This is a genomic window from Micromonospora sp. WMMD964 (assembly GCF_029581455.1).
Lineage (GTDB): Bacteria > Actinomycetota > Actinomycetes > Mycobacteriales > Micromonosporaceae > Micromonospora.
The window spans coordinates 5200558-5258228 of record NZ_CP120860.1 but is presented as its reverse complement, the minus strand read 5'-3'; the positions used below and the strand labels follow the sequence as shown (position 1 = coordinate 5258228).

Here is a 57671-nt window from a genome sequence, read left to right as displayed (position 1 = left end):
GCGGCATCGGTGCGCAGGACCACGCCGCCCGACGGTACGCGGGCGCCAGCCGGCACGCCCTCGACGTGACCCTCCGCGCCGCCACCACCAAGGGCCTGCACCTCGGCCTCACCACCACGGTCAACGGCCTCTTCCTCGCGACGGTCGCCGGAGTCGCGGGCTGGCTCGCGCTGCAGGGGCGGCTCACCGTCGGCGAACTCGTCGCCGTCGTCGGGCTCGCCCAGTTCATCGCCGAGCCGGTGCAGACCCTCGGGTACTGCGTACAGCTGTTCGCCACCGCCCGGGCGTCGGCGGCACGGGTCGCCCGGGTCCTCGGCGCGGCACCGGTCCTCGCGCCCGGTGACGCCGGGCCACCCGAGCCGAGCCCGTCCCGGCTCGCCCTCGACGCGGTCTCCCACGCGGGCCTCGACACCGTCAGCCTGCACGTCCGCGCCGGTGAGATCCTTGGCGTGCTCGCCTACGACCCGAGCGACGCCGAGGCGCTCGTCGCGCTGCTGGCCGGCCGGGTGCCCCGCGCGAACCACCGGGGGACGCTGTACGTCGACGGCGTACCCGCCGAGGACCTGCACGTCGACGCCGTGCGCGCCCTGGTCCTGGTGGAGCCGCACGACGTGGCGCTGTTCGAGGGCACCCTGCGCGCCAACCTCAGCGCCGGCGCCCAGGTCGACGACACGGTCCTACGGGCCGCAGTGCGGGCTGCCGCCGCCGAGGACGTCCTCACCGCACACCCGGACGGATTCGACCGCCGGCTCACCGAGCGGGGTGCGAACCTGTCCGGCGGTCAGCGGCAGCGGATCGGGCTCGCCCGGGCGCTCGTCGCCGACCCGCCGGTGCTGGTGCTGCACAACCCCACCACCGCTGTCGACGCGGTGACCGAGGCGCTGCTCGCCGAAGGGCTGGCCGAGGCGCGCGCGGCGGCGACCCGCGGCACGGTGCTGATCACCACCAGCCCGGCCCTGCTGAACGTCACGCACCGGGTCACCGTGATCGACAGGGGTCGGGTCGTCGCCGAAGGACCGCACGGGCGGCTGCTCGCCGACGACGCCCGCTACCGGGAGGAGGTCCTGCGATGACCGACCCGACGACCGACGGCGGCGTCGAGCCCCGACACCTGCTGCCGACGGCCACCGGCCGACAGACCTGGGCCGCCCTCCGTGCCGAGCTGGCCCGCCTGCCGGTGCTCAGCGCCGTCGCCGGCACGTTGCTGGTCGCCGCGTCCGCGACCGGGCTCGTCGCCCCCTGGGTGCTCGGTCGCCTCGTCGACGACGTGATCGCCGGGACCGACACACCGCAGGTCGTGCGATGGGCGGGCGTGATCGCGGGCGCGGCGGTGCTCGCGGGGCTCCTCACCGCGGCCGGAGCCGCGGTCGCCGCGCGCCTCGGCGAGACCGTGCTGGCCCGGCTCCGGGAGCGGGTCCTCGACCGTGCCCTGCACCTGCCGTCGGCCACCCTGGAACGGGCCGGGACCGGCGACCTGGTGGCCCGGGCCGGCGACGACGTGGCAGTGGTGACGAACGTGATCGCCACCAGCGGCCCCGCCTTCCTCGGCGCGACGCTGTCCGTCGTGCTCACCGCGCTGGGGCTCTTCGCCCTCGACTGGCGGCTCGGCCTCGCCGGGCTGGCCGCCGCACCCGCGTACGCGCTGGCGCTGCGCTGGTACCTCGAACGGTCGGTCCCGTACTACGCCCGGGAGCGGGTGGCGACGGGCGAGCGGACGCAGGCGACGGCCGAGGCGCTGCGCGGCGCGGCGACCGTACGCGCCTACCGCACCGAGGACGCCCACGTCGCGCGGATCGCCGCTCGCTCCGGCGTCGCCCGCGACCTGTCGCTGGAGATCTTCGGCCTGTTCACCCGGTTCGGGCTGCGCATCAACAGGTCCGAGTTCGTGGGGCTGGCCGCCGTGCTGCTCGTCGGCTTCCTGCTGGTCCGCGAGGACCTGGCCACCGTCGGCGCGGCGACCACCGCCGCCCTCTACTTCCACCGCCTCTTCAACCCCATCGGCCTGCTGCTGTTCGAGTCGGACTCGGTGCTCCAGGCCGGGGCGAGCCTCGCCCGGCTCGTCGGGGTGACCACACTGCCGGACACCGCGCGGCCCGTCGGCACCGAGCCGACCCGCCCCGATCGCGCCGAACCGGCGGCGCTGGAGGTGACTGTCGCGCAGCACCGCTACGACGACGGGCCCGTCGTGCTGCGGGACATCGACCTCCGCCTCGCACCCGGGGAACGCGTGGCGTTGGTGGGCGCGAGCGGCGCGGGCAAGAGCACGCTCGCCGGGATCATCGCCGGCATCGTCGAGCCCAGCCAGGGTGCGGTGCGCCTGCGCGGCGTGCCGCTGACCGACCTCGGTGAACACCGCCTCCGGCGCGAGATCGCCCTGGTCAGCCAGGAGGTGCACGTGTTCGCCGGGCCGCTCGCCGAGGACCTGCGCCTGGCCGACCCGGACGCCACCGACGCCGAGTTGACCCGCGCCCTCGACCTCGTCGGCGCCACCGGGTGGGTGCGTACCCTCCCGGACGGTCTGGCGACCGCGGTGGGGGAGGGCGGTCGGCAGCTCACCGCGGCGCAGGCCCAGCAACTCGCCCTGGCCCGCCTCGTACTCGCCGACCCCGCCGTCGCCGTCCTCGACGAGGCCACCGCCGAGGCGGGCAGCGCGGGCGCCCGGGACCTCGACCGGGCCGCCGTGGCGGCCACCGAAGGCCGTACCACGTTGGTCGTCGCCCACCGGCTCAGCCAGGCGGCCACCGCGGACCGTGTCGTCGTCCTGGACCAGGGGCGCGTCGCCGAACACGGTACGCACGCCGAGTTGCTGGCGGCCGGTGGCGCCTACAGCCACCTGTGGCGCTCCTGGCGTACGCCCGACCCGGTGCCGCCCGCCCGGGAGAGCACCGAACGGATCCCGGACCACCCCGATGGGCAAGCCTCGGGAACTTTTCCGGACCGGCCCGCGACAACCAGTATGCGCGGCTGACCGGCGGCGTCCCGACGACGGCCGCTCGGCCGAGAAGGAGCGCCAGTGGCACACAGGACGGTGGTCTGTGCGGACCGGCGGCGTTGACGACGCCCAGGTCACCCGGTGGGCGCAGGACGCGGGCCAGGGCGACCGGCAGGCCGCCACGGCGTTCATCCAGGCCCTTCAGGACCAGGTCTGGCGGTTCCTGTCGCACCTCGCCGGGCCGGGTGAGGCCGACGACCTGACCCAGGAGACGTTCCTGCGGGCCTTCCGCAACCTACCCGGCTTCGCCGGCCGCTCGTCGGCCCGGACGTGGGTGTTCACCATCGCCCGGCGGGTCGCCGTCGACCATGTCCGTACGGCGGTGGCCCGGCCGAGGACGGCGTCCGTGCCGGACTGGCAGGCGGCGGCCGAGGCCGCCGGGGCGATCACCGCCGGTGCCGACGAGAGCGTGACCCTGCACCAGCTGATCGCCGGCCTGGCCCGGGAGCGCCGTGAGGCGTTCGTCGCCACCCAGGTGCTCGGCCTGTCGTACGCCGAGGCGGCGGAGATCTGCCAGTGCCCGGTCGGCACGATCCGGTCCCGGGTAGCCCGGGCCCGCGAGGATCTCGCCGCGGCCTGGCAGGCCGGCGCGGACCCGAGCGGGGAGCGCCGAACCGGCTGAGGTGGATACTGCCGCAATGGATGTGAGGCGCTCTCTGTTCCTGCACTCGGATCTGCGTCGCCGGCCGTACGACATGCTGCGGTCGATGCTGGCCCAGGTCGACCCCGACACACCGCCGCACGGGCCGGACGGACCGGTGGCCGTCCTGGAACGGCGGATGGCGTCCCTGCTCGGCAAGGCCGACGCGCTGTTCTTCCCGTCCGGGACGATGACCCAGCAGGTCGCGCTGCGGATCCACGCCGACCGACGTGGTCGCCGGGCCTTCGCCGCCCACCCGCAGAGCCACCTGGAGGTCTGGGAGCACCGGGGATACAGCGTCGTGCACGGGTTGCGCTGCCACCCGGTCGGCGACCGGCACCGACTGATGACGCTGGCCGACCTGTCGACAGTGGCGGAGCCGCTCGCGGCGGCGGTCTGGGAGCTGCCCCAACGGGACATCGGCGGCCTTCTGCCGGAGTGGGACGACCTCGTCGCGCAGACCGCGGCGATGCGCTCCCGCGGTGCCGCCGTCCATCTCGACGGGGCGCGCCTCTGGGAGGCCCAGACCTACTACCGCCTGCCGTTCGCCGAGATCACCGCCCTGTTCGACAGCGTGTACGTCTCGCTCTACAAGGGGTTGCAGGGCACCGGCGGGGCCGTGCTCGCCGCGGAGGCGGACGTCGTCGCCGAGGCCCGGGTGTGGCGTCGCCGCCTCGGTGGGGACGTCTACGACGCGTGGCCGCCGGCGCTGGCCGGTCTGCACGGGCTGGACACGGTGCTGCCCCGGCTACCGGCGCACCGGGAACACGCGGTGGCGATCGCGGCGGCCATCAACGCCGACGGCGTGGCCCGCGCGTTCCCCGATCCACCGCAGACGCCTCTGTTCCACGTCCACCTGCCGATCGGGCCGGACGCCGCGATGCGGGCAGCCGACGCCCTGCGCGCCGCCACCGGGATGGAGTTGTTCGGCCGCGTACGGTCCGCGCCGGATCCGGACCGGTGCTCGTTCGAGGTCAGCATCGGTGAGAACGCCATGGACCTCGCCCCTGACGAGGTGGTCACCCACCTCCACGAGCTGCTGCGGCACGCCACCTGACCGACCCCCGCCACGAGTCAGCGCCACCGGCCGTCGACCGGTGGCGCTGACGTTCCGCGCGGGTGTCACCCCAGGCGGGCCTCGATGGCCTCGATGATGCGCGGACGCAGCTCGGCGGCGCGGATGACCGCGTCCACCGAGCCGACCTCGACCGCGCGGTGGATGTCGTGCACCCGGTCGAACTCGGCGGCCACCTCGCCGAGCTTCTCCGCCCGCACCGACGAGCGCAGCTCGTCGAGTTCCGCGGTCAGCGCGGCGCGCTCGGTGCCGGTGGCGGCCGCGACGCGGGCCTGCAGGTCCCGCACGCGCGGGTCGGCCGCCGTGCGGGCGTTGACGTCGGCGGAGAACACCACGGCGGCGGCGGGTGCGCCACCGAGCACCGAGGCGAACGAGCCCTCCAGCGCGAGCACCGTCATGTTCGGGTTCAGCGCCTTCGAGAACACCACGAACGCCCCGCCGTGGTAACGCGAGATCACGCAGAAGACGATCGGCCCGTCGAAGTTCACGATGGCCCGACCGATCTCGGCCCCGTACTCCAGTTGCAGCTTGCGCATCGACTCCGGTGAGCCGTCGAAGCCGGACAGGTTCGCCAGCACGACGAGCGGCCGGTTGCCGCTGGCCGCGTTGATCGCCCGGGCGGCCTTCTTCGACGAGCGGGGGAACAGCGTGCCCGCCGTGTAGGTGTCCGGGCCGTCGGTGGGCGGGAAGCCGTGCCGGGGCACCGACCGGGACTCGATGCCGAGCAGGCAGACCGGAATGCCGCCGAGGTGGACGTCCTGCACGACGGCGGTGTCCGCGTCCGCCATGCCCGCCCACCGTTCCAGGACCGGGTGGTCCTGGTCGGAGAGGGCCCGCATGACCGTACGGATGTCGAACGGCTTCTTGCGGTCAGGGTTCGCCTCGACGGAGAAGATCTCCCCGACGGTGCGGAACGCGCTGCCCGCCACGTCGTGCGGGAAGTCGGAGATGTCCCGGTCGGCGGGGTCGGCGGTGACCGCCCGCCGGGGCGCGTCCTCGCCGGGGGCGACGTACGCGTGGTCGTAGTGCGCCATCACCACGTCCCGGGCCGCCGTCAGGTTCGGCGCCCAGTACTGCGCCTGCCCGTTCGGGCCCATCACCCGGTCGTAGCCACCGATACCGAAGTTGTCCTCGGCGGACACACCACCGGAGAAGTCGAGCGACTGCTTGCCGGTGAGCACCATGGCCGAGTCCGGGGTCATCACCAGGATGCCCTTGGTGTGCATGAGCATCGTGGCCTCGGCGTTCCAGTACGGCTGCGCGCCCACGTTGATGCCGGCCACCACGATGTTGATCTCACCGCCGGCCTGGGTGAACTCGACGATCCGCTTGAGCGCGGCGGCCACCCAGTCCATGTTCTCGGTGCCCGAGGTCATCGAGATCCGGGCCCCGGCGGACAGCGCCCACCACTCCAACGGCACCCGCATCCGCTCGGCCAGGTCCAGGGCGGCGATCACCCGTCGGCACTCCGGCTCCGACAGCGCGCCCAGCGACTTCGTCGGGTCGCCGAGCAGCACCACCCGGGTGACACCCTGCGGGTGCCGCTCGGTGGGCGTGGTGACCACCCCGGCGACGATCGCGGCGCTGTTGCGGCCCTTCGGCCGGTCCACCGGCACCAGCACGTGATCGTCGTCGAGGTCGTGCTCGACGAAGTCACCGAGCCGGCCGGTCAACTCGTACGGGTACACGGTGTTGCGGCTGCTCGCGCGCAGCACCTTGAGCCGGTACTCGTCGAGCGGCTCGATCGGCTCGACCGGCGGCTCACCGACGGCCAGCTCCGCCCCGCCCGCGGCGTCGAACGAGATCCGTACGGCGATCTTGGTCAGTTCGCCGGTCCGGCGGTCGCGCTGCCGCGCGATGAACAGGATCTCCTCCAACCCGGCGCCCGCTGTCGTCGGGCGCACGCGCCCGGCGATCATCTCCATCTCCTCGCGGGTCAGCTCGCTCGGCGGCCACACGTAGACCACGATGCGGTTGGTGTTGAAGCGCGTCTTCGACGGCCGCAGCGACTGGGCGCGGCGGATCGAGTCGAGGCAGGCGGCGATGGCGTCCTCGGTGGTCGGCAGGGCGACCAGGCGGCCGTCCTGCTCACGAAGCTCGGTCAGGTCCCGCACCTGCGCGAACGCGACGAGACGCTCGTCGGCCCGGTTGTCCCGCGCCACGCACTGGAAGAGGTAGACCTCCTCGTCCGACGACGGCAGGCGGGTCAGGTCGAACTTGTGCAGCCGCTCCAACTGCATCCGCTGCGCGATGTACGGGTGCAGGCCACGGATCAGCCGGTCCTCGGTCAACCCGCTGTCGGAGGGGCGGAAGGTGAAGTGGTGGTGCATCACCGCTCCGCCACGACCCGCGACGGTGGTGGTGACCCGGCGGACCTGAGGCGGCAGCGGATGCGCGGCGATCACCTCGGCCAGCGCCGCCGCCATCGCGTCGAAGTCCTCCGGCTGGTTCTCCCAACCGAGGTAGATGTCGGCGTCGACGGACTCCCCGTCGCCGGCCAGCTCGGCCAGGCCCCGCAACGCGCTGCCCAACGTGTCGAAGCGCACCGCGGCGGAGACCACGCTCGAATCGGCCCGCTCGGCGACCACGAACGTGCAGCCCGCGACCTCCCGGCTACGCACGCTGGTCAGCGCCTTGTTGCCGTAGTACCGCCGGGTCAGCACCTCCAGCATCACCGCGTTGTCGAGGTGGTCGCGGACGAGCCGCTGCCCGAGCAGCCGGACCAGGGGCTCGGTGCTGCGGACCATCTCGGCGATGCGCTCGGCGCGGTCCGCCGCGTCCGGCTGCGCGTCCAGGTGCCGCAGGTGCCCGCGGACCTCGGCGTAGACCCGGGCCCGGTTGCGCCGCAGCAGCGGCTGGGCGAACCAGGCGAACACCACCCCACGGGCGAGGTCGGCGACCACGGGGAAACGCACCTGCGTCGCGGCGATCAGCCGCTCCAACGCCAGGCCGGCGGGCTCGCGCAACGACTCGTCCGGCGGGGTCTCCCGCAGCCAGGCGCGCAGCAGGGCCGCGACGACGGTGGCCTCGGCGGACGCGCGCTGCTGGGCGAGGAAGATCCGGAACACGGCCGCTTCGAGGGCGGGGGAGCGCTCCAGGTCGGTGACGCCGTACCGGCCGAGCGCCTTGGCGAGCCTGGTCTGGAAGGCGTCCGGCAGCCCGGCCCGCTCGACGTCGAGGCTCTGCAGGTACGTGTGGAAGTACTCCCGGGCGCTGTGCACGTGCGCGCCGCCGCCGTCCTCACCGGTCGGCCGGTTACGGCTCAACTCGGCGAGATCGGCGAACACCTCGATGAGGTCGAGTTCGGCGGCGAGCGGCCGCTGACCGGCCCCGGACCGCTGACCCGCTTCGGTGGCCTGCCGCCGCGCGGCGAGGTACCCGTCGAGCACCCGACTGTCGTCGTGCGGGTCGACGTCGAAGCCGAGCAGCAGCCCCCGCAGGTCCTCCTGACCGCGCCGGACGCGCTCGTCCGCCGGGACGTCCTCGGTGGCGCTCGGCAGGTCCAGCTCGACGGTCTCGCCGGTCGGGCCGTCCGTGGCCGCCTCGGCCTCGTCCGCCAACGGCTCCAGGCGCAGCAGCGGCGCACCCGCCTCCACCTGGCTGCCCACCGAGACGGCGCACTCCTTGAGCCGCGCCTTGAACGGCGCCCGCAGCACCGTCTCCATCTTCATCGCTTCCAGTACCAGCACCGGCGCGCCCGCCTCGACCTCGGCACCGATCTCCAGGGGCGTGGCGACGACGAGCGCCGGCATCGGGGAGCGCAGGACGCCACCCTCGTCGCGGCTGACCCGGTGCGTCACACCGTCGACCTCGACCAGGTGGGTCGGCCCGTACGTGCCGGTGAGCAGGCGGTAGCGGATGCCGTTGACGACGATCTGGCCGGTGTGCCGGTCGAACCGGTCGAGTTCGACGTCGGCGGTGCGGACGACGGCACCCGCCTCGATGCCGACCCGGAACCGGTGCGGGCCGACCCGCGCCACCCGGGTGCGGTAGCCGACGCCGCGCAGCTTGAGGTCGAGCGGTCGGCCGCTGGCGTGCTGCACCTGGGGGCGTCCCCCGGCAGCCGTCGACAGCAGCCGCTGCCGCTCGACGCGCTCCTCCTCCTCGTACGCCTCGATGGCGGCGGCGGCCAGGGCGACCGCGCTGTGGCGGTGGGTGACGAGTCGGCCCTCGCCGCGGACCCGGTCGATCCAGCCGGTGTCCGCGCTCGCGTCGATCACCTCGGGCTGGTCGAGCAGGTCGAGCACGAAGCTCTTGTTCGTCGCGCCGCCCTCGATGATCACCGTGGTGTTCGCCATGGCCCGCCGCAGCCTGCCGAGCGCCTCGTCGCGATCGCGGCCGTACGCGATGATCTTCGCGATCATGGAGTCGAAGTCGGCGGGGATGGTGTCGCCCTCGCTGACGCCGGTGTCCACCCGGATGCCGGGGCCGCTGGGAAGGTCGAGCCGCGCGATCCGCCCCGGAGACGGGGCGAAGTCACGGTCGGGGTCCTCGGCGTTCAGCCGGGCCTCGATGGCGTGGCCGCGCTCCACCGGCGGCGTGCCTTCCAGCCGTCCGCCAGAGGCGACGTGCAGCTGCGCCTTGACCAGGTCGAACCCGGTGGTCATCTCGGTGATCGGGTGCTCCACCTGGAGGCGGGTGTTGACCTCCAGGAACGCGAAGAGCCGGTCCCCGGGGTGGTAGAGGAACTCCACCGTCGCCGCGCCGCGGTAGCCGACCGCCACGGCCAGCCGCTCGGCCGACGCCTTCAACTCGGCGGCCTGCGCCGGGTCGAGCACCGGCGACGCCGACTCCTCGATGACCTTCTGGTTGCGTCGCTGCACCGAGCAGTCGCGGACGCCGAGCGCCCAGGCGGTGCCCTGCCCGTCGGCGATCACCTGGACCTCGACGTGCCGGGCCCCGGTGACCAGGCGCTCCAGGAACACGATGCCGCTGCCGAACGCCCGCGCCGCCTCCTGGCTGGTCCGCTCGTACGCGTCGTCCAGCTCGGCCTCGTTGCGGATCACCCGGATGCCGCGCCCGCCGCCGCCCGCGGTCGCCTTGAGCATCAGCGGGTAACCGATCTCGGCCGCCGCCGTCCGGGCGGCGGCCAGGGTCTCGACCGCGCCGCGGCTCCACGGCGCGACCGGTACGCCGACCTCCTCGGCGATCAGCTTGGAGCCGATCTTGTCACCGAGTTGGCGCATGGCGTCCGGGCTCGGCCCGACGAACGTGACGCCGATCTTCTCGCACAGTTCGGCGAACGCCGGATCCTCGGCGACGAAACCCCAGCCGACCCAGGCGGCGTCCGCCCCGGTCTCGATCAGGGCGCGTTCCAGCACCTGGAGGTTGAGGTACGGGCGGGCGGACGCCGGACCGAGGTCGTACGCGATGTCCGCTTCGCGGACGAAGGTGGCGGTGCGGTCGACGTCGGTGTAGAGCGCGACGGTTTCGAGCTGGATGCCGGTCTCCGCGGCCAACTCGCGGACCGCGTGGATGAGCCGCATGGCGGCTTCACCACGGTTGACGATGGCGACACGGTTGAACACCCGACTGACCCCTTAGCTAGACCTTGAACTGCGTGCCGCGAGACGACGGCTCCCAGCAGTGATCACCTTTCCGGCTGGCGACGGCCAGCGCTATGGCGCAACCACCGAACCAACAGTCGCTCAGTTGTAGGAACCGCACAAAAGTTTTTGGCACCCAGGCGCCGGCTCCGGTAGTTGATCAAGTCGGCACCTGTCGTGCCGAACCGCCTGGGCGGAAACTGTCGCCCCGGCGCGGAGAATGACGGAGTGACCGTTCTCGACTCGCGGGCGCTCAACCGCGCGACGCTCGCCCGGCAGTTGCTCCTCGATCGCGCCGAGATGCCGGTCCCCGACGCCGTCGCGCACCTCGGCGGTCTCCAGGCGCAGGAGCCGCAGGAGCCTTTCGTCGGGCTCTGGTCGCGGCTGGAGGCCTTCGACCCGGCGGTGCTGTCGCACCTGCTGACCGAGCGGCACGTGGTGCGCACCCACCTGATGCGTCGCACCGTCCACCTGGTCGTCGCCGACGACGCCGTGGCCTGGCGGTCCCGTCACGACGCCATGCTGCGCCAACGGGTGCTCGGGGCCTACCGGGGTGAGCTGAACGGCGTCGACCTCGACGACCTCGCCGTGGCGGCCCGGAAGGTGCTGGCCGACGGCGAGCCGCGCTCGATGCCGGAGATCGGGCGGGCGCTCGCCGAGCGCTGGCCGGCGGCGGGGCCACGGGCGTTGGGCGAGATGGCCGTCGCGCTCCTTCCGTTGGTCCAGCTACCGCCGCGCGGCGTGTGGCGTGCGAAGGGGGGTGTGCGACACGTCCTGCTCTCCGCGTGGGTGGGCCGGGAGGTCGACCCGTCGGCCCCGGAGGGGTCGGATCCGGTCGGGCGGGTGCTCGTCCGCCGCTATCTGGCCGCGTTCGGGCCGGCCGCCACCGCCGACCTGCGCGCCTGGTGCGGCCTCGCCGGTCTGCCCGCCGCCGTCGCTCAGATGCGCGACGAGTTGGTGACCTTTCGCGACGAGCGTGGCCGGACGCTGATCGATCTGCCCGACGCGCCGCGCCCGGACCCGGAGACCCCCGCCCCGGTGCGGTTCCTGCCGGCGTTCGACAACGCCATCCTCGGCTACGACGACCGCAGCCGGATCATCGACGACGCGCACCGCCTCCTCTCGGTGGCCGGCGAACGCGTGGTGCTCGTCGACGGCCGGGTCGCCGCGACCTGGACCGTCGAGGCGGGCACCGTGACCGTCGTTCCGCTGACCGACCTCAGCCGATCCGACCGCGCGGTCGTGGAGGAGCAGGGGCACGCGCTGGCGTTGTTCCTCTCCGACGACGAGAGCGACCGGGTCCGGCTGGCCTCGTCGCCCCGGTGACGCGTGCGGAATGCCCGTCACCGGGGCGACGGAGGCGTCAGTCGATCGTCGGCGGTGCCGTCCTCGCCGCCTCGGCGAGTGCCGCCGCCGCGGTGGCGTACGGGTTGTGGCTGTAGGTGCGGGCCAGGCCGGCCGGCACCGTGAAGTACTCGACCGACAGTTTCGCCGGGTCGCTGGCGATCTCCCCGCGCGCCGGGATGTCGTTGCCGTCGTCCCAACCCCAGGGCGCGTTCGCCGAGTTGGTCGAACAACTCCAGGTGCCGACGCCGCAGTCGCCGGAGTCGTCGCCGGCGAACGTGCCGAGGCCGGCGAACAGGCTCGGGTTGGACCGCTGGGCCCACAGCCCGCCGTCGGCGAAGATGTCGATCAGCTGATACCGCACGTCGCGGTCGTTGCCGCTGCTCGGCGTCTCGGCGACCGTCGACGGGTAGTAGACCACGCCGTCGCCGTTGATGGCGTACTGCGGATAGGCCTTCAGGCCGTGGCCCTGCGCCTCCTGCGCGGTCACCGGGTGCTGGAACGCGTCGTGCGGTGACGCCTGGAACTGCAGGGTGCCGTCGATGCTCTCCCGCCCACTGGTCCAGGTGCTGCCGGCCGGCGTGTACGAGAAGAAGTCGCTGTGCGCGACGGTGACGGCCGAACGGAGGACGCCGTACGTGGAGCCGTCGCGCTCGATGGCGAACAGCGCGCCCTCGCCGTCGTTCTCGTGCTCGGTCTCGAAGAACGGGTGGTCCGTCCAGTCACGAGGGTGGAAGAAGAAGTACGTGATGTACCAGTGGGTGCTCGTCTCCACCACCGAGTAGTAGGCGTGGGCGGCGAGTGCGGTGCCCGCCTGGCCGGCCCGGTCCCAGTTGTTGCGACCGTCGAGGTCACCGTCGAAGTCGACAGCGCTGATGTAGTCCGACTGACCACCGAGCGCGTGGCTCCCGGTGGCATCGACGTCCTGGTAGTGGATGGGTGCCCAGCGGAGGGCCAGTTCGGCCCGGCTGACGGCGGCCGCGGCCGGCGTCGGCGCGGCGAGAATGGGGGCGGCCAGCACTGCGGTGGCGGCTGCCGCGATCAGTGCCCTCGTCGCCCGGGGTCGCCGGGTCCTGCTGCTTCTGTCGAGCATGGTGTGCTCCCACGTCCGAGGTGATAGACAACGATGGATCATTGTCGGTTCGGGCGCCCAGCGCGTGTCCACCCGGCGAAGAGGAGGCGGACGATGCCCGACCGGACTGCGGCCGGCCTCTCCTCCCGGGCTGACCGACATCCGCTTGCATCGATGTCCGTCGACTGACATGCTGTGGTTCGGTCGTGCTCGGGAGCCAGCGCGCACCGCACCTTCTCCGGTCCACGGGACGCACGAGGTGGTCAGTCACCCGTGCCGGGCGGTCCTGGTCGGCGACCGGCGACCCGAGCGCGGCACCGGCTACCACCTCGGTCATCGGTGCCCGGTAACCACCGGAGGTTCCGATGCTTCGCATGTTCCTCGCCGCGACGACCGTGGCGCTCGCCGTCCTGGCTGGGGCGAACGGCGCCCGCGAGGCCGCAGGGCCCACCGAGGGCACAGGGGCCACACCCTTGACCACGACGTCACCGATGCCCACGCCGACGGTCGCGTGCCCGCCCGCGTTGCCGATCACGGCGAACGTCAGCGGGGTCACCACCACGAGCGTGACCATCTCCTACTGGATCTTCTTCCGTCCGCCCTGCGGCTACGACCCGCCCATGACCGTCAGCCTCTTCGCCAACCGCGAGGACGCCCAGCAGTGGCGGGCGCCGGTCGCCTCGGCGACCTCCGGGACGGCGGAGCGCAACGGCACTGTCACCATCGACCGACTGGCGCCGGACACGGAGTACTGGTACCGGTTCACCGACGTCGAGGGCCGACGGGACCCGTACATGATCGGGTCGGCGCGGACCGCTCCGCTGACCTCCTGCCGCGCGACGGCGACCATCGACGCGCGCTGGGGTAGCGGCTTCGTCGCCACGGTCACGGTCCGCAACACCGGGAGTGAGCCACTGGACCGGTGGCGGGTGTCCTGGCGGTGGTCCGGTGACGAGCGTGTCCAGTCGGTCTGGGGTGGCGTGGCCGAGACCGTCGGTGTCGACGTCACGGTCCGCAACGCCTCGTACAACGGGGCGCTGGCGCTGGACGGGTCGACGACGTTCGGTGTGCTCGTGGCGGCCGGTGCGGTGCCGGACGAGTTGACGTTGAGCTGCGCCCGCTGAGACGACTCCGCCCCGCTCCCGCCCTGACGGCGGAGGCGGGGCGGAGTCGCGGCGGTCAGGGCTTGCGGGCCACGGCGCCGTACGCGTCGATACCGCTGGCGTCGGGGTCCTCCGGCCGCCACAGGGGGATCGGCACCAGGCCGGGCTCCACCTTGGTCAGCCCGGCGAAGCAGGTGTCGAGGTCCGCCGGGCTGCGCAGGATGTACGGGACGCCGCCGCTCTGCGCCAGCCGTTCGGCCCCGGAGACCACCTCCGGACTGGTGTCGGTGCCGTCCCAGAGCACCAGGTGGCTGCCGGACGGCATCGCGGCCATCGTCCGCTCGACGATCGAGCGCACCACGTCGAGGTCGGGCTCGTAGCCCAATACGCCCATGAACATCACGGCGACGGGCTGGTCGAAGTCGAGCGTCTGCGCGGCCTCGGCGAGGATCTTCTCCGGGTCGTGGTAGTCGGCCGGCACGTAGGTCGTGACACCCTCGGTGGTCGTGTTGGCCAGCAGCGCCCGCGCGTGCACCAGCACCATCGGGTCGTTGTCGACGTAGACGATCCGGGAGTCCGGCGCGATCCCCTGGGCGACCGCGTGGGTGTTCTGCATGGTAGGCAGGCCGGTGCCGATGTCCAGGAACTGCCGGATGCCCGCCTCGGCGGCGAGGTACCGCACGGCCCGGACCAGGAACACGCGGGACTGCTGCGCCATGACGACGATCTCCGGGTAGACCTCGGCCACGGCGTCGCCGGCCGCCCGGTCGGACTGGAAGTTGTCCTTCCCGCCCATCCAGTAGTTCCAGATCCGCGCCGCGTGCGGCACGTCGGGCTGAAGCTTCGCGGCGAGTTCGGGGTCCGGACCGGCCATGCCAGGCTCCTATCGAGGGGTCGAGAGCTGGAGGTCACCACACTGAGGTGTGAGCGGGATCGTACTCCGGCGGTGTCCACTGTCGACGCCAGGTGGAAGGCCCCGGCGGCCGTCACCGTCGGATCACCCCGTTCTGGTACGCCCACACCACGGTCTGCAACCGGTCCCGTACGCCGATCTTCGCCATGGCGCGCCCGAGGTGCGACTTGACGGTGCTCGTCTCGATGAACAGCCGATCGGCGATCTCGACATTGGACAGACCTTGCGCGAGCAGCTCCACGATCTCGGTCTCCCGCACGGTGAGCTGGTGTGCCGCCGCGGCGTCCGACGCCGGAGCGGGGGTGCGTCTCGCGAACTCCGCGATGACCCGGTGGGTGACGGCCTGGTCGACGAGCCCGTACCCGCCTGCGAGTCGACGGATCGCCTCGACCAGGTCCTCCGGTTCGCAGTCCTTGAGGATGAACCCGCTGGCGCCGGACTCCAACGCGCCGAAGACGTACTCGTCGAGGTCGAACGTCGTCACGACGAGCACCGCGGGCGGCGTACCGGACGCGTCGGCGAGGATCTGCCGCGTCGCGCTCAGCCCGTCGCCGTGCGGCATCCGGACGTCCATGCAGATGACGTCCGGTTGCAGCCGGCGGGCCAGGTCGACGGCGGCGGAACCGCTCGACGCCTCCGCCACGACCTCGATGTCTCCCGTCTCCTCCAGGATGACGCGGAAACCGGCGCGGACGATCGCCTGGTCGTCGACGAGCATCACCCTGATCATGCCGTGGCCTCTTCCTTCGGTCGGGACGCGACGGGGCCGTTCGTCGGCAGCGTCGTGGTGACCGACCACCCGCCGGCCGGGGTCGGGCCGGCCGCGAACGACGCCCCGATCAGTTGCGCGCGTTCGCGCATGCCCACCAGGCCGACACCGCCGGGCCGGGCGGTCGGGCCGGGTCGTCCGGAGGCCGGTTCGTTCACCACCTCCAGCGTCACCGAGCGGGGCAGGAAGCGGAGTGCCACCCGTACCGGTGCCCCGGGTGCGTGCTGACGGGCGTTGCTGAGCGACTCCTGCGCGATCCGGTAGAGCGCCACGTCGGCGATCGGCGACACCGCACGTGGCTGCCCCTCCCGGACGAACTCGACCGGCCCGGAGAGGCCGCCCGCGGTGTCGACCAGCTCGTCGAGCCGGTCCAGCCCGGGCACCGGGGCGGCGCCGTCGCCGTCCTCGTGCCCGGGACGCCCGCGCAGCACACCGACGACCAGCCGCAGGTTGTCCAGGGTCTCCTTGCCCTGGGTGCGGATCCACGCCACCCCCGCCTTCGCGGCCGCCGGGTCGCGGTCGATCAGCCGCTCCACCGCCGCCGCCTGCACGACCACACCGGACAGGTGGTGGGCGGCCACGTCGTGCAGTTCCCGGGCCATCCGGGAGCGCTCCGCGCCGATGGCCGCCTGGACCTTCGTGCGCTGCTCCCGGATCGCCTCGTCGGCCCGCAGCCGCACCAGGTCGACGTAGCGCCGGTAGGTGGCCACGTAGCCGCCGACGAACGTCGCGCCGGCATAGGTCAGGGCGCTCGCCGAGACGTACGCGACGCCCGTCAGCAGATCGGGGGTCACCACGACGGCCGCCCCGATCGACTCCGCCAGCACGGCCACGCCGACGGCCGGCAACGCGCGCCGCACCGGCAACAAGGAACCGACGGTGTACGCCACGACGAACGGCGCGATGCCCCGGACGGTCACCTCCGGCAGGGAGAGGCCGTTGACGGGCAGTTGAAGGCCGACGACGAGCGCGAGGCAGAGCAGTGGCCGGACCCGACGCAGGCACAGCAGCATCGCCTGCGCGCAGCAGACGGCGATGACCAGCCAGGCCCGCGTCGGGTCGAACGACACCCCGTCCCCCGGTGCCACGAACCGGAACAGCACCGTCAGCAGCACGAACGTCAGAACGGTCAGGACCGCCGCCAGCAGGCAGTCGCGGGCGAACACGCCGGTCACCCCGAGTCGGGTGAGCCGACCGTCGAGCCACTTCGTCAGTCGTGGTGTGCCGGGTTCGGTGCCGGTGTGGTCGCTCATGCGGTTCGCGTCCTTGCTCCGGATCGGTCCGGGTCGGGCGGTCAGTAGGAGATGCTAGGCGCGAGCAGCCGGAACTCCACGGCGAACCAGCCCGCCCCGACGAGGGCGACCAGGATCAGGCCGCTGCCGACGATCCGTCGCCAGCCGACGTGGCGTCGGACGTCGTCGACCAGCCGGACCCCGGCGGGCAGCACACCGAGCAGGCCGACGAGTTGCAGCGCCTGGATGGCGCGCAGGGCGGGCCCGGGTACGTCCTGCAGGCCCATGATGCTGCCGATGCTCAACACCCAACCGGCGAACGCGAGCAGCGTGCCGGCGACGGCGACGCGGCTCAGGATCCGCGCGGTACGCCCCGCTTGCTCGCGAGGGGCGCGGCCGAGCCGACGGCGGACGATCGCGCCGACCGGCCAGGACAGGACGGTGAGGAGCAGCACGACAGTCGACAGGAGCAGCACCGGGATGGCGACCGCGGAGGCGCGGGCGGGCTCGACCGGCAACAACGTGAACGCGGAGTCGAAACTGATCGCCTCGACCCGGTCGTCGGTGGCCCGCATGGCGATGGTGCGCTGCCCGCCGACCTCACGCCAGACCCACGGCGCCACCTCCTCGTAGAGGGCGGGGGAGTCCGACAGCGGACCCGGCTCGAACCGCAGGCGGTGACCGTCGGCGACGCTGACCGTCGTCCGACCGGCCAGGCCGACCGCCGTCAGGAAGGTGCTCCGCATCGCCCGCGAGGACTCGTACGTGCCGGCGGCCGACTCGGCGTGCCGGGCGGTGGTGGCCGCGTCGACGCCCGTGCTCGGCTGCCCGGTGCGGGCGGGGAAGTAGCGGTCGGCGAAGCCGTGCACGACCGCCTCACGAAGCTCGTGGCTGTCGAGGGCGCCGGAACCGTTGCTGTTGAGGGCGAGGAAGATGCCGGCCCGGTCGTCGGGGTAGATCTGCAGGTGGGAGTGGAAGTACTTGGTGTCGCCGCCGTGGCCCAGGATCCGGTGGCCGTTGCGGTCCTCCTCGAAGAATCCGAGGGTCATCCGGGGCCCGTCGGCCAGGGTGCCCAGCGACGTCGCGTCGAGTGCCGGACGCTGCATCAGCTCCCGGGTCGGCTGGTCCAGCAGGGGCGCGAAGCCCACCGGCTCGCCGAGCTGGGCGAGCATGAACCGCGCCATGTCCGTCGCCGGGGCGCTCAACGCGCCGGGCGGGGGCATACCGACGATCTCGAACGGCGCGGCGGGTGCGGTGGAGGTGTCGTACCCCTCGGACATCCGGTCCCGCAGCGCCGCCGGTAGGGGCTGCTCGAAGGTCGACGACGGCATGCCCGCCCGGTCCAGCACGTTGCGCTGGACGTACTCCTCGAAGCGCGTCCCGCTGACCCGTTCGACGATGTAGCCCGCGAGCGCGTTGCTGTAGTTGGAGTACGCCGGGACGGTGCCCGGCTCGTAGATCTGCTCCGGTGGGTCGGTCACCAGGGCCTCGCGCAGGTCGACGGTGCCGCCGTCGGTGCCGATGAGGCCTGCGATGCGCTCCTCGAAGCCCGCGGTGTGGGTCAGCAGGTGTCGCAGGGTCACCGCCCGCTCGTAGCCGTGCGGAAGGTCGAAGTCGAGGTACGTCTCGACGTCGGCGTCGAGGTCGAGCTTCCCGTCCTGCACGAGTTGCAGGACGGCGGTGGCGGTGACGAGCTTCGACACCGACCCCATCCGGAAGAGGTGCCGGTCCGGGTCGACGGGTACGGCCCCCGTGCCGCCGTCACCGGTGTCGGCGTACCCGTACCCCCGGGTTGTGACGATCGTGCCGTCGTGCACGACGGCGACAGTGGCCCCCGCGATGCCGGTCCGGTCGAGCGCGGCCGGCAGCAGGCCGTCGAGCCAGGCGGTGACGTCGGCGCCGGTCAGCGCGGGGTCCGTCCCGTTCGCGGCGGCCGGAGCGGCCGGAATGCCGGCGGCCGGGGCCGGGTCGCCGGGCGACGCGCCGCAGCCGGCGGTGGTCACGGCCACGACGACAATGGCCGTCAGCACCGCCCCGAGTCGGGCGACCAGTCGTGCGGGTCGGGGTGAGCGGGATCGAGGAACAGTGCGAGAGCGCATGGTCTGCCAGTGCCTTCCCAGGCGCAACGGGTGTCCGGAGCAGGTCCGTGCGGCGTCACCCGGTGCCTGGTTCCAGCCTGTTCGAGCGATCCGCCGGAACCATCTGGCGCGAGACGGCATTGCGTTTACGACCTGAGGAGGAGGGCAGTGTGTCCCTTCGCGTGAACCACTGCCCGTGCCGGTGCATCCAAACCTGTGACAGAGCCCGCAGAGGAGAGGATCAACCATGCGCGCCAAACTGCTTGCCGGGATGCTGCTCATCCCCATGGTCGTCGCCGGGTGCACCGCACCCGTCGAACGGGTCGGCGGTGACGCGGCACCCGCCGGCTCTCCGTCGGCCACCGCGAGCCCGTCGGCGTCGAGCGCTCCGGCCACCCCCGGCTCGTCTCCGAGCGCTCCGGCCACCCGCACGTCCGCCCCGGGCGCCCCGGCCACCCGCACCACCGGACCGGCCGGTTCGGTGAGCGAGATGAGGCGGACCGACTGGCCCAACGCGGTGATCCGCAGCCTGGACTTCTGCGGCGAGTCCGACGAGTTCGTGAGGTTCCGCAACGGGTCGAACGGCCTGGACGTGCCCTGCCGGATCCTGCCCGGAGGCGCGCGCCCCGCGTACGCCGACTTCATCGGCGAGGAGCCGGCGGACGCCCCGGCGACCGAGGACGCCCTCGTCCTCGTCGAACTGGGCAACCCCGGCGCGGCGCGGCGGCAGGCGCTGGTGCCCGTCCAGCTCGCCTACGACGGCAAGGAGCGGTTCGCGCGGCCGGTCATCAAGGGGGACGACCCGAGCCCGACCGGCGACCGGGTGATGACGTTCGTCTCGTACCGGATCGTGAAATTCCACGTGGAGGCCACCGTCCGCAAGCTCGACGGCGGCACCGAGACCCGCCGGTGGCGCATGATGGACTACGCCGGCAACTGGGAACGGTTCTAGCCTTGCGTGAGCAGCGGATCGTCCACCCGCAGCGTGTCGAGGACCTCGTCGGTGCGGTCGACGCCGTCGGTCTGTTTGACCTGGACGTACACGCCGAAGGAGCCCCCCGCGCCGGCCAGGGTGACCTCGCTGAAGGACCTCTCGGTGCCGCCGCAGCGCGCCCAGTGCCGCACGGTTCCGCTGAGGGCGCCGACGGTGACCGCTCGCCCGGAGGCGTCCGGGCATTCGCTGTGGTCGGGCAGCGTCGGCCGGTCCGTGGTCGGCAGCGCACGGCTCACTCCGACGAAGACACCGGGTGCCGCGCTGTCGACGTCGGACCACTCGGTGAGATCCGCCCCGACGAGCAGGCCCGGACGGCGTGCCTCGGTCAGACCGATCACCGCCGGGTTCCAACCCCTGTCGCGCAGGTGCCTCGCCCAGCCGTCCGGCACGGCCACCGAGACGGTGCCGGTCGCGTCGCCCACCCGCGCCCAGCCGTGCGGCGCGGTGGGAGGGACGGCGGACCCCGCCATGACCAGCGCAGCGGCCACGACGCCGACGGCGGCGACGGACCGGCGGACCCGGTGCGGGGGTGGTCGGACCGTGACCTGCCGCGTGGCGAGCAGACCTTCCAGCGCCTCCGCGTACGCGGCGGCGGTCGGCCAACGGCGGTCCGGGTCGCGGTGCAGTGCCCGGCGGACGACCCGCTCGACGGCGGCGGAGGCGCGCGGTGTCGCCGGCTGCCCCGGCGGCGACCCGCTGAGCATGTGGTGCGTCAGGGCGCCGATCGCGTACACGTCGGCGCGCACGTCGAGCCCACCGCCGGGGACGAGCTGCTCGGGCGCCATGTAGGCGGGAGTGCCGGCGAGCACGGTGAACCCGGAGGCGTGCGCGAGGGTCTTGGCCAACCCCAGGTCGGCGACCAGCACCCGATCCCCGGCCGCGGTGGTGTCGAACAGGACGTTGGAGGGTTTGAGGTCGCGGTGCAGCACACCGTTGTCATGCAGGACGGCCACCGCCCGCGCGATGTCGGCGGCGACGCGCAGTGCCTCGCGCACCGGCATCGGCCCGTCGTCCAGTCGGTCGGCGAGACTGCCGCCCGCGGCGTACGTCATCACCAGGTACGGCCGGCCGTCGGGCAGCTCACCGACGTCCAGCACCCGGACCAGATGGTCCGAGTCGACCTGCCGCATGAACCGGGCCTCCTGGCGGAAGCGCCCCCGGATGTCGGCCCGTTGCGACCAGTTGTCGGCGAGCACCTTCACCGCCACCGGCGACCGCAGCTCGTCGTCGTACGCCAACCAGACGGTGGCGAACGCGCCGGCGCCGACCGGGTGCGCGATGCGGTAGCGACCGACCTGTGGCGGGATGGACACGACCGTATTATCCGACGACCGGGACACCGGTGACGCCCATGAACGGGGGAGCGCTGGTGGTGATCGGATTCGACACCGAGGAGCTGGCCCGGCGGGCGGCGGCCGGCGACCGCGCCGCCCTCGACGAGCTGCTGGCCGCGATCGGTCCGCGGGTCCTTGAACAGTGTGGACGCTTCCTGCCCTGCCGGCAGGACGCCGAGGAGGCCGCGCAGGACGCGTTGATGCAGGTCGCCCGGCACATCGAGCGGTTCGAGGGTCGGTCGTTGTTCTCGACCTGGTTGCACACCGTGGTCGCCAACTGCGCCCGTCAGACCTACCGGTCGTTGCGGCGACGCGCCGCCGAGGTGCCGAGCGCGTCGCTGCCCGTCGACGTGGTCGATCCCCGTACGACGAGCGTCATCGCCGGATCCCGCCTCGATCTCCTCGACGCGCTGGACCGGCTGGAGGCCCATCGGCCGGAGCTGGTGACGGCTCTCGTGCTGCGCGACATGTGTCAGCTCGACTACCAGGAGATCGCCGGGCAACTGGGCATCCCGGTAGGCACGTTGAAGTCCCGGATCCATCACGCTCGTCGGCACGTGCGGGAGTCGTTGCAGGGCGGTTGAGAAGAGCCTGCGCCGATCTTCGGGTTTGCCCCCGATCGGGGTGGGTCGCTTCAGTGGGGGTGGGCCTTCGTGGACTCCGGCCGCGCTCGGCGGCCGAAGAGCACGACGATACACGCGGGCTGACCGAGCGCACCCGCGATCGAGCCTGATGCCACCGAGGCATCAAGATGCCCCGGTGGCATCACCGTCGACAGCGACAGCGGCAGCGCGTCAGCGACTGGTCAGGATCACGAGTCGCTGAGTGGCCCGGGTCATGGCCACATAGCGGTCGACAGCCCCTTCGATGCCGGTGCCGAACGAGTCCGGGTCGACGAGGACGACCAGGTCGAACTCCAGCCCCTTGGCCTGCTCCGGGCTCAGTGACCGGACGCGGGACGTCGGCGAAAACGTCGGGTCACCGATCACGCAGGCGATCCCGTCGGCGTGCGTGTCGAGCCAGGTGTCGAGGATCGACCTCAACTCCGACACCGGTCCCCGAACGACGGGCGAACCGTTGCCGCGGATCGAGGTCGGCACGTTGGCGTCCGGCAGCACGGCCCGGATGACCGGCTCGGCCTCCGCCATGACCTCCGACGGCGTCCGGTAGTTGATGGTCAGCGAGGCCATGGTGATCCGGTCGAGCCCGACCCGGCGGAGGCGTTCCTCCCACGACTCGGTGAACCCGTGCCGGGCCTGGGCGCGGTCGCCGACGATCGTGAAACTGCGCGACGGGCAGCGCGACAGCAGCATCTGCCACTGGGCGTCGGTCAGTTCCTGCGCCTCGTCCACGACGATGTGCGCGAACGGGCCGGCGAGCAGATCCGGGTCGGTGTCCGGCAGCGCCGAGTCGTCGACCAGGACCTCGTGCAGGTCCGGTTGGCGCAGCATCGCCAGCAGGCCCTCACCGTCGTCGTAGGTGTCGGCGGCGAGCAGTTCGTCGACGACCCGGGCCCTGTGCTCCCGTTCCACGGCAGCGGCGGGATCCTGCCGACCCTTGCGCCCCGCCCCTTCCGGGTCGCCGAGGCGTTGCCGTGCCGCGTCCAGGAACGGCAGGTCGGACACGGTCCAGGCGCGGGGGTCGTCGCGTTGCAGTGTGCGGACCTCCTCCGGGCTGAGCCACGGCGCGCACCGGCGCAGGTACGCGGGCACCGACCACAGGTCACCGACGAGGTCGGCCGCGTCGAGCACCGGCCAGGCACGGTTGAAGGCCGCCCGCAGCGCCTGGTCGCGCAGCAGTGAGGCCCGCAGCACGTCGTCCGGCATCTCGCCGTCGTACCTGTCGACGAGGATCGTGAGCAGCTCCTCCCAGATCTCGTCGCGTGCCTCGTTGTGCGGGGTGCCCGGCCCGGGCGCCTCGAACGCGTCGCCCCAGTCGTCGGCGCTCAACCGGATGTCGACGTCGTCGGTCGTGATCGTCATCGGTGTGCCCGGCGGCTCCTCGTAGAACCTGACCGCCGCGTCGATCACCTCGACCAGGCGGGCGGAGGACTTCAACCGGGCCACCTCCGGGTCGGTGTCGACGGTCGCCGTGGCCCCCTCGGGGACGAGATCGGTCAGGGTGCAGGTCTGCACGTCCTCCTCACCGAGGCTGGGCAGGACGTCCGCCACGTACGCCAGGTAGGGCTGGTGCGGCCCGACGAAGAGCACCCCACCCCGGCGGTGACCGAGACGCGGGTCGGAGTAGAGCAGGTAGGCGGTGCGGTGCAGGGCGACGACGGTCTTCCCGGTGCCCGGACCGCCGTCCACGACGAGGGCACCCGCCGAACCCGCGCGGATGATGGCGTCCTGGTCGGCCTGGATGGTGCTGAGCACGTCGCGCATCCGGCTCGACCGGGCGCTGCCCAGGCTGGCGATGAACGCGGACTGGTCGTCGAGCGCGGCGGCGTGCCCCACGAACCCGTCCGGGGTGAAGACCTCGTCCCAGTAGTCGCTGATCCGGCCACGCGTCCACCGGTACCGGCGGCGGCTCGCCAGACCCATCGGGTTGGCGTGGGTCGCCCCGAAGAACGGTTCGGCAGCGGGGGACCGCCAGTCGAGCAGCATCCGCCGCCCCTCGCTGTCGGTGAGACCGCGACGCCCGACGTACACCGGATCGGGGTTGCCCGCCTCGACCACGTGGCCGAGGCACAGGTCCAGTCCGTAGCGGCTGAGCGCCCGCAGGCGGGCGCTCAGCCGGCGGATCTCGTCGTCCCGGTCCACCGCCTGCCGACCCTTGCCGCCGGGGGCCCGGCGCGCGGTGTCGAGGCGGTCGGTCAGGTCGGCGGTCACCTGCGCGAGGCTCTCCGCCATGGCCGCGAAGTGCTGCTCGTCGCAGGCTATGAGTGCCGGGTCGGCCTTGGGGGAGAGGGAGTCGGGGAGGTCGAACACGGAGGTAGGCAAAGAATCCAATTCATGACTTCCATTTCGGCCGAATCTGGCTTCGGCCGACGATTTTGCGTCATAAACGGGGTCTTGCCGCAAGCCCCCCAATGCGATATACGTTAGGAGTGGCGGGGGTGCGTTGGTCCCCCTGCCCTTGACTCGCCCGCAGCCCGTCGTGATCAGATGACGAAAAGTAGGTCCTGGGCCCGTGCCCGACCTACTTTTCATCACGTGATCAAGGGCGCGGTGTGGACCGGCCCGCAGCGGCTCAGGGAGCGTCGACGACCTCACGGCCGAGCGGCCAGAACGCCGCCGGGACGAGCTTGAAGTTGGCGATGCCGAACGGGATTCCGATGATCGTCACGCAGAGGGCGATGCCCGCGAGGATGTGGGAGAGCGCGAGCCACCAGCCCGCCAGCACCACCCAGAGGACGTTCGCCAACCCCGAGGCGACGCCCGCACCGGGCTTGGGCACCACCGTGCGGCCGAAGGGCCACAACGAGTAGACGGCGAGGCGTAGCGACGCGACGCCGAACGGAATGGTGACGACCAGGACGAAGCAGATCAGGGCGGCGAAGCCGTACCCGACCGCGAGCACGATGCCGCCGCCGAACACGAGCCACAGCACGTTCAATACGAAGCGAATCACCACTCCAGCATGAGCGAGGCTCACCACCCGGCCGCGTGGCACCCGGTCGCCCTCGCTCAACGGGCGGCTGCGGGGCTGCTCAGGCCGGAGACGTGGGCGAGGGCGTCGTCGCGGCTCTCGAAGATCGGGAACGCTCCGTCCAGGCGCATGGTGTGCAGGACGGTGCGGATGAACCGCGACGGCGCCGCCAGGCAGAGCGTGACGCCCCGTTCCCGGGCGTCGCGGTGGGCGCGCACGAGGAGACCGAGTCCGGTCGAGTCGATGAGGTGCACCCGGCTCAGGTCGACGACGACGTGCCTGCCCACCTCGGCCCCGTGCCGCAGGGCGGTGCGCAGCGTGTCGCCGCTGTCGATGTCGATGTCGCCGGTGGCGGCGATGACCGTCACGTCGTCCAGGTGGTCGATGCCGAGGATGCCGCCGGGGCCGTGGTCGTCGCACGACCCGTCACCGCCGCGCGGTGGCGGCCGGAAGCTGCACGGCGGGCAGCGGTGCGGCCCGGTGGCGAACGGGGAACCGCTCCAGCCGTGCTCGGCCACCAGGGTCCAGACGACCTCGGCGTCGGGGAGCACGCACGCGGTGCCGCGAATGGTCTCGCCGCAGGTGTCACAGATCAGGGTCATCAGGTACTCGTCCGGGACGACGGTCATGCGGGGGTCCTTCCTACGTCCGGGTCTGGCCTGGTGCGGTCTGCGCCGCCAAGCCCGGATCGGTGACGATCGACAGCACCTGGTCGAGGTGGGCGACGTGCAGGATGCGTCCGACCCGAGGGTTCGGGTTGCGGACGGTGAGCACCGCGTCGGCGCGGGACAGCCGCCGGTGCACGTCGAGGAGCAGGCCGATGGCGGCGGCGTCGAGATGCCGGCAGTCGGACAGGTCGAGCACGACCTGTGCGGGGCGCAGGGCCAGCACCCGGTCGAACATCGCGCCGACGTCCGGCAGGCAGGCCAGGTCGAGTTCGGTGACGCGCACCTCGACCAGCGGCAGCGTGTACCGCGTGGGCAGCACCGGCGTTGTCATGGCCGTACCCCTCTCCTCACCTCTCGCACGATGACCACCGTGCTGGGCGGGGTTGGCGATCTCCGCAAGGGTCTGTGACAGTTGTGTGACAAAACGGCTCGTCGGCCGACACGGTTGGCCACCCGGCGGGCCGCCGAGGATGATTCCGACATGACGGCCGTACTGGTGATCGAGGATGACGACCGCATCCGGCTCGCGCTGCTGCTCGCACTGGAGGACGAGGGCTACGACGCCCTCGGCGCGGCCACGGCCGAGGAGGGCCTGCGCGCCCAGCGCCACCACCCGGCCGACTACGTCCTCGTGGACCTGATGCTGCCCGGGCTCGACGGCTTCGAGTGCATCAGGCAGTTGCGCCGGGACGACGACGTCCCGATCGTGGTGGTCAGCGCCCGGGACGGAACCGACGACATCGTGGCCGCTCTCGAAGCCGGCGCGGACGACTACGTGGTCAAACCCGTGGCGATCCGGGAGTTGACCGCCCGACTACGGGCCCTGCGTCGTCGTGCCCGGCCGTCGGCGGCGGTGTCGACGCCGGAGCCGGTGCCGGCGGTGGCGTTCGGAGAGCTGGAGATCAGTCCGGAGGCGGGGGAGGTACGCCGCGCCGGCCGGCAGGTGACGGTCACCCGCACCGAGTTCCGGCTGCTCTGTGAGCTGGCCGAGCACGCCGGCCGGGTGCTGTCCCGGCAGCAGTTGCTGCAACGCGTCTGGGGGTACGACAGCGGGGACGAACGGCTGGTGGACGTGCACGTCGGGCGACTACGGCAGAAGATCGAGCCGGACCCGGCGAACCCCCGGCACCTGGTGACCCTGCGGGGTCTGGGCTACAAGCTGCAGCGATGAGACGGCTCGGCCTGCGGACCAGGGTGGCGGGGGCGTTCACCGTCGGCGCGCTGCTGCTCTCGGCGTCGATGGCGTTGGTCTCCTACGAGCTGACCCGGCGGTCCCTGCTCGACGACCGGGAGCGCATCGCCGTGCGCGCCGCGTACTTCGACGCCGCCGTGGTGCACGCCGGGCTAGACACGGACACCCCGGACGTGGTGGAGGTGCTCCGGTCGCTGGACACCGGCGGGAGCCGGCGGCCGGTGCTGCACCTCAACGGCGAGTGGTACGCGCGGGCCGCCGAAACGGGCACCACCGCCGCCATCCCCGCCGAGCTGCGCCGGGTCGTCGCCGCCGGGGAGCCGGCGGTGCAACGGGTACGCGTGGCCGGGCAACCCGCCCTGGTGGTCGGGGTGCCGCTGTCCTCGACGGCGGCCTACTTCGAGGTCAACTCGTTGCGTGAGTTGGAGCAGACGTTCCAGGTCCTGGCCTTGGCGTTGACCACCGTGGCGGTGCTGGTCGCCGGGTCCGGGGCCGCCCTCGGCTGGTACGCGACCCGGCACGGGTTACGACCACTGACGGCGGTCGCCGACGCGGCAGAGAAGATCGCCGCCGGTGACGTCACGGCCCGGCTGGACCCGGCCACCGATCCCGACCTGACCCGTCTCTCCTCCTCGTTCAACCAGATGGTCGACCAGCTCGCCCGCCGCATCGAACGGGACCGGCGGTTCGCCGCCGACGTGAGCCACGAGCTGCGGTCACCGTTGCAGACCCTCGCCGCGGCGGCCAGCGTCCTGGCCCGTCGACGGGAACACCAGGACGAGCGGACGGCGACCGCCGCCGGCCTCGTCGCCGACGAGATCGACCGGTTCCAGCGACTGGTCAACGACCTGATCGACCTGGCCCGCAGCGACCAGCCCGCCCACCGGGCCCCGGTGGACGTGGTGGCCCTGGCCGGGGAGGCGTGCCGCGCGTACGACCTGCCGGCCGACCTCGTCCACCTGGCGTCCGACGTACCCCGGACCTGGCAGGTGGAGCGGCGGCGGATCGCCCAGGTCCTGGCGAACCTGCTCGACAACGCGGTGACCTACGGCGCCGGGCCGGCGGCGGTCCGTCTGTGCCGTGACGGTGCCGCCGGGGTGATCGAGGTCGACGACGACGGCCCGGGCGTACCGGTGGAGGACCGTGAGGCGATCTTCGACCGTTTCGTCCGGGGCAGAGCCGCGCACACCCGCGGCGCGGGCGACGGCACCGGGCTCGGGCTCGCGCTGGTGGCGCAGCACGCCGTCGCGCACGACGGGCACGTGACGGTCGTCGACCGTCCCGGAGGCGGGGCGCGCTTCCGGGTCACGTTGCCGGGCAGCCTGCCGTGAGCCGCCGTCGTCTCGCCCCGTTGGCGCTCATCGTGTTGTCGGCGGGTTGCGGCATCCCCACCGATGACAGCCCCCGATCGGTGCAGCCCCCGCGCGGGCCGATGCAGAGCGCCGCTCCCGCCGACGCCACCGCGCCGGCCGGCCGCGCGGTCGAGACGCTCTGCCTCGTCCGCGACAACTGGATCGTCCCGGTGGTCCGGCGCGCCGACAACCCGCCGGGTGTCGCGGAGCAGCTGCGACATCTGCTCGCCGGGCCCACCGGGGCGGAACGGGACAGCAGCCTGACCAGCGCGTTGCCGGGTGCGGTCAACGCGGCCGGTGTGACGGTGGCCGGTACGCAGGCACTGGTGTCCGTGGACGCGCCCGCCGACGACGCCGGCCGCAGCGACGAGGTCCTCGCCTTCGGGCAGATCGTGTGCACCCTGACCAGCCGGGGGGACGTGACCACAGTGGCCTTCCTGCGCGACGGCAGAGCCCTCGGCGTGCCCCGGGCCGACGGTTCCCTGTCCGCCGCACCGCTCACCCGGGCCGACTACGCCCCCCTCATCGCCGACCGGTGAGCCCGTCCGGCGGGCCTGGCACGGGGTCACCCGGATGGACGGTGCTTGTTAGACTCCTGCCCTGATGATCATGGTGCGGAGGCGCGGCGACGACCACCGAAGCTGGCGGTGATTGGTGATGGAGGACGGCTTCGCTGTCGACGCGGAGGAGATCCGCGCCCACGCGCGTAACATCGACGCGCTGGCCGCACGTTTCGCGGCGGTGAAGGCGGCAAGCGCCCACATCGCGCAGAACGACTCGGCGTACGGGTTGCTGTGCGGGTGGATCGCCGGGGTCCTGGAGAGCAAACACGTTCGGCAGGACGAGTTGTTCGCCGGCGTCGAGGAGAACCTGACGCTGGCCGCCACCGGGCTGCGTCGCACCGCCGACGACTACGACGCGGTCGACGTCGACAACGCCGGCCTGATCATCAACGTCGGGAAGCAGTTGACCCCGTGAGGGCTACGCGATGACCGACATGTCGCTGGTCGCCGACGTCACCTCCACCCGCGAGGTCTGGACGGGCGCCTCCCTGGCCGACAGTGTCGAGGGCCTGGTCGACGCGATCCGGAGCGAGGGCTGGGTCGACGACCTGCTCGCGGGCGCCGCGTTCGGGCTGGACGCGGCGGTGACCGTGCTGGATCCGTTCAGCGCGTTGCTGGCCAACGGTCTGGGCTGGGCGATGGAATACTTCGAGCCGCTGCGGGACATGCTCGACAAGCTCACCGGCATGCCCGACGTGGTCGCCTCGCACGCCGCGACCTGGAACAACATGGCCGCCGAGCTGCACGGCATGGCCAACGACCTGCGGTCGCACCTGGACGGTGACCTGCCCGAGTGGTATGGGCAGGCCGCTGTGGCGTACCACAATCTGATGGACCACAACGTCGAGGCCCTCGGCGGGCTCGGCGCGGTCTCCGCCGCGCTGGCGGCGGCCACCGAGGGCGCGGGCAACCTGGTGGCCTTCACCCGTGACATCGTGCGCGACCTCATCGCCGACCTGGTGGCGCGCGTGGTCGTCTGGGCCGTCGAGGCCATCTTCGTCGTCACGATCCCGGTCATCGCCGCGCAGATCACGGCCGCCGTCGTCAAGTGGGCGGGGCGCATCCTCATGTACGTGGGCGCGCTGATCACCAGCCTGACCAACCTCACCCGCATCCTGAACGGATAAGGCGTCCATGGCGAAGCCCGGAAAACCCGGCGGCAGCGGCGGCACGGGTGCCGGTGGCGGGGCGGGCAAACCCCCGAAGAGCTACGGCGGAATCAACGCCGGCAACGGCATCTCCAGTGCCCAGCAGGCCACCGGCCAGGCGATGCAGCAGGGCCATCCACCCGGTGTCGCCCCGGGGTCGGGCTCCACCAAGCCCGCGAAGCCGACCCCGCCTCCCGCGCCGACCACGCCGCCGCCGGCCGGCGGCATCCACCACAGCGACGCGTCCCGGAAGCACATCATCGAGGGCGACGGTGGTCGGCAGGGCGGCCACCTCGCGGGCACCGGCTTCTCCAACAAGACGGAGTTCCCGAAGAGCTGGGACGAGGCGAAGATCCTCGACGCCGCGCACCGGGTGACCCAGCAGGGGCCGCCGGCCAAGGGGCCGTACCCGACCAAGGACGCGGACGGCAACCCGGCGTGGGCCTACGACTACGTCGGTGTCGTCGACGGCGTGCAGGTCAAGACGACGGTGCTCGCCGACGGCGAGATCCGCACCGCCTACCCGCCGGACAAGACCAACCCGGGTGTGATCAGCAACCCGCCGGCGCCGAACCCCGCGCCGCAGGGAATCCCGATGGGCAACCCGCCCCGATACAGTAATCCCGACGTCGGCGGCGACGGGAGCTGGACCTGGGAGGGCCCGAAGGGCAACAAGATCATCAGAGTGGTCCAGGACGACCAGGGCAACGTCACGCGGACCGAGCTCGGCGACTACAAGAAGAAATGAACACCATGGACACGAAGACGTACGCGGCGGTCGCCGAGGTGTGCCGACGGCTCGCGGGCCGGCTCTCCGACGACGTTCTCGGCACCGTCCGGGAGCAGTACGCCGCGGGCGAGCTGGACCTGGCCGACGCCACCCTCCTGCTCAGCCTGGCGTACCAGGGCGTCGGCGTCACCGCCGAGGAACGCGACCTGATGCGCACCTTCCTCGGCGAACCGGACGGGCCGGACCTGGCCGAGGTGCCGGTCGTGGCACAGGTGCCGCCACTGTCGTACCGGTTCGCCCCCATCGGCCCCGCGGACGCCCCGGATCCGGCCCCGGCCGACGCCCTGCTCGCCGCCGACGCCCCGCGCCGACACGGCCTCGGCCTGCACCGCGCCTGGCGTACCCCGCTCGACGGCGCACCCGACGCGGCGGCGTGGACGTACGTGTTGCAGGTGGCCGAGGGCACGGACGAGCTGTCGACGTACTCGGGCGTGATGTCGACGCTGTGGGTGTCGCTGGGGCAGAAGTGGCCGGTGGAGATCGTCGTCGTGGGTGCTGCGCGAACGCCCTACCAGGAGGCCGCTCTGGCCGGCTCCCAGACCGTCTGGCGCGCCTGAGGCGAAGCGCGCGCCGCGCCCTTCCTGATCGCCGGACCGGTCGGCTGAACCGCCCTGGTCCCCGCCGTCCGGGCCGACGGCGGGGACCACCTCGCTGGACTACTTGAGGGCGAGGGTGCGGGCGTCACCGGCGATGACGCCGGCGATCTCGGCCGGCACCAGCTTGCCGGCCTGCCGGTCGGCGTAGGTGGCCAACTCGGCGTACTGGGCGTGGACCAACTTGGTGGTCATCGCCGTGACCGCGCCGGGATCGGCCCCGGAGGTGAGGATCAGGTAGCCGAGACCGGCCTGGCTCACCGTCACGGTGAAGGTGCTCGTCGCGGTGGCGGCACCCTCGGGCCCGGTCACCTGGGCGGAGATGGTGTGCCGACCCGCGGTCAGCTTGGCCAGGTCGAGCTTGCGCCCGACGGCCGACTTCTTGCCGTCGAGCGTGACGGTGAGCGTGTCCGCGTTGGTCGCGGCGACCGCGATCACCGGGGACTGCGCGCGGTCGAGCCGAGCACCGTCGACCGGCGAGGTGATCTCCACGGTCGGCTCGGCGGGTGCCCGCTGCAGGACCGCCGCGTTCCAGCCGACCAGCTCGGACGCCCGATTGGTGATGATCGCGTCCGCGCCGATCCGCTCCAACCGCTGCCACAGGCCCGCCGAGTCCATCGTCCAGGCCATCACGGCGACCCCGGCCGCGTGCAGCGGGGCGACGACCTCCGGCTTGGCCAGCAACGCGTTGCCGTCCGGGTTGTACGCGGTCAGGTGCAGCTCCTTGGCGATGGCCACCGGGTCGGCGTCCAGGGTGCTGCGAAGCAGACCCAGCGGCAGTTCGGGGGCGAGTTCGTGGGTGTAGCGCAGCGCGTCGACCTCGAAGCTCTGGACGAAGACCCGGCTCGTCATCTGCTCCTCGCGGATCACCTCGATGATGGTGGCGACCTCGTCGCGGGTGTGCTTGCCCTTGATCTCCAGAAGCAGGTTGCCGCCCCGGGTCCGTAGGTCCGCCAACTGCTCGGCGAGGGTGGGCACCCGCTCGCCGACGTACTGCGGGCCGAACCAGGAGCCGGCGTCGAGCGCCTTGATCTGCGCGGCGGTCAGGTCCCGGATGGCGCCGGTGCCGTCGGTGGTCCGGTCGACGGTGGAGTCGTGCAGGATGAACGGGACGCCGTCCTTGCTCGGCTGGACGTCGTTCTCGATCCAGTCCGCACCGCCGCGACGGGCGATCTCCTGCGCGACGAGCGTGTTCTCCGGTGCTGCGGCGGACGCGCCCCGGTGGGCGATCACAGTGAACGGGCTGCCCTCGGGTCGCAGGTAGCCGTTGGCCGCCAGCTCGGTGACCGTGACGTCGTCGTACGACACCGTCGCACCGTTGACGAAGAGCCCCTGCACACCGTCGGCGGAGCGCTGGAGACTGTTCGTCCGCATCGCCTCCCGGCCGTCGAAGATCCAGCGGGCCTGGTTGCCGTGCACCTCGACCGCCACCCGGACGTCCCGACCGGTGCCGGCGGCGTACGGGGCGGAGGCGGTGTTCGTCACGACCCAGGCGTTGGCCGTGGTGCGCTGGGCGAATTCGAGGCCGTTGGCGGCGGTGGTACCGCTGCGCATGGTGGCGATCCACCACGGGGTCGCGCCGTCGGCGGGGACGTCGATGCCGAGCGAGGCCCACCGGGTCGCCGCGGAGACCGTCTCGAAGCGCATCGTCGCCTCGAGGCGGAAGTCGTTCAGGTGCCGACCAAAGGTGATCTTGTTGTTGTCGCCGGAGCCGGCGGAGGTTCCGTACAGCCGGCCGTTCTCGACCTTCCAGGTGCCGTCGACCGCGTTCCAACCGGCGGGCAGCGACCCCGACGAGAAGTTCTCCGAGACGACGACGCTGCCCGGTCCGGCGGTGGCGGGCGACGAGGTCGCGAGGGCGACCGCACCGGCGGCGCCGGTGACGGCGAACGCGGCGACGGTGGCGGCGACCCGGGTACGCAGGGCGCCGGACCTCGACCCGGTGCGATCGAGCGACGGTGGTACGGGTTGGACAGTCATGGTCGGAACGGTACGAAGCGGCCCCGAACTCATGATCAATGAGGCGTTGCCGCCGACGGAACGCTCGGTGTACCGCTCTCGACCCGCGTCGACCCCGGCCCGGTCCGTCAGTGCGTCAGGCCGGTGCAGGCGGTCCCGTCGATGGTGCACGCCTCGGGGGCGGCACCGGCCGGTGAGCCGTTGACCCGGAACGTCACCCGGACCGACGCGCTGCCCGGTACCTGACCGGCGCCCCCGTCCGGCACGAACGTCCACACCGCGCCGTCGCGGCTGGCCCGGGCACCCTCGACCGCGCTGACGCGCAGTGTCTCACGGGGCAGGGTCACGGTGAGCGTCCACTGCGGAACCGCCACCGACCCGGGGTTGGTGATCGTCACGGCCGCGCCGTAGCTGAGCAACGCGTTGTCCGCGATGGAGAAGTCGGCGTTCAGGGCGGCCGGCGTGGGCGAGGCGGTCGTACCGGTCGGGGTGGGTCGGGTCGACGCGTCGACCGTCGGTGCGACAGCGGTCACCGACGCGGTCGGTGGGGGAGCGGGCACCGCCGGGCTGCTCGCGGCCGGCTGCGCCTGCGCCCGGGGGGTGTCGGGCGACGGGGTGCCGACCTGCTCGGCGGACGGCGGCGCGTCGAGGGTCACCGGCGTCAGCTTCTCCGGCGTCCGCAGCAGCCCGATGACGGAGACGACCGTCACGGCCAGCACCCCGAGCGCCGCGACAGCGGCCACCCAGGTGGCCCGCGAGACGTCGTCCCGACCGGTGAGCACCCGCCGTGTGGCCGTGGCGAGGGCCACGATCCGGTCCAGCAGGATGATCGCCACGGTACGGCGTGGTTGGGGTGGTGTTGCCGGCACTACCTGTCTCCCCTTCGGTTCGTCGCCGGATGCGCGACCGGGATCCGTGCGGATCGCGGCCGGCACCGGCCCTGTCACAGACCGCGAAGCCCGACGAGGATCGCCTCCAGCAGGTCCTCGGTCGGCAGCTCCGACAGCATCGGCGGGTCGTGTGTCTCGATCAGCCCGGCCGTGAGCAGATCGCCGAGCAGCACCCGGACGGTCCCCAACGGAAGGTCCAGCTCCGCGCCGACCTCGGCCACCGACACTGGATGGTGGCACAGCTCGACGAGCCGCGCCTGTTCAGGGAAGAGTGGCGTGGACGGCGTGGCCCCCCGACGGGCGACGACCAGCGCGATCAGGTCGAACTGGCCGCCCGTGGGCGCGGTGCGCCCGCCGGTCATCGTGTACGGCCGGGCCACCGGCCCTGCGTCGTCGTCGTACCACGCCTCGTCAGCGGTGCCGGTGCTGCGCACCTGTGTCCCCGATCGTCACCGAGGAGGCCGGCCCCAGACGGATCGGCAGGTGCCGCTCGGCCTGCCCCACGAACAGCGCCACCTCGTAGGCCATGTCGCCGACCTCGACGTCGTCACCGGCTATCCGCACGGTGAGGATGGTGCCGTTCGGGATGGTGGCGATGAAGAGGAACGCCCGCGACATCTGCACCACGACCTGACGTAGCGCACCTCCCTCGCAGACCCGGGTGGCGGCCAACCCCAACCCGATCAGACCGGCGACCACACCGGAGATCTGCTCGATAAGCTCCGCCCCCACCTGCCGGGAGCCGCCGAGGGGCAGCCCGTCGGGGGAGAGCACCACGGCGAACTCCGCGCCGTGCACTCGGTCGACCAGGCGGTCCAGGGCACCGGTCAGACCCTCGTTGGTGACCACTGCGGACGTCATGGATGTCTCCTTGCTGTTCTGGCGATCGGTATCTCGACCGTGTCGAGGCTGGTCCTGTCGTTTTCGAAGCCGGACGGCCCGGCGTGGCGTACCCGTGTCGGCAGCGCACCGTCGCCGTTCGGGGCGGACGGATCGGCGACGTCACGGGTGGGCGGGTGGGTGGCGTCGGGCGCGGCGGTGGCCGCACCAGGGCCGTTGCCGCGGGACGTGACCAGCCCGGCCGGGAGGAGCACGATCGCCGCCGTCCCACCGCGTCGGCTGGGACGCAACGAGACGTGGGCGCCGCACCTGTCGGCCAGCACGGCGGCCGCGTACAGACCCGCGAAACCCGGGGGAGGGCCGTCCGGCGGCGGGTCGTCGAGCAGGTGGTTCGCCTCGGCCAGCGCGGACGCGTCCAGGCCGGGCCCGTCGTCGATGACCAGGACGGCGCAGCCCTGCGGTCGGTGCTCGCCCGCGACGCGGACCGTGGTGTCCGCCGCCGAGTGGGTGACCGCGTTCTCGATCAGCTCCGACAGCAGGTGGACGACGTCGGTGACGGCGGGACCCGCCAGCGACCACGGCCAGTGCGGCGCGATCAGAACCCGGTGGTACTCCGGCACCTCGGCGACCGCGCCGCGCGCCACGTCCAGCAGGGGCACCGGCCGTCGCCAACGGCGGGCGGGCGTCGCTCCGGCGAGGGTGATCAGCTTCTCCACGTTGCGCCGGACCCGGGTGGTGAGGTGGTCGAGGTGGAACAGCTCGCTGGTCTCCTCGGCGGACCGCTCCCGGCGTTGCATCCCGTCCAGCAGGCTGAGTTGGTCGCGCAGCAGGGCCTGGTTGCGCCGGGTGAGCCGCAGGAACAGGTCGTCGACGCCGCCACCCGGTGCCGTCCCGGCGGGCGCGGACGGCGGGACCGGGACGGGGGCCTCGTCCGGCCTGGCCGGGCCGACGGTCAGGCGGCGGACGGTGCTCACCCAGCCCAGCAGCAGCACGACCACGACGATGAGGCCGAGCCCCACCACCGCGCCGGTACGCGCGACCACGGCGGCCGCCCCCGGCGCCGCCCGCTCGGCACTGCTGCGGGCGGTGGTCGTCACGAGTGTCTGCAACGCGCCGAGCGCGGTGTCCGCGGCGGCCCGCCAGGCCGGGACGGTGATCCCGGTCAGAGTGGTGCCGCCGTCGCCCCGGAACAGCAGGTCCTCCAGGGCGAGCAGGTTCGCGAAGTCGGGGCCGCCCACCAGTCGCTGGTATTCGCCCTGGCCGTCGGCGGGCAACCCGGCCGCCGCCTCGCCGCGTGCGTACCGCTGGCTGCTGACGAGGTCGGTCAGTCCGCGCCGCTCGTCGGCTTCGAGCCGCCCGGTGATCAGGGCCGCGCTGACCAGGGTGTCCTCCCGGGCGAGCAACTCCCGGGCGCGGGCCAGCGCGATCACCGCGCGGGTGTCGGCGGCCAACGCGCTCTCGTACGCGCCCCACTCCGGGCCGTACACCCGGAAGGCGACGTCGATGACCTGGTCGTACGCGTCGACCGCCTGGGCCGGGTCGAGACGCCCGGCGTCCACCCGGGAGCGGACCGTGCTCAGACCGTCGAGCCGCCGGACCAGCTCCCCGGCCCGGTCCCGGACGTCACCGGCGCTGAGCAGGCGGAGGTCGTGGCCCTCGGCGAACTCGCGGATCTCGGCGGCGGCCCGGTCGGTGCCCTCGCGCGCTCCGACGAGCGGCGCCGCCACGGGCGCGGCTCTGGTGACCGTCTCGGCCGTCAGCCGGCGTTCGGTCTGCAAGCCCAGGATCAGGCGGTCCACGGGTTGGCCCAGGGTGTCGGCCAGGGCGCGCACCCGCAGCAGGTCCATCGCGTCCTGACCGGCCACATAGGCCGCGTACGACCAGAGTGAGACCAGCACGGCGGCCAGCACGACGAGCCTGACCCGGATCAATCGCACCTCGTCACGCGTCACGTTCCGCCTCGCTCGCTCGGCAGGTGCGCGGGCGCCTCATCGGACGGCCCGCTGTGGCCACGGCTGCCCCGCCGTGTCGCTGGCCCGGTCGGCGACCATGGTGCGCAGCAGGGCCAGCAGCTCGGTGCGGTTGGCGCAGTTCAACCGGTTACGCATCCGCGCCACGTGGTGTTCCACCGTCTTGGCCGAGATGAAGAGCCGGTCGCCGATCTCCCGATAGGTCAACCCGGCCAGCACCAGCTCGGCGACCTCGTACTCGCGGTCGCTGAGCCCCTGTTGGGTGGGGCCGGTGGCCCGCGCGGTGGTCGCGCCGGTCGCTGGTGTCGACCCGCCGGACGGTCGTCCCTGGAGTGCGCGGGCGCATTCGAGCAGTGTGGTCATCGCCCGGCGGTCCGCGGTGCGGATGGCCGCCTGACCGGCGAGGCGCGCGCCGTCCCAGCACAACCCGGTGTCGTGCAGCCCGCGGGCGGCGGCCTCCACCCGGATCGGGTCGACGTCGCCGCGCAGCACCTCCACCCAGCTCTCCGCGGCGGCGGCGACCACCGCGGCGTACCGGCTGTGGTCGGCGGCGGCGAGCAGCGCGGCGACGTGTTCGTCGGCGACCGCCGGTTCGGCGGTCAGGATCGCGGCGTGCAGACCGCTCCACCGCAGCGGCACGCTCCACAGTGGGGGATCGCCGAGTCGGCCCAGCAACGCGCGCCCCTGGAGCAGGTAGGGCTCCAGCCGGGCCAGGTCACCGAGCCGCGCGCCCGCGATGGCCAGCTCACCCAGCGGCAACAGGGTGAACAGGTCGACCGGGTGCCGGACCACCGCCTCCAGCGCCTGCCCCCAGCCACGCTTGAGAGCACCGAGGTCGCTGTTGCGCCGGCTGATGCCCATCCGGATCGCGGCGGCGAAGAGCAGGTCCCGGGACTCCAGTTGCCGCCCGTCGAGCGTGACCGTGGCGAGGCGTTCGGTCGCGGCGTGCGTGTCGCCCCGGACCATCAGGATCCACGCCTGCAACAGCCGGTGGCGACGCGCCATCAGCGGGCCACCGACACCGGCGGCCAGGGCCCGGTGCAGCACCCGCTCGGCGATGTCCAGCTCACCGCAGTGCATTGCGGTCAACGCGGCGAGCGCCGCCGGGCTGTCCGGTAGGAGCGCCGCCCGCCCGTCCGGTTCCAGCAGCGCGGCGGCCTGGACGAGGACGGAGAGCGCGGCGGTCGGCGGGCCGGACACGCTGTCCCGTACGCCGGTGGCCATCAGCCGGGCGGCGCTGGCGTGCATGGTCGGGGGTTCGCCGGTGGGGTCGCCGGTCGGCGGCTCGGCCGGGCCGCCCAGGTCTCCGGTGGCGATCGCGCCGACGGCGGCGAAGGCCGTCGCCGAGGCGGTGCCCGCCCACCGGTACAGCTCCACGCTGCGCCCGACGTGACCACGGTGGGCCAGGGCGGTCGCGGCCACCACTGCCGCTCCGCGGCGGTCGGGCGGGGCGGCAGTGGCCAGCAGTCGGTCCGCCAGCCGGAGGGCGTCGTCGAGGTTGCCGGCGAGCGCGGCGGCGAGTGCCTGCTCGGCGCCGGCCGGTCGCCCGGCCGCCGTGGCGGCGGCGAAGAGTTCGGCGGCGAACGCCGGCTCGTCGGCCAGTGCCTCGTTCGCCGCGGCGGTCAATGTCGTGACCGGGCAGTCGCCGAGCGCGCCGACCGCGAGCAGCGACCGGACCAACGGCAGCACCGCACCACCCCGGGCGAGCTGCAACTCGGTGAGCCGACGCCAGACCGCCGCCCGATCGGTGGTGGGGCTGAGCGTCGTGACGGCCCGCCGCACGATCGGCGCCAGCCGGCCGTCGGCACCGATCAGCCCGGCCGCCCTGGTCGTGGCGATCAGGTCGTCCACCGCCGCCGGCTCCAGGTCGACGAGCGCGCCGAGCATGCTCACCGGCAGCGTCCCGCCCGCTGCGACGGCGAGCAGCAGCCGTCGTACGGTGGTCGGCTGCACGTCCAGGTCCGGCCCGAACTCCGCGACCACCGACCGGGGTGGGTTGACCAGCGCGCCGGCCCGGGTGTCGGCCCCGGCCAGGCCCCGGGCCAGCCGCTCGACGTCCCGGGGTACGCCGCCGGTCTGGGTGTGGACGAAGTCCACCAGGTCGTCACGGCGGCCCAAATCCGGGCTGTGGGCGAGGTAGGCGGCGGTCTGCTCCCGGGTGAACGGCGTGAGGAGCACGGCCTGCCCGTCGCGGCGCAACGCGTCGACCAGTTCACTGAGGGCCGCCGACCGGGGCCACGGACGGTGGGCGACGACCAGCCGGTGTCGGCGGGTGGCGACCAGGCGCAGCAGCACCTCGACCCGTGCGTCGTCGAGCAGGTGCGCGTCGTCGACGAGCACCACGGTGTCGGGGTCGACGGCTTCGCCCGGCTGGGGGGCGACGGTGCGGACGGCGATCCCGGCCCGCCGGTGGACCCGCGCCAGCTCCGCCAGCAACGCGGTCTTCCCGTGACCGCCCGGGCCGGCGATGCCGACGCTGAGCGGCCCGGCCGGATCCTGCGCGACAGTGTCCAGCAGGACCTGCGGCCCCCGGTCCAGCGTCAACCCGGATTCGGCGATGTCGTTCATGATCATTGGGGTCATCCTTCGCGTCCCCGGCTGCGGGCCAACGCCAGGCGGGACGGTTTCGGCAGGTCCAGTGGGAGGACCCGGACCGGGGGCCGCGGTGGCGGATCACCCGGAACGGTGGTGTCGTGGTGGGGGTGGCGGGGTGCCGGGAGGGTGGCCCGACCGGCGCCGCTGACCGGCGCCGCCTCGCGTACCGGTGGGTGTCGCCGGGCGCGCGGCGACACCACCTGACAGGCGGCCATCGCCGCCCCGGTGGCGGCGGTCAGCTGGGAGTCCGGTTCGACCTCGACGGGGACCGGGAGGGCCGCGCTGATCAGCTCGGTGACGAGCGGGACCCGGGTCGAACCACCCGCCAGCAGGACGCCGTCGAGCTGCTCCGGTGTCAGGTCGGCGCTGCGCACGGCCCGCAGGAGGAGGTCGACGGTGACCTGCACCGTCGGGCGGATCATCTCTTCGAACTGGGCCCGGGTCACCGGTATCCGGGCCGGGCCGTTCGGTAGGGCCAGCACCACGTCCGCCGTCAGGTCGACGGTCAGCACCCGCTTGACCCGGTCGCACTCCGCGCGCAGCCCGCGCAACGCGGCCTGGGTGCCGCGGCGTGCGCCGGCGGCCAACTCCCGGGCCAGCGCGGTACGGGTGTGCTCGGCCAGCGCCTCGTCGAAGTCGGCGCCGCCGAGCGAGTCGAGCCCCTGTGGAGTGCCGAACGTCTCGTAGGTGCCACGCGGGGTGCGACGCACCAACGCGGCCTCGAAGCTGTTGCCACCCAGGGCGTAGACGACGGCGGTGGTGCCCGCGAACCCGCGGGCCGCGTGGCTCTCGGCCACCGTGACCGTTCGGGGCAACAACGTCACGTTGCGCAGGCCGAAGCCGGACAGTGCCCGGTGCAGCACCTCCCGCCGGTACGGGCGCCACCCCGCCGGGTGGCTGAGCACGATCGCCTCGGCCGACCCACCCTCTTGGGCGTGGACCCGCTCCACCACCCACGCCGCGAGCTCCGCGGTGAGGGTCTGCGGCGCACACGACTCGCCGCCGAGCAGCACCGGCACGTCGTCGCCGATGCGGTGGACGAAGTCGCGTGTGGTGCGGCTGCCGTCGTCGGTCACGGGCTCGCCGACGTGCAGCGAGCCGTCCTCCGACAGGCACAGCACCGACGGTACGACAGTGGAGTCGACGTGCAGCGGGACGGCCTCGGGACGGGTCCAGGTGGTGCCGTGCAGCCGTGCGACGGCGGCGGCGGTGTTGGTGCTCCCGATGTCTATCCCCAGGACGTACGGCATCGTCTCTTCTCCCCCCGTGAGGTGGCCGCCGGCGGCGATGGCGTCGGTGCTGCCGACGACCCACCCCCGGCGAAACCCGCGGGCTCCTACGTTCGTACCAGAGATCAGCCCCTGGTCGGGACCCTAATCTCGCCGGGACGGTTTCCCCCTGTCCCCCTAACGTACGAGGCGGCGAAGTCCCTAGTTCAACCGCCCCGGATTCGGGTTGAGCCCCGATGCCCGGGGGGTGCCCCCGGCCATAGCGTCGTTGTCGACGTACGACACGTCGCCGACGCCAGATCCGAGGAGAACCAGCACATGGACTCGCACCAGACCCTCCACGACTTCGTGCTCGACCTGCTGACGAACCCCGACGCGCGGTCGGCCTTCGACCTCGACCCCGAGGGTGCGCTGCGGGGTGCCGGCCTGACCGACATCACCGCCGCCGACGTGCAGGACGTGGTGCCGCTGGTCGTCGACTACGCGCCGGGGCAGGGCCTCGGGCCGATCGCCCCGGTCGTCGGGCAGCTCGGGTTGGACCCGCTGGTCACCGACGCCACCGACGTGGTGGGCCAGTTGCAGAGCGTGGCGCAGCAGATCAGCGTCACCAGTTCGCCCACCGGTGTGGACGTCAAGGCCGGCGTGCTCGGCGCCATCGCGGTCGACCCGTCGACCGCCGCCGCCGGGATCACCGTGCTGCCGGGCGTCGGCCTGGGCGTCGGCCCGAACGGGCTCGACACCGACCTGGCCGGTGTCGGCGACGTGGCGTACACCCTCGACGCCGATGTCGTGCAGCCGGTGGACGCCATCGCGGACCCGGTCCTCGGGGACGTCACCGGCACCGTCGGGGACCCGGGCGGTCTGCTCGGTGTCACCGACTCGAACCTGATCGGCGGCGATCTGACCGATGGTGTCCTCTCCGGCACCCATGGTCAGATCGGCGGGGTCGTCAGCTCCCTCGGTGTCGACGACACCCTCAGTGGGCTGGGCCTCGGGCACGGCGACGGTGTCGTCGGCGGCGTGGTCCCGCCGCTCGACGTGCCGTCGACGGTGGGCGGCGTGACGCACCAGGTGGACAGCATCCTCCCCGGGGTCACCGACACGGTCGGTGACGTGACCGGCGGGGTCACCGACGGTGTGCTCGGCGGCGACTCGCACGCCTCGTCCGATCACGGGCTGCTGGGTATCACCGGCGGTCTGCTCTGACCCGGATCTCCGGTCGGAGCGGGGGGCCGGACCGTCTCGGACGGTCCGGCCCTTTCGGGTTCCCCATCCGGTCCCTCTTGATAATTGAGCCGAAATCCGCACACTTGGTGCGGTGATGGCCGGGATCTGGTTGGACGTGCTGGACGAGATCGCCCGCACGTGCAGTGCACACGGTCGTGCCGACCTGCTCCAGACGGTGCGGCAGAAGCGTGCCCAACTGCTGGACCCGACGCTGCGCGTCCTGGTCATCGGCGAACCGAACCAGGGCAAGAGTCAGCTCATCAACGCGATCATCAATGCCCCGGCCTGCCCGGTCGGTGACGGCCGCACAACCGTCCTGCCGACCGTCGTGCGGCACGCCGACGCCCCGTCCGCGGCGGTGGCGCAGGCCCCGGCACCCGCCTCGGGCCGTTCCGCCGGCACCGCCGACGCGGTGACCGTCGAGCGAACCCCGGTGGCACTCAACCAGGTAGCGGCGGGCGTGGCCGGAACCGTCGGTCGTCGGGCGGGCGGCGGCCCGGCGTACGTCGAGATCGGGGTGCCACGCGCCCTGCTCCGTGCGGGGATGGTGCTGGTGGACACTCCCGGCACCGACGAGGTCGCCGGTGTCGGCGGTTTCGCCCCGATCGCTGCTCCGGCCCGCGCGGACATCGTGCTGCTGGTCTCCGACTCCACCCGGGAACTGTCGGTCGCCGAGCTGAACATGGTGCTGCACGTGATGCGGTCCCACCCGAACGTGGTGGTGGTGCAGAGCAAGACCGACCTGGTGGCCGACTGGCGCGCGGTGGCCGAGCGCAACCGGCGACACCTGGTCGAGGCCGGCGTCCCGGCGACGCTGATACCGGTGTCGGCGGCGCTGCGACTGCGCGCCGCCGCGGCCGACGACCGTGCTCTCAACGCCGAGTCCGGCTTTCCCGAGCTGATCGCCCGACTGCAACGGGACCTGGCCGGCAAGGCGGACCACCTGGCCCGGGCGTCCGTGCAGGCGGTGGCCCGGACGGTCGTGGAGCAGTTGGCCGCTCCGCTGCGCGCCGAATTGGCCACCCAGGAGTCCGAGGAGCAGTCCGGGCCCATCTCCCGGTTGCACGCGGCGCAGCGCGAGGTCGACGAGCTGCGCAGGTGTTCCACCCGTTGGCAGAACACCCTGAACGACGAGATCGGCGACCTGCTCTCCGACATCGAGTACGACCTTCGCGACCGGACGCGGGAGATCCTGCGCACTGTGGACGAGGCGTTCGACACGGCCGACCCGCTGGTGGCCTGGGACACCTTCGAGGACTGGCTGGAGAGGAGCCTCGTCGATGCGGCCGAGGCGAACCGCGAGTGGCTGGTCCAGCGCTGCGACTGGATCGCCCGCCGGGTCGCCGCCAACTTCAACCGGTACGGCTACGACGTGCTGCCGCCGTGGTCGATGTCCATGCCGGACGACATCGGTGAGCGGATACCGGAGCTGCAACGGCCGACGATCGACAGGTTCACCACCGGCCAGAAGTTGTTCACCGGCATGAAGGGCTCGTACGGCGGCATGCTGATGTTCGGTCTGGCGACCACCCTGGCCGGCATGCCGATGATCAACCCGGTCTCGGTGGGCATCGGGGCGCTCTTCGGTGGCAAGAGCATCCGCGACGAGGGCAAGCAGCTGCTCCGTCGCCGTCAGGCGACCGTCAAGGCCAGCATCCAACGTCACGTCGACGACGTCTTCGTCCGCATCAGCCGGGACTGCCGCGACGCCGTCCGTCAGGTGCAACGGATGCTGCGGGACCACTTCACGGGGTTGACCGAGGAGTTGCAGGAGGCCATCGTCCAGTCGTTCCGCAGCGCGAAGCAGGAGGCCGACACCGACGCCTCGCTGCGTGAGCAGCGACAGCGCGAGATCCGGCTGAAGATGACCCGACTGGCTGCGCTCTACGAGCAGTCGCAGCAGTTGACCGGCGCTCGGTCCGCCCCGCTGCTGTTGGAGCCGCAGACATGACGGTGGGGTTGCGGTTGGACGAGGCGGCCTGGGGGCTGCTGCACCAGGCCATCGGCCTCTACCAGGACAACCCGCGGGTGGTGGGGCAGTTGCGCAACCAGGTGGCCCGGTTGGAGCAACCACTGCGCATCGCGGTGGCGGGCCCGTGGCGGTCCGGTAAGTCGACGGTGCTCAACGCGTTGATGGGGGAGGAGGTCGCTCCGGTCGAGCGGGCCGAGGGCGTCTTCACCTGGTACGAGGACGGTCCGGTGCCACGCGCCACCGCGTACCCGGCCGGTCAGCCTCCGCAGGAGTTGGCGGTGGTGAAGTCGGCGACCGGGCTGCGGGTGGACCTCGGTTGGGACACCGGCGACCTACGCGACATCGTCGTGCAGTGGCCCACGCGGGCGCTGCGGCAGATCACGCTCATCGACACCCCGGCGGTCAACGGTGACGTCGAGCAGGGCCGGGCGTCGGTGTTGGAGCGGGTGCTGCGGGACTCGGACGCGGTGTTGTACCTGACCCGCGACGGACGCGACAGCGACCTGCGGGTGCTGGAGGCGGCCCGGGACGGTGCCGTCGGGCAGGCCGCCCCGGTCAACGTGCTCATGGTGCTGTCCCGGGCGGACGAGACCGGGGGAGGCCGGATCGACGGCCTGCTGACCGCCCGCCAGCTCGCTCGACGGCACTACCGCGATCCGCGGGTGAGCGCGCTCAGCGTGAACGTCGTGGCGTGCAGTGGGATGCTCGGCCTGGCGGGCAGGATGCTCGGCGAGTCGGACTTCGCGGCGCTGGCGGCCCTGGCCCGCGTACCCCGTGCGGAGTTGGACGCCCACCTGATCTCCACCGATCGGTTCCTCCGAGGCGAGTTGCCGGTTCACCTGGACACCGAGGTGCGCGCCGCACTGCTGGATCGGTTCGGGATCTTCGGCGTCCGGCTCGCGGCCACGTTGGTCCGAAGTGGGTTCGACAGTCGGGTGAAGCTCTCCGCCGAGCTGATCCGGCGCAGCGGTCTCACCGAGCTGCGCGAGTCGGTGACCCGCTGCTTCATCGACCGCCGCGACGCGCTGAAGGCCCGGTCCGCGCTGGCCGCCGTGGAGGCGGTGCTGCGGGCCGAGCCGGCCCGGGGGTCCGACGAGTTGGTCGGCGCGGTCGAGCAGATCCTCGCCGGCGCGCACGAGTTCCGGGAGCTGCGCCTGCTGGTGGCGTTGCGCAACACCCGGCTCGGGTTCGACGCGGCGTTGGCCGACGAGGCGCAGCGGCTGGTCGGGGGCAACGGGGTGGGTCTCGCCGCCCGGCTCGGTGTCGAGCACGAGGCGACCGCGCAGCGGCTCTGGGAGGTCGCCTCCGACGCGCAGTGGCGGTGGCGGGACCGGGCCGAGGATCCGCTGCTTCCGCTGGCGCAGCGGCGCGGCGCGCAGGTCGTCGTCCGAAGCTGCGAGGGGATGATCGCCGAACTGGCCGCGGGTGGTCGCTGACCGGGGACGCGACGGGGGCGACCGTCACGGCCGCCCCCGTCGATACGCGCTCAGCCTGGTTGGTACGTCTGGCAGTCGGCGATGTCCTGGCCCGGGCCCACCCGGATGGACGGTGCGTGGCACTCCAACTCGGCGTTGTGTCGGCAGTCGCTGCGCTTGCAGGCCCCGACCTGGGCGATGACGCGGTCGAGCCCGCCCTTCGCCGAGGTGTCGATGAACGTGGCGCAGTTGGCGTTCTGCTGCCCGATGGTGATGGCGAACGCGTGGCAGCCGTCGTGGTTGTAGCCGCAGTCGGTGACTGTGCACTCGTGGACCCGCGGCATCTCCAGCATGTCGGTCATCGGCGATCTCGCTTCCGTCGGTGGTGCGGGTCAACGCAGTACCCGGCACCGACAGGACAATTCGCGCTTTCTCAGGATATTTTGCCTAGGGCAGCCTTACCTAACCCCTGCGGAGGCGCCCGTCAGCGGGCGCGTCGGGATCGGCAGCCGTGAGCTTGCTGCAGCAGTGCCTCGATCTCGAGGCCGAGATGGTCCGGATGCCGCAGTGGCGTGCGGAACCTCAGCCGGACGTCCCGGTCACCAGCGGTCAGTTCCAGCCGGAGTACGAGCCCGTGGCGGTCCAGTCGGACCGGCCGGACCCGGCGGACGCCCTGCAGTTGCCGGGCGGGTACCAGGCGGCACAGCCGCTCGACGGTCTGCGGGTGGTGGTGGTCGAGGTGGCACAGCAGGTCGGCTTCGGAGGCGGCCAGCGGATCGGGCCGGGCGGTCGCGAACGCGTCCGGATCGACGTGTGTGGAGCGGCCGTCGACCGTCAACTCGGCGGTGGCGAGGTCGAGGACCGCGACCGGTTCCTGATCCCCTGCGGTCAGTACCGCCTCGGTCACCAGCCAACCGGTGAGCGTGCCGCGCCCGCGTACCCGGTCGCGGACCGGAGTGGGTGCCAGGTCGGTCACCTCGACCATTGCCACGGTCTCCCGCTGGTGCGTGAGGTGGTCGGTCAGGTGGCTCCTGGCCGGTAGTTCCACCCGCAACCGCCCGTCACCCGTCACGGCGTGCCGTCCGCCGACGTACGCCTCGATGCCCGGGACGCGCACTGTGAGCGAGTCGGCGGCGACGAGCATCGACCGGAGTCGCACGGCCGCGTCGTCGGTGGAGTCCGCCGTGCTGGTCGGGAGCTTGCTCAAGGCGATCATCTCCTAATAAGGTTAGCCTTACCTTAGTTGAGAGGTGAAGAATGAATCAGACCCGCCCCAAGGTCAAGCGCTCCCGTGCCCTGGGCATCGCGCTGACCCCGAAATGTGTGCGCTACTTCGAGCGCCGCCCGTTCCCGCCGGGACAGCACGGCCGTGCTCGGCGCACCACCAGCGACTACAAGGTCCGGCTGCTGGAGAAGCAGCGACTCAAGGCGCAGTACGACCTGCACGAGGGGCAGTTGCGGCGTGCGTTCGACAGGGCCGTGCGTCGGCCGGGAAAGACCGGCGAAGAGCTGATCGTCGAGTTGGAGAGCCGGTTGGACGCCCTGGTGTTGCGCGCCGGTCTGGCCCGCACCATCTACCAGGCGCGCCAGGTCGTCACCCACCAGCACGTCACCGTGAACGGCCGCCGCGTGGACCGGCCGTCCGCGCGGTTGCAACCCGGTGACGTCATCGCCGTGGCGGAACGCAGCCGGGGCAAGGCTCCCTTCGTCGTCGCGGCGGCCGGGGCGCACGCTCCGGAGCGGCCCGCCCCCTATCTCGACGTCACCCTGTCCGACCTGACCGCCCGGCTGGTCCGGCTCCCGCTGCGGTCGGAGGTTCCGGTCGTCTGCGACGAGCAACTCGTCGTCGAGTACTACTCGCGCTGAACGCGGACGGGCGATCGTGTGGAGGGGTCCGATGGCTCCGGGGCCCTCCACGCGCGGATCGCGGCCCGAAAAGCGTTATTCGATCTTGCCTGACGCAGTCGTCGCTGACCTGCGGAGATAACGCTCTCACGGATGGTGGGAGAGTGCTTGACGCGCCCGCAACCGGGACGCAACGATGCATTCACATGTCTCGTCCCACCACCCGCCTGGCGTGATCGGCGCACGCCGTCCCCGCACCGCGAAAGGACCCCACTGTGCGCAGATCCCTGAGATCGTGGCTCGGCCTCGCGCTGAGCACGATCCTCGTGGCGGGCGGCATCGTCGCCGCGCCACCCACGGCCAGCGCCGCACCGTTCACCGTCCTGGTCTTCAGCAAGACCGCCGGGTTCCGGCACGGATCCATCACCCCCGGCATCGCCGCCATCCAGCAGCTCGGCGCGGCCAACGGGTTCACCGTCGAGGCCACCGAGGACGCCGCGCAGTTCACCGACGCCAACCTGGACCGGTTCGCCGCGGTGATCTGGCTGTCCACCACCGGGGATGTGCTCAACGCCGCCCAGCAGGCCGCGTTCGAGCGCTACATCACCGGCGGCGGCGGGTACGTCGGGGTGCACTCCGCCTCCGACACCGAGTACGACTGGCCGTGGTACGGCGGGCTGGTCGGGGCGTACTTCGCCTCGCACCCGGCCGAGCAGACCGTCACCGTCAAGGTCGCCGACCAGGTGCACCCGTCCACGGCGGGGCTGCCGCAGCGGTGGAGCCGGTTCGACGAGCTGTACAACTACCGCACCAACCCCCGGGGCAACGTGCACGTCCTGGCCACATTGGACGAGACCACCTACACCGGCGGAAGCATGGGAGCCGACCACCCGATCTCCTGGTGCCAGAACTACTCCGGCGGTCGGGCCTGGTACACCGGCCTGGGGCACACCGACGCGTCGTACAGCGAGGCGAGTTTCCGCCAGCACCTGCTCGGCGGCATCAGGACCGCGGCGGGGGAGGTCGACGCCGACTGCGGTGGAACCGTCACCAGCAGCTTCCAACAGGTGGAGCTGGCCAAGGGCGCGGCCGAGACCGGTGAGCCGATGAGTCTCACCGTCCTGCCCGACCGGGGTGTGCTGCACACCTCCCGCAACGGCGTGATCCGGCACACCGACGCCAACGGCAACACCAAGATCGCCGCCACCCTGCCGGTCTACACCGGGGATGAGGAAGGTCTGCAGGGCATCAAGGCCGACCCCAACTTCGCCACCAACCGCTGGGTGTACGCGTTCTACGCCCCACCACTGAGCACCCCCGGTGGTGGTGCGCCGGCCACCGGCACCCCGGCCGACTTCGCGGTCTGGGACGGCGTCAACCGGCTGGCCCGGTTCACCGTGAACGCGGACAACACCATCAACCTGGCCAGCGAGACGTTGATCCTCAACGTGCCGACCAGCCGGGGCATGTGCTGCCACGTCGGCGGCGACATGGACTTCGACGCGGCGGGCAACCTCTACCTGTCCACCGGCGACGACACCAACCCGTTCGACTCGGCCGGCTTCACCCCGATCGACGAGCGCGCCGGGCGCAACCCGGCGTTCGACGCGCAGCGCACCTCGGCGAACAGCAACGACCTGCGCGGCAAGGTGCTCCGGATCAAGCCGAGCGCGGCCGGTGGTTACACCATCCCGGCCGGCAACATGTTCGCCCCGGGCACCGCGCGGACCCGTCCGGAGATCTACGCCATGGGTTTCCGCAACCCGTTCCGGATGAGCGTGGACAAGGCCACCGGCGTCGTCTACCTCGGCGACTACGGTCCGGACGCGGGCACCGCCGACCCCAACCGGGGCCCGGCGGGCAACGTCGAGTTCGCCCGGATCGACCGGCCCGGCTTCTACGGCTGGCCCTACTGCACCGCCCGTAACGACGCCTACAACGACTACGCCTTCCCGTCCGGGCCGTCCGGGCCGAAGTTCGACTGCGCGGGCGGGCCGGTGAACAACTCGCCCAACAACACCGGCATCACCCAGTTGCCCCCGGCGATCCCGGCCTGGCTGCCGTACGGCGGCTCCGGCTCGCCGCCCGAGTTCACCGGCGGCGGTCTGTCGCCGATGGGAGGGCCGGTCTACCGGTACGACCGCACCAGCACCTCGCCCGTGGCGTTCCCCGAGTACTACGACGGGACCTACTTCGCCGGTGAGTTCGGCCGCCGCTGGATCAAGAACATCAAGCTCGACTCGACCGGCCAACCATTGAAGATCAACCCGTTCCCGTGGACCGGCACCCAGGTCATGGACATGGAGTTCGGCCCCGACGGCGCGCTCTACGTCCTCGACTACGGCACCGGCTGGTTCAACGGCGACGCGAACTCGGCGCTCTACCGCATCGAGTACGCCCGCGAGGGCCGGGCGCCCGTCGCGAAGGTGTCCGCCACTCCGACCAGCGGCACCGCGCCGCTGACCGTGGCCTTCTCGTCGGCCGGCACGCTCGACCCGGACGGGGACCCGTTCACCTACGCCTGGGACTTCGACAACAACGGCACCACCGACTCGACCGCCGCTAACCCCAGCTTCACGTACACGACGAACGGGACCCGCAGCCCGACGTTGACGGTCCGGGACACCACCGGCAAGACGGCGACCGCGAGCGTGGTGGTCACGGTCGGCAACAGCGCCCCGGTGGTCACCGTGAACACCCCGTTGAACGGGCAGACCTTCAATTTCGGGGACGCGGTGCCGTTCACCGTCACCGTCACCGACGCCCAGGACGGTGCGATCAACTGCGCCCGGGTGAAGGTGAACTACGTCCTCGGCCACGACTCGCACGGGCACCAGCTCGGCAGTGTGCAGGGCTGCTCCGGGGTCATCCAGACCTCGGCCGACGGCGAGCACGACACCGCGGCGAACATCTTCGGCATCATCGACGCCGAGTACACCGACCTGGGCGGCGGTGGTCAGCCCGCGCTGACCACGCACACCCAGGCCGTCCTGCAACCCCGGGTACGTCAGGCCGAGCACTTCGGTGACTCGTCCGGCGTGCAGATCGTCGCCGGTGCGGCCGGGCACGGCGGCGCGGCGGTCGGCTACATCGACAACAACGACTGGATCTCGTTCCGCCCCTACAACCTGACCGGCGTCCAGTCGTTCAGCGCCCGGGTCGGCGCGCCGGCCGGCGGCGGTGGCACGTTGGAGCTGCGGGTGGACTCGCCCACCGGCCCGCTGGTCGGTTCGGCCACCGTCACACCCACCGGCGGGTACGCCACCTTCGCCACCGTCACCGGAGGGGTCACCGCCGTCACCGGCACCCGGACCCTGTTCCTGGTCTTCAAGGGCACCGGCCCCTACTTCGACATCGACGAGTTCACCCTCTCCACCAGCCCGGGCGGCCCGGGGCCGGACCCGGACCCCGACCCGGATCCCGAGCCGGGCGCGAACCTGGCCCGGGGCAAGCCGGCGCGAGCGTCCAGCTTCGAGGGCGCGTTCACCGCGGCCAACGCGTTCGACGGCGTGGCCGGCACCCGCTGGGGCAGCGCGTTCAGTGACCCGCAGTGGATCGACGTGGACCTCGGTGCCAGCTACGCGATCAACCGGGTCAAGCTGACCTGGGAGGCGGCGTACGGCAGCGGATACCAGATCCAGACCTCACCGGACGGCGTCACCTTCACCACGATCCGCACGGTGACCGGCGGCGACGGCGGAGTGGACGACCTGACCGGGCTCACCGGCTCCGGCCGGTACGTCCGACTCCTCGGCACCACCCGGGGCACCGCCTGGGGCTACTCGCTGTTCGAGTTCGAGGTGTACGGCGGCACCGGCGGCCCGACCGGACCGACCGGCAACCTGCTCCTGAACAAGCCGACGACGACGTCCAGCAACGAGGGAGCCGACGTGACCGGAGCCCAGGCTGTCGACGGCAACCTCACCACCCGCTGGTCGAGCACCTTCTCCGACCCGCAGTGGATCCGCGTCGACCTCGGCAGCCCGACCGCGATCGGTCGGGTCAAGCTGAGCTGGGAGGCGGCGTACAGCAGCGCGTACCAGATCCAGACCTCGAACGACGGCACCACCTGGACCACAGTGAAGTCGGTGACCGGCGGCGACGGCGGGGTGGACGAACACACCGCGCTCAACGCCAACGGTCGCTATCTGCGGATCAACGGCACTGCCCGGGGCACCGGGTACGGCCACTCGCTCTGGGAGGTCGAGGCGTACACCAGCTGAGCCACCACCGATGACGTGGCCGGCACGGAGATCCGTGCCGGCCACGCACTTTCTCGCCTTGTATATAACGACAGACTGTATATGCTCTCTGGCATGGCTGAGCCTCCACTGCGGGAACCGACGTTCCTGGTGCTCACCGCGTTGGCGGAGGCGCCCCTGCACGGGTACGCCGTCATCGAGGACGTGCTGCGCATCTCCGACGGCCGGGTGCGGCTGCGCGCCGGCACCCTCTACGCCGTCCTCGATCGGCTCCGCGCCGACGGTCTCATCGAGGTCGAGCGCGAGGAGGTGGTGCAGTCGCGACTTCGCCGCTACTACCGCCTCACCGCGCTGGGCGCGCGGCGACTCAGCGAAGAGGCGTCCCGGCTGCGGCACAACGCCGAGGCCGCCCGGTCGCGGCTGCGTCGCGGCGGCCTGATCGCCGACGGGGGTGCGGTGTGAGCAGCGACGATCTGGAGCGCCGCTACCGGCGGCTGCTGGCCGTCTATCCGTGGGAACACCGTCGGGTGTACGAGGACGAGATGCTGGCCGTGCTTCTCGCCGCTGCGCGGCCGGGCCAGCGGCGACCCGCCGCCGCCGACGTGCGGAATCTGATCGGCGCCGGCTTGCGGGCGCGGCTGCGGGTGAGCGCACGGGGATTCACCGAGCCGAGCTGGACCGACGCGGCGGCGGTGACCGGCCTGCTGGTCGCTGCCGTCCTGCTGGCGTTCGCCGGCAAGGCGCTGCTCGACCAGCTCGTCCGCGTGCCGGGCCTGCCGCCCGGGTTCGTGCCGAGCGGCCCGGATCCCGTCGACTGGCTGCGCGTCGTCGGCTGGGCGGGCGTCTGCGCGGCGGTGCTACTCGGGTGGCGCTGGGTCGCCGCCGGTCTGGCCTGGGCCGGTGTGCTCGGTTGGGGTGCGCTCGTCGCCCCGCAGACCGGCGCCAACCCGACGTACGTGGTGGACACACTGCCGCAGTTCGCCCTCGCCGTGGTGGCTGCCGCCGCGCTCACCGTGCCGACGCCGCGTCGCCGGGCGATCGCGGTGCTGGGCGTACGCCGACTGCCGGCTCTGCTGCTCGCGCCGGCGGCGATGGTCGTGCTGTTGGTGACGAACCGGCTGAACAGTCCCACGTTCGACGTCGACGGTGGAGTGTCCTACCAGGCTTTCTACGGCATCGAGGCGAGCAGTGAGCTGGTCGTTTGGCTCTACGTCGCGGGCCTGGCGGTCGCCGCGTCGGCCATGGTGATCGCGGTGGCCACGCTCGCCCCGACGGTACGCCGACGGATCGTCGTCATGCTCCTGCCCGTGGCAGCCCTCGCCCTGGTGATCGACAGCGCCCTCGCCGGTTGGGTCACCTCGACCATGAACATGGGACACGCCGTCCCCCTGGTGCCGGCGCAGTGGGCGATGCTGGTGCTCGTCGCGCCGGTGACCTTCCTGGCCGGGGTGCTGCTCGTGCGACGTCGCGAGGAGACCCTGCGCATGGTCGCCCTCGGTCGAGACGTGGACCGTGAACAGCCATCGGGTCGGTGATGCGGCGGACTGCTCATCCGAGCGAGGTTCTCCCGCCACCGTCGCGGAACACCGCCCGGCTCACATAGTGCCGGGACTGCCGATCGAAGCGTCCGAGCAGGTCACGGGCGGCGGGCGGGACGACGGAGGTGGACGGGTCACCGCCGGTGAAGGCCGACACCGCGGCGAGATCCGTGAACGTCATGGCGGTGAGGAACTCGCTGCCCTCGGTGGGGTCCAGCTCCTGCGGGCAGCGGCGCAGCACCCGAAGCTCCCGTAGCCCGTCCACGCCCCGGGCGAGGATCGCGGGCGCGATGTCCCGGGTCAACAACCGCTCGTAGGCGTCGGCGTGAGCGGGCTCGGTCCACCCGCTCCACAGTCGAAGAATCATGACAGCATGCTGTCATTAGCGTAGTGGGCTGTCAATGTTGGTACGATGCCGTCGATGACGGAACGAAAGCGGGACCGGGTCGACGCGTACCGGCTGCTGATGGCGGACGTGTACGAGCTGGCGGGCGAGTCCCGGCGCTCGAGTGAGGAGCTCGCCCGCGAAGAGGGGCAAACCGCCGCGCGATGGCACGTGATGAGCGTGCTCTCCGACGGCTCCCGCACCGTCGCGAGCGCGGCGCGCAGACTCGGCCTGGCTCGACAGAGCGTGCAGCGGGTGGTCGACGACCTGACCCGGGCCGCGATGGTGGAGTTGCACGACAACCCCGATCATCGCCGCGCGCCGCTCGTGACACTCACCGAAGCGGGCCGGAACACGCTCACCGGTTTACTGCAACGCTCGGACGCCGACCGCCGGGAGGCCGTCGACCGGGCCGGCCTCAGCCTCAGCGATCTCGAGGACGCACGCGCGACGATCCGCAGGTTGGTGGACGCCCTGCAACGCCGGTAGCCCGCCGCCCCTCACACCGATTGCTCGGCGGCATTCAGTCGTCGGCGACGGACACCGGCTCCGAGCCGATGCAGCGCACCTTCAACTCGTACTCCCGGTTCGGCCCCTCGAACGTGACCTCGACGTCGTCGTCCGGCCCCCGGTCCACGTCGCGGACCCGGTAGCCCTGCGCGGGCGCCCAGGACACGAGGCGTACGCCGCCGGTGCCGCACTCGGCCACCGCCGTACCGCCGTCGGTGGCGAACCCCCGGCGGACCCCGGCGCTCGGCGCGGCGCTCGTGCCCGGCGCAGTCGGAGCGGTGCCCGTCGCGCCGGTGGGCGTCGGTTCCGGCGCGGCGAGCGCCCGCTCGATCTCGGCCTCGCTGCGCACCCCACCCGGGGTGCCGGTGATGCTCTCGCCCACCAACCGGATCGCGCCCACCCCGATCAGGGTCGCCACGGCGGCGGTCGCCACCCACCCGGTGGCGACGAGGATCGAACGACGGCCCATGCTCCGACTATCCCCGATCCATCGTTGTCGTCGGCACATCCGGAGGCTAAGGCACGGTTAACGTGCGTCTCGTCAGCGGCGGCAGCGGTTAGCCTGCCACCTGTGGCCCGCCTGCTGCTGATCGAGGACGACCTGACCATCCGTACCCCGCTGATCCGTGCCCTTCGGGAACGCGGCCACGCGGTGGCCGCGGCCTCGACCGCGATGGCCGGGCTCCGCGACGCGCTGGAGGACCGGCCCGACCTCGTCGTGCTCGACCTGGGCCTGCCCGACCTGGACGGGCGCGAACTGCTGCGGATGCTGCGCGCGGTCAGCTCGGTGCCGGTCATCGTGGCCACCGCCCGCGACGACGAGACCGAGATCGTGCGGGTGCTCGACGCGGGTGCCGACGACTACGTGGTCAAGCCGTTCACCGCGGCGCAGCTCGACGCCCGCGCCCGTGCGGTGCTGCGCCGGGGCCCCTCGGGTGCCGACGCACCGGATCCGGCACTCGTGGTCGGTGGGCTGCGCGTGGACCCCCGCGCCCGGCAGGTCACCCTGGACGGGGTGGCTGTCGAGCTGACCCCCCGTGAGTTCGACCTGCTGCACCATTTGGCCGGCCGCCCCGGCCAGGTGGTCACCAAACGTGAGCTGCTCACCGAGGTCTGGCAGATCCCGTACGGCGGCGCGGACAAGACCGTCGACGTGCACCTGTCCTGGTTGCGTCGCAAGTTGGGGGAGAACGCCCAGCAGCCGCGCTACCTGCACACCGTGCGCGGGGTCGGGGTCCGCCTCGAAGCGCCGGCGGCGCAGCCGTGAGGGCGCGGCTCGCGCTGCTGGTCGCCGCGGTCAGTGTGCTCACCCTCGTCGCGTTCCTGGTGCCGCTGGCGCTGCTGGTCCGTACCGTCGCGGAGGACCGTGCCACCGTTCGGGCCACCGCCGACGCGCAGAGTCTCGTCCCGGTGGTCGGCACCGCCGACGCGGCGACCATCCGGCTCACCGTGGAGCAGCTCGCGGCGGAATCCGGCCGGGCGGTGAGTGTCTTCCTCCCCGACGGGACGGTGCTCGGCGCGCAGACTCCCCGAACCCCGGCGGTGGCCCTGGCCGCGCGTGGACAGAGCCTCACCGGGGAGTCGGCGGACGGCCGGGAGGTGGTGATCGCCGTGCAGGGTCGGGCGGACGGCACCGGCGTGATCCGGATCGCGGTGCCGCAGCACGAACTGACCGCCGGGGTCACCCGAGCCTGGCTGGTGCTGGCGTTCCTCGGCGTGATCCTCGTCGTGATCGGGTTGCTGGTCGCCGACCGGTTGGCGCGCACCCTGGTCCGGCCGATCAGCGACCTCTCCGCCGTCTCGCACCGGCTGGCCAACGCCGAGTTGGACGCCCGGGTCACCCCCGCCGGTCCGGCCGAGCTGCGCGAGGTGGCCGGCGCGCTCAACCATCTCGCCACCCGCATCCAGGTACTCCTGGTCCAGGAGCGCGAACAGGTCGCCGACCTGTCGCACCAGTTGCGTACCCCGCTGACGGCGTTGCGGCTGGAAGCGGAGTCGTTGCGCGACCCGGACGACGCCGCCCGGATCACCGCCGCGGCCGACGGTCTCGAACGCGCGGTCACCGGGCTGATCCGGCAGGCCCGGTGGCGTCACTCACCGGCCGCGCAACCGGCCGTCTCGGACGCCGCCGCGATCGTCGCCGACCGGGTCGCGTTCTGGTCGGTGCTGGCCGAGGACACCGGTCGGGCCGTCACCCTCGACCTGGCGTCCGGCCCCCTCCCGGTCGGTGTGGCCGCCGACCATCTGACGGCGGCGGTGGACGCGCTGCTCGGCAACGTCTTCGCGCACACGGCCGACGGCACGCCGTTCGCCGTCCGGCTCGCCCGCGACGCCGGGGACGTGGTCCTCAGCGTCACCGACGAGGGCCCGGGCATGCCGGCCGGCGCGGTCCAGCGGGGCGCGAGCGCTGCCGGTTCGACGGGCCTCGGTCTGGACATCGCCCGCCGCGCCGCGCAGTCAGCCGGTGGTCGCCTCGACGTGCGGGCCGGTGTGGGTGGCGGGGCCCAGGTGCTGCTGCGGCTCGGGCCGCCGACGTCGACGCCGGAGGCATAGGCGCTGCGGTCCCGGGTAGCTGCCAGGCATGGCGCGGTATACGAAACCCGAGCTCAGAGAGCAGATCAAGGAAGAGATCAAGGCTTCCGACAAGGGCGGTCGGCCGGGGCAGTGGTCGGCGCGTAAGTCGCAACTGGTCACGCAGGAGTACAAGAGGCGCGGCGGGGGCTTCCTGGGGCAGAAGGACGAGCGGCAGAAGGCCCTTCAGCGCTGGGGCAACGAGAAGTGGCAGACGAAGGAGGGCGACACCCGGGCCCGCAAGAACGGCACGACGAGCCGCTACCTGCCCAAGAAGGCCTGGGACGAGATGTCGGAGAGCCAGAAGCGCGCGACCGACACCAAGAAACGCGAAGCGTCCCGAAGCGGCAAGCAGTACGTGGCGAACACCGGACCGGCCAAACGGGCGCGTCGAGACGCCACCACGGCCGGGCGGATGACGGAGATGTCGGTCACCGACGCGGTCAAGCTCGTTCGTGGCCTCGACACCCGCCAGCTCAAGACCGCGCTGCGCAACGAGCGCGCCGGCAAGGACCGCAAGACGCTGGTCCAGCGGCTGGAGGCGGAACTCGACCGGCGCGGCTAGCCCCTCGCGCCGAGCAGATCAGCGCGCCCCGCGCGCGGCTCAAAACATTGGACGTTCGAGCAGGGGCGACCGCAGAATCGGGCGATGAACCCGAGCGCGCTGACCGTCACGTCCATGACCACCGCCGAGGAGGCGGAGGCATTCCGGACGTTGAACGAAGAATGGATCTCCCACTTCTTCACGATCGAGGAGTCGGACCGCAAGACGCTCGACGACCCGTTCGCCGCCATCGTCGAACCGGGCGGCGACGTGCTGATCGTCCGCGACGGTGGGGTGATCATCGGCTGTGTCGCAGTGGTCCGCAGCTCGAACGACGTGTTCGAACTGTCGAAGATGGCGGTGACCCCGGCGGTGCGCGGCAAGGGCGTCGGCCGACAGCTCATCGAGGCGGCGATCGAACGCGCCCGCCAGCTCGGCGCGGCCACCCTGTTCCTGGGCAGCAGCACCAAGCTTCCGAACGCCGTGCACCTCTACGAGACCGCCGGTTTTCAGCACGTCAGCCCCGAGCAGGTCCCGCTCCCGCCGTACGCCCGCGCCGACGTCTTCATGCGGATGGCGCTCTGACCCGTTCGGCCGGGCGAAGCCCGGGAGCTCGGCGGGGCCGACGTCGTCGGTCCGCCCGGGTAGCTGGTTCGCCCGGATAGCTGGTCCGCCCGGGTCGCTGGCTCGCCTGGTTCCCCTGCTTAACCCGGCCTTAGCGTTCGGACAGCGCGGTGCTATCCCGGTATCGCCGATCCTCGGAGTCGACAACCGAGGAAAGGTGGAGACCACGATGAAGCGCACCAATCTGCTTCTGGCGACGGTCGGCGGGTCGGCGGTGCTGGCGGCGGCCGGGGTCGCGCTGGGCGTCAACGCCGCGAACGACTCGCGGTCGGGCGGCACGACCCTCGCGGCGGCGACCGTCGCGCCGACGCCCACAGACGCGCCGTCGGCCAGCGGCACGCCGTCGGCCAGCGGATCGCCGTCGGC

The 57671-nt window shown here is 72.4% G+C and carries 50 protein-coding genes (2 of these 50 only partly in view); 28 read left to right on the top strand and 22 right to left on the bottom strand.

What is annotated here, in order from left to right; translation table 11 throughout:
• From O7616_RS24035 to O7616_RS24020, 4 genes are all read left to right on the top strand, one after another.
• On the top strand, positions 1-1073 hold the 3' portion of the coding sequence (locus O7616_RS24035; protein ID WP_282304062.1) for an ABC transporter ATP-binding protein. The gene continues 634 nt to the left of window position 1, outside the view; only the last 1073 of its 1707 coding nucleotides appear in the window; the start codon falls outside the window, past its left edge; the stop codon is at positions 1071-1073.
• Positions 1070-2968 carry an ABC transporter ATP-binding protein gene (locus O7616_RS24030; RefSeq protein WP_282304060.1) on the top strand — a complete coding sequence of 633 codons (1899 nt, stop codon included), beginning with the start codon at positions 1070-1072 and terminating at the stop codon, positions 2966-2968. The genes O7616_RS24035 and O7616_RS24030 overlap by 4 nt, the downstream gene beginning before the upstream one ends.
• A 67-nt stretch (positions 2969-3035) precedes the next feature.
• Positions 3036-3614 carry a sigma-70 family RNA polymerase sigma factor gene (locus O7616_RS24025; RefSeq protein WP_282304059.1) on the top strand — a complete coding sequence of 193 codons (579 nt, stop codon included), beginning with the start codon at positions 3036-3038 and terminating at the stop codon, positions 3612-3614.
• Between the two features lie 16 nt (positions 3615-3630).
• Positions 3631-4689: a beta-eliminating lyase-related protein gene (locus tag O7616_RS24020; protein WP_282304058.1), complete on the top strand. Its 1059-nt coding sequence runs from the start codon at positions 3631-3633 to the stop codon at positions 4687-4689.
• Positions 4690-4754: 65 nt separating this feature from the next.
• Here the strand turns inward: O7616_RS24020 and O7616_RS24015 are convergent, their stop codons facing one another.
• The gene (locus O7616_RS24015; protein ID WP_282304057.1) at positions 4755-10235 is read right to left on the bottom strand and encodes a carboxyl transferase domain-containing protein; all 5481 of its coding nucleotides are present in this window, start codon (positions 10233-10235) and stop codon (positions 4755-4757) included.
• Between the two features lie 246 nt (positions 10236-10481).
• Between O7616_RS24015 and O7616_RS24010 the strand changes: the two genes are divergently transcribed.
• The gene (locus O7616_RS24010; RefSeq protein ID WP_282304056.1) at positions 10482-11579 is read left to right on the top strand and encodes a winged helix DNA-binding domain-containing protein; all 1098 of its coding nucleotides are present in this window, start codon (positions 10482-10484) and stop codon (positions 11577-11579) included.
• A 37-nt stretch (positions 11580-11616) separates the two neighbouring features.
• Here the strand turns inward: O7616_RS24010 and O7616_RS24005 are convergent, their stop codons facing one another.
• Complete coding sequence (locus O7616_RS24005) at positions 11617-12690, bottom strand: hypothetical protein (RefSeq protein ID WP_282304055.1); 1074 nt, start codon at positions 12688-12690, stop codon at positions 11617-11619.
• Positions 12691-13034: 344 nt separating this feature from the next.
• Between O7616_RS24005 and O7616_RS24000 the strand changes: the two genes are divergently transcribed.
• Positions 13035-13793 (top strand): cellulose binding domain-containing protein, encoded by a 759-nt coding sequence (locus O7616_RS24000; protein WP_282304054.1) that lies wholly within the window; start codon positions 13035-13037, stop codon positions 13791-13793.
• 55 nt (positions 13794-13848) lie between these two features.
• Here O7616_RS24000 and O7616_RS23995 read toward each other — a convergent pair whose 3' ends face one another.
• The 4 genes from O7616_RS23995 to O7616_RS23980 form a co-directional block, all read right to left on the bottom strand.
• The gene (locus O7616_RS23995; protein WP_282258699.1) at positions 13849-14646 is read right to left on the bottom strand and encodes an SAM-dependent methyltransferase; all 798 of its coding nucleotides are present in this window, start codon (positions 14644-14646) and stop codon (positions 13849-13851) included.
• Positions 14647-14758: 112 nt separating this feature from the next.
• Complete coding sequence (locus tag O7616_RS23990) at positions 14759-15415, bottom strand: response regulator transcription factor (protein WP_282304053.1); 657 nt, start codon at positions 15413-15415, stop codon at positions 14759-14761.
• A complete protein-coding gene (locus O7616_RS23985) occupies positions 15412-16707 on the bottom strand; it encodes a histidine kinase (protein ID WP_282304052.1) in 1296 nt (431 codons plus the stop codon). Before O7616_RS23985 ends, O7616_RS23990 begins: the two co-directional genes overlap by 4 nt.
• 41 nt (positions 16708-16748) lie before the next feature.
• A complete protein-coding gene (locus O7616_RS23980) occupies positions 16749-18716 on the bottom strand; it encodes a serine hydrolase domain-containing protein (RefSeq protein ID WP_282304051.1) in 1968 nt (655 codons plus the stop codon).
• 295 nt (positions 18717-19011) lie between these two features.
• Here O7616_RS23980 and O7616_RS23975 point away from each other — a divergent pair, with 295 nt between their 5' ends.
• The gene (locus tag O7616_RS23975) at positions 19012-19716 is read left to right on the top strand and encodes a hypothetical protein (protein ID WP_282304050.1); all 705 of its coding nucleotides are present in this window, start codon (positions 19012-19014) and stop codon (positions 19714-19716) included.
• On the opposite strand, the gene O7616_RS23970 is transcribed toward O7616_RS23975, so the two are convergent.
• The gene (locus O7616_RS23970) at positions 19713-21071 is read right to left on the bottom strand and encodes a serine/threonine-protein kinase (RefSeq protein ID WP_282304049.1); all 1359 of its coding nucleotides are present in this window, start codon (positions 21069-21071) and stop codon (positions 19713-19715) included. The two genes, O7616_RS23975 and O7616_RS23970, sit on opposite strands and share 4 nt — an antisense overlap.
• Positions 21072-21109: 38 nt before the next feature.
• On the opposite strand from O7616_RS23970, the gene O7616_RS23965 reads away from it, so the two are divergent.
• A complete protein-coding gene (locus tag O7616_RS23965) occupies positions 21110-21676 on the top strand; it encodes an RNA polymerase sigma factor (protein WP_282304048.1) in 567 nt (188 codons plus the stop codon).
• A 210-nt stretch (positions 21677-21886) separates the two neighbouring features.
• Here the strand turns inward: O7616_RS23965 and helR are convergent, their stop codons facing one another.
• From helR to O7616_RS23945, 4 genes are all read right to left on the bottom strand, one after another.
• Positions 21887-24022, bottom strand: a complete 2136-nt coding sequence (gene helR / locus O7616_RS23960; protein ID WP_282304047.1) for an RNA polymerase recycling motor ATPase HelR — start codon at positions 24020-24022, stop codon at positions 21887-21889.
• Between the two features lie 262 nt (positions 24023-24284).
• Entirely contained in the window at positions 24285-24665 is a 381-nt protein-coding gene (locus O7616_RS23955) for a YccF domain-containing protein (protein WP_208744992.1), read from the bottom strand.
• A gap of 56 nt (positions 24666-24721) precedes the next feature.
• On the bottom strand, positions 24722-25312 hold the full coding sequence (locus O7616_RS23950) for an STAS domain-containing protein (protein WP_282304046.1): 591 nt from the start codon (positions 25310-25312) through the stop codon (positions 24722-24724).
• A 13-nt stretch (positions 25313-25325) separates the two neighbouring features.
• Complete coding sequence (locus O7616_RS23945) at positions 25326-25682, bottom strand: STAS domain-containing protein (protein WP_282304045.1); 357 nt, start codon at positions 25680-25682, stop codon at positions 25326-25328.
• 150 nt (positions 25683-25832) lie between these two features.
• Between O7616_RS23945 and O7616_RS23940 the strand changes: the two genes are divergently transcribed.
• From O7616_RS23940 to O7616_RS23910, 7 genes are all read left to right on the top strand, one after another.
• Positions 25833-26522 (top strand): response regulator transcription factor, encoded by a 690-nt coding sequence (locus O7616_RS23940; protein WP_282304044.1) that lies wholly within the window; start codon positions 25833-25835, stop codon positions 26520-26522.
• Positions 26519-27874: a HAMP domain-containing sensor histidine kinase gene (locus O7616_RS23935; RefSeq protein WP_282304043.1), complete on the top strand. Its 1356-nt coding sequence runs from the start codon at positions 26519-26521 to the stop codon at positions 27872-27874. The genes O7616_RS23940 and O7616_RS23935 overlap by 4 nt, the downstream gene beginning before the upstream one ends.
• Positions 27871-28434 (top strand): GerMN domain-containing protein, encoded by a 564-nt coding sequence (locus tag O7616_RS23930; RefSeq protein WP_282304042.1) that lies wholly within the window; start codon positions 27871-27873, stop codon positions 28432-28434. The genes O7616_RS23935 and O7616_RS23930 overlap by 4 nt, the downstream gene beginning before the upstream one ends.
• A 118-nt stretch (positions 28435-28552) precedes the next feature.
• Positions 28553-28873 carry a type VII secretion target gene (locus O7616_RS23925; protein WP_282304041.1) on the top strand — a complete coding sequence of 107 codons (321 nt, stop codon included), beginning with the start codon at positions 28553-28555 and terminating at the stop codon, positions 28871-28873.
• Between the two features lie 10 nt (positions 28874-28883).
• Positions 28884-29585 carry a hypothetical protein gene (locus tag O7616_RS23920; RefSeq protein WP_282258708.1) on the top strand — a complete coding sequence of 234 codons (702 nt, stop codon included), beginning with the start codon at positions 28884-28886 and terminating at the stop codon, positions 29583-29585.
• A gap of 7 nt (positions 29586-29592) precedes the next feature.
• Positions 29593-30354 (top strand): EndoU domain-containing protein, encoded by a 762-nt coding sequence (locus O7616_RS23915; RefSeq protein WP_282304040.1) that lies wholly within the window; start codon positions 29593-29595, stop codon positions 30352-30354.
• 5 nt (positions 30355-30359) lie between these two features.
• Complete coding sequence (locus O7616_RS23910; protein ID WP_282304039.1) at positions 30360-30953, top strand: hypothetical protein; 594 nt, start codon at positions 30360-30362, stop codon at positions 30951-30953.
• A gap of 99 nt (positions 30954-31052) precedes the next feature.
• Here O7616_RS23910 and O7616_RS23905 read toward each other — a convergent pair whose 3' ends face one another.
• From O7616_RS23905 to O7616_RS23875, 7 genes are all read right to left on the bottom strand, one after another.
• A complete protein-coding gene (locus tag O7616_RS23905) occupies positions 31053-32969 on the bottom strand; it encodes a glycerophosphodiester phosphodiesterase family protein (protein ID WP_282304038.1) in 1917 nt (638 codons plus the stop codon).
• Positions 32970-33076: 107 nt separating this feature from the next.
• Positions 33077-33817 (bottom strand): cellulose binding domain-containing protein, encoded by a 741-nt coding sequence (locus O7616_RS23900; protein ID WP_282304037.1) that lies wholly within the window; start codon positions 33815-33817, stop codon positions 33077-33079.
• 74 nt (positions 33818-33891) lie between these two features.
• Positions 33892-34272 carry a DUF742 domain-containing protein gene (locus O7616_RS23895; RefSeq protein ID WP_282258713.1) on the bottom strand — a complete coding sequence of 127 codons (381 nt, stop codon included), beginning with the start codon at positions 34270-34272 and terminating at the stop codon, positions 33892-33894.
• Positions 34250-34699, bottom strand: a complete 450-nt coding sequence (locus O7616_RS23890) for a roadblock/LC7 domain-containing protein (protein WP_282304035.1) — start codon at positions 34697-34699, stop codon at positions 34250-34252. The genes O7616_RS23895 and O7616_RS23890 overlap by 23 nt, the downstream gene beginning before the upstream one ends.
• Positions 34696-36630, bottom strand: a complete 1935-nt coding sequence (locus tag O7616_RS23885; RefSeq protein ID WP_282304034.1) for an ATP-binding protein — start codon at positions 36628-36630, stop codon at positions 34696-34698. The genes O7616_RS23890 and O7616_RS23885 overlap by 4 nt, the downstream gene beginning before the upstream one ends.
• Positions 36631-36666: 36 nt before the next feature.
• A complete protein-coding gene (locus tag O7616_RS23880) occupies positions 36667-39222 on the bottom strand; it encodes a LuxR C-terminal-related transcriptional regulator (protein ID WP_282304033.1) in 2556 nt (851 codons plus the stop codon).
• A 5-nt stretch (positions 39223-39227) separates the two neighbouring features.
• On the bottom strand, positions 39228-40493 hold the full coding sequence (locus O7616_RS23875; protein WP_282304032.1) for an Hsp70 family protein: 1266 nt from the start codon (positions 40491-40493) through the stop codon (positions 39228-39230).
• Between the two features lie 297 nt (positions 40494-40790).
• Here O7616_RS23875 and O7616_RS23870 point away from each other — a divergent pair, with 297 nt between their 5' ends.
• The 3 genes from O7616_RS23870 (at position 40791) to O7616_RS23860 (ending at position 45107) form a co-directional block, all read left to right on the top strand.
• The gene (locus tag O7616_RS23870) at positions 40791-41678 is read left to right on the top strand and encodes an IniB N-terminal domain-containing protein (protein ID WP_282304031.1); all 888 of its coding nucleotides are present in this window, start codon (positions 40791-40793) and stop codon (positions 41676-41678) included.
• Between the two features lie 115 nt (positions 41679-41793).
• The gene (locus tag O7616_RS23865; RefSeq protein WP_282304030.1) at positions 41794-43650 is read left to right on the top strand and encodes a dynamin family protein; all 1857 of its coding nucleotides are present in this window, start codon (positions 41794-41796) and stop codon (positions 43648-43650) included.
• Positions 43647-45107: a GTPase gene (locus O7616_RS23860; RefSeq protein ID WP_282304029.1), complete on the top strand. Its 1461-nt coding sequence runs from the start codon at positions 43647-43649 to the stop codon at positions 45105-45107. Before O7616_RS23865 ends, O7616_RS23860 begins: the two co-directional genes overlap by 4 nt.
• 50 nt (positions 45108-45157) lie before the next feature.
• On the opposite strand, the gene O7616_RS23855 is transcribed toward O7616_RS23860, so the two are convergent.
• Positions 45158-45448: a DUF1540 domain-containing protein gene (locus O7616_RS23855; RefSeq protein ID WP_282258720.1), complete on the bottom strand. Its 291-nt coding sequence runs from the start codon at positions 45446-45448 to the stop codon at positions 45158-45160.
• Positions 45449-45570: 122 nt separating this feature from the next.
• Entirely contained in the window at positions 45571-46302 is a 732-nt protein-coding gene (locus tag O7616_RS23850; protein WP_282304028.1) for a DUF2470 domain-containing protein, read from the bottom strand.
• 41 nt (positions 46303-46343) lie between these two features.
• Here O7616_RS23850 and rpsD point away from each other — a divergent pair, with 41 nt between their 5' ends.
• From rpsD to O7616_RS23830, 4 genes are all read left to right on the top strand, one after another.
• On the top strand, positions 46344-46952 hold the full coding sequence (rpsD, locus tag O7616_RS23845) for a 30S ribosomal protein S4 (protein WP_278140095.1): 609 nt from the start codon (positions 46344-46346) through the stop codon (positions 46950-46952).
• A 254-nt stretch (positions 46953-47206) separates the two neighbouring features.
• Entirely contained in the window at positions 47207-51154 is a 3948-nt protein-coding gene (locus tag O7616_RS23840) for a ThuA domain-containing protein (RefSeq protein WP_282304026.1), read from the top strand.
• Positions 51155-51247: 93 nt separating this feature from the next.
• Positions 51248-51595, top strand: coding sequence for a PadR family transcriptional regulator (locus O7616_RS23835; protein ID WP_282304025.1), 348 nt, complete (start codon positions 51248-51250; stop codon positions 51593-51595).
• On the top strand, positions 51592-52668 hold the full coding sequence (locus O7616_RS23830; protein WP_282304024.1) for a hypothetical protein: 1077 nt from the start codon (positions 51592-51594) through the stop codon (positions 52666-52668). Before O7616_RS23835 ends, O7616_RS23830 begins: the two co-directional genes overlap by 4 nt.
• Positions 52669-52681: 13 nt before the next feature.
• Here the strand turns inward: O7616_RS23830 and O7616_RS23825 are convergent, their stop codons facing one another.
• Positions 52682-53038: a hypothetical protein gene (locus O7616_RS23825; protein ID WP_282304023.1), complete on the bottom strand. Its 357-nt coding sequence runs from the start codon at positions 53036-53038 to the stop codon at positions 52682-52684.
• Between the two features lie 54 nt (positions 53039-53092).
• Between O7616_RS23825 and O7616_RS23820 the strand changes: the two genes are divergently transcribed.
• Complete coding sequence (locus tag O7616_RS23820; RefSeq protein WP_282304022.1) at positions 53093-53545, top strand: MarR family winged helix-turn-helix transcriptional regulator; 453 nt, start codon at positions 53093-53095, stop codon at positions 53543-53545.
• A gap of 34 nt (positions 53546-53579) precedes the next feature.
• On the opposite strand, the gene O7616_RS23815 is transcribed toward O7616_RS23820, so the two are convergent.
• Positions 53580-54035, bottom strand: a complete 456-nt coding sequence (locus O7616_RS23815) for a septum formation initiator (protein WP_282304021.1) — start codon at positions 54033-54035, stop codon at positions 53580-53582.
• 102 nt (positions 54036-54137) lie between these two features.
• On the opposite strand from O7616_RS23815, the gene O7616_RS23810 reads away from it, so the two are divergent.
• From O7616_RS23810 to O7616_RS23790, 5 genes are all read left to right on the top strand, one after another.
• Positions 54138-54833 (top strand): response regulator transcription factor, encoded by a 696-nt coding sequence (locus O7616_RS23810; RefSeq protein ID WP_282258726.1) that lies wholly within the window; start codon positions 54138-54140, stop codon positions 54831-54833.
• Positions 54830-56119 carry a HAMP domain-containing sensor histidine kinase gene (locus tag O7616_RS23805; RefSeq protein WP_282304020.1) on the top strand — a complete coding sequence of 430 codons (1290 nt, stop codon included), beginning with the start codon at positions 54830-54832 and terminating at the stop codon, positions 56117-56119. The genes O7616_RS23810 and O7616_RS23805 overlap by 4 nt, the downstream gene beginning before the upstream one ends.
• A gap of 28 nt (positions 56120-56147) precedes the next feature.
• A complete protein-coding gene (locus tag O7616_RS23800) occupies positions 56148-56702 on the top strand; it encodes a DUF5872 domain-containing protein (RefSeq protein ID WP_282304019.1) in 555 nt (184 codons plus the stop codon).
• Between the two features lie 84 nt (positions 56703-56786).
• Positions 56787-57266 carry a GNAT family N-acetyltransferase gene (locus O7616_RS23795; RefSeq protein ID WP_282304018.1) on the top strand — a complete coding sequence of 160 codons (480 nt, stop codon included), beginning with the start codon at positions 56787-56789 and terminating at the stop codon, positions 57264-57266.
• 208 nt (positions 57267-57474) lie between these two features.
• Positions 57475-57671: the beginning of a PepSY domain-containing protein gene (locus tag O7616_RS23790; RefSeq protein WP_282304017.1), read on the top strand. Its footprint extends 319 nt past the window's final position; the window shows 197 of its 516 coding nt (coding positions 1-197); its start codon is at positions 57475-57477; its stop codon lies off the right edge, out of view.

Coding starts and splice junctions, on each gene's coding strand:
- O7616_RS24030 (WP_282304060.1), top strand. CDS start 1,070: ATGACCGACCCGACGACCGACGGCGGCGTCGAGCCCCGACACCTGCTG.
- O7616_RS24020 (WP_282304058.1), top strand. CDS start 3,631: ATGGATGTGAGGCGCTCTCTGTTCCTGCACTCGGATCTGCGTCGCCGG.
- O7616_RS24005 (WP_282304055.1), bottom strand. CDS start 12,690: ATGCTCGACAGAAGCAGCAGGACCCGGCGACCCCGGGCGACGAGGGCA.
- O7616_RS24000 (WP_282304054.1), top strand. CDS start 13,035: ATGCTTCGCATGTTCCTCGCCGCGACGACCGTGGCGCTCGCCGTCCTG.
- O7616_RS23995 (WP_282258699.1), bottom strand. CDS start 14,646: ATGGCCGGTCCGGACCCCGAACTCGCCGCGAAGCTTCAGCCCGACGTG.
- O7616_RS23990 (WP_282304053.1), bottom strand. CDS start 15,415: ATGATCAGGGTGATGCTCGTCGACGACCAGGCGATCGTCCGCGCCGGT.
- O7616_RS23985 (WP_282304052.1), bottom strand. CDS start 16,707: ATGAGCGACCACACCGGCACCGAACCCGGCACACCACGACTGACGAAG.
- O7616_RS23975 (WP_282304050.1), top strand. CDS start 19,012: ATGCGCGCCAAACTGCTTGCCGGGATGCTGCTCATCCCCATGGTCGTC.
- O7616_RS23965 (WP_282304048.1), top strand. CDS start 21,110: ATGAACGGGGGAGCGCTGGTGGTGATCGGATTCGACACCGAGGAGCTG.
- O7616_RS23950 (WP_282304046.1), bottom strand. CDS start 25,312: ATGACCGTCGTCCCGGACGAGTACCTGATGACCCTGATCTGTGACACC.
- O7616_RS23945 (WP_282304045.1), bottom strand. CDS start 25,682: ATGACAACGCCGGTGCTGCCCACGCGGTACACGCTGCCGCTGGTCGAG.
- O7616_RS23940 (WP_282304044.1), top strand. CDS start 25,833: ATGACGGCCGTACTGGTGATCGAGGATGACGACCGCATCCGGCTCGCG.
- O7616_RS23935 (WP_282304043.1), top strand. CDS start 26,519: ATGAGACGGCTCGGCCTGCGGACCAGGGTGGCGGGGGCGTTCACCGTC.
- O7616_RS23925 (WP_282304041.1), top strand. CDS start 28,553: ATGGAGGACGGCTTCGCTGTCGACGCGGAGGAGATCCGCGCCCACGCG.
- O7616_RS23920 (WP_282258708.1), top strand. CDS start 28,884: ATGACCGACATGTCGCTGGTCGCCGACGTCACCTCCACCCGCGAGGTC.
- O7616_RS23915 (WP_282304040.1), top strand. CDS start 29,593: ATGGCGAAGCCCGGAAAACCCGGCGGCAGCGGCGGCACGGGTGCCGGT.
- O7616_RS23910 (WP_282304039.1), top strand. CDS start 30,360: ATGGACACGAAGACGTACGCGGCGGTCGCCGAGGTGTGCCGACGGCTC.
- O7616_RS23905 (WP_282304038.1), bottom strand. CDS start 32,969: ATGACTGTCCAACCCGTACCACCGTCGCTCGATCGCACCGGGTCGAGG.
- O7616_RS23890 (WP_282304035.1), bottom strand. CDS start 34,699: ATGACGTCCGCAGTGGTCACCAACGAGGGTCTGACCGGTGCCCTGGAC.
- O7616_RS23880 (WP_282304033.1), bottom strand. CDS start 39,222: ATGATCATGAACGACATCGCCGAATCCGGGTTGACGCTGGACCGGGGG.
- O7616_RS23875 (WP_282304032.1), bottom strand. CDS start 40,493: ATGCCGTACGTCCTGGGGATAGACATCGGGAGCACCAACACCGCCGCC.
- O7616_RS23870 (WP_282304031.1), top strand. CDS start 40,791: ATGGACTCGCACCAGACCCTCCACGACTTCGTGCTCGACCTGCTGACG.
- O7616_RS23865 (WP_282304030.1), top strand. CDS start 41,794: ATGGCCGGGATCTGGTTGGACGTGCTGGACGAGATCGCCCGCACGTGC.
- O7616_RS23860 (WP_282304029.1), top strand. CDS start 43,647: ATGACGGTGGGGTTGCGGTTGGACGAGGCGGCCTGGGGGCTGCTGCAC.
- O7616_RS23855 (WP_282258720.1), bottom strand. CDS start 45,448: ATGACCGACATGCTGGAGATGCCGCGGGTCCACGAGTGCACAGTCACC.
- O7616_RS23850 (WP_282304028.1), bottom strand. CDS start 46,302: ATGATCGCCTTGAGCAAGCTCCCGACCAGCACGGCGGACTCCACCGAC.
- rpsD (WP_278140095.1), top strand. CDS start 46,344: ATGAATCAGACCCGCCCCAAGGTCAAGCGCTCCCGTGCCCTGGGCATC.
- O7616_RS23835 (WP_282304025.1), top strand. CDS start 51,248: ATGGCTGAGCCTCCACTGCGGGAACCGACGTTCCTGGTGCTCACCGCG.
- O7616_RS23825 (WP_282304023.1), bottom strand. CDS start 53,038: ATGATTCTTCGACTGTGGAGCGGGTGGACCGAGCCCGCTCACGCCGAC.
- O7616_RS23820 (WP_282304022.1), top strand. CDS start 53,093: ATGACGGAACGAAAGCGGGACCGGGTCGACGCGTACCGGCTGCTGATG.
- O7616_RS23815 (WP_282304021.1), bottom strand. CDS start 54,035: ATGGGCCGTCGTTCGATCCTCGTCGCCACCGGGTGGGTGGCGACCGCC.
- O7616_RS23800 (WP_282304019.1), top strand. CDS start 56,148: ATGGCGCGGTATACGAAACCCGAGCTCAGAGAGCAGATCAAGGAAGAG.
- O7616_RS23795 (WP_282304018.1), top strand. CDS start 56,787: ATGAACCCGAGCGCGCTGACCGTCACGTCCATGACCACCGCCGAGGAG.